Genomic DNA, 56,092 nt, shown 5'->3' with positions numbered 1-56,092 from the left:
AGCCTGTACATGGACGACGGCATGCTGGGGCGGACGCCGCCCGGAGCGCCGGGGCAGGCGGATTGCCGCATGCCCGGGCCGGATGTCTCGCCCATATAGTTGTTATCGTCAACAAAGTAGTGTATAAAAACAACTATCGTAGGCCACCAGACATCCAGGGGTTCGCATGAGCAGTGCATATTCCACCATCCGCGTCGAGGTCGAGGACCACGTCGCCACGTTGACACTGAACCGGCCCGAAAGCCGCAACGCGCTCAATACGGCCATGTGCGGCGAGCTGATCGCCGCGGCCGAGGCGCTGGCCGCCGACGAGACCGTGCACGTGGTCGTGATCCGCGGAGAAGGGCCGGTGTTCTGCGCCGGCGCCGACCTGAAGGAGCGGAAGGACATGTCCACCGCCGAGCTGACCGCGCGCCGCGTCAAGGGCTTCACCGCCTATGCCGCCCTCGAGCGCCTGCCGCAGGCGGTCATCGCCGTGGTGCACGGCGCGGCCTTCGGGTCGGGCTGCGAGATCGCCGGCGCCAGCGACTTCATCCTGGCCTCCACCGAAGCGAAGTTCCGCTACCCGGAGGTCGGTTGGGGCACCATAGGCGCAACCCAGCGGCTGCCGCGCATGGTGGGCGTGCGCATGGCCAAGGAACTGCTGTTCACCGGCCGAACCGTGGAGGCGCAGGAAGCCAAGGCCATCGGGCTGGTGAACCACGTATACGAGCCCGCCGAGCTGGAAGCGCGCGCCTTCGAGATGGCCCGCCACATCGCCGCCGCCGCGCCGCTGACGGTCCGGCTGACCAAGCGCTGTGTGGACCAGGGCGTGGAGACCACGCGCGAGGGCGCGATGGCCGTGGAACTGCTGGCCATCGAAGAGAACCTGCGCCACAGCGACTGGAAGCGGGCGATCTCGGGCTTCGGTGCGGGAGCGCAGAAAAATGCTTGACCGTCCCACCACGCTTTATCGCACCCTGGAGCACACCGCCCGCGAGTACGGCTCGCGCGAGGCCTTCGTCTGCCAGGCCGACCGCCTGACCTGGGACGAGGTGCTGGCCGGCACCCGCCGCATCGCCGCCGCGCTGCACGCCAGCGGCGTGCGCAAGGGCGACCATGTCGGGATCATGCTGGGCAACGGCGCCACCTGGCTGCAGACTTTCTTCGCCTGCGCGACCCTGGGCGCGGTGACCGTGCCGGTCAACACCCGCTTCAAGACCGACGAACTGCAGTTCTGCCTGAAGCAGGCGGACGTGAAGCTGCTGGTGTTCGCCGACGCCTTCCTGGGCATCGATTTCGTGCAGTTGCTGACCGCGGTCGAGCCGGCGCTGAACACCGGCCTGCCCGGCCAGGCGCTGCCCGAACTGCGCCGTGCCGTCATGGTGGGCGACGGCCCCTGCCCGGAGGGCGCCGAGCGCTACGCGGATTTCCTGGCCCGCGGCCAGGAGGTGGCGCCCGATACCATCGAGGCGGTGGCGGCTGGCATCACCCCCGACGATCTGCTGCTGATGCAGTTCACCTCGGGCACCACGTCGTTCCCCAAGGGCGTGATGCTGACCCACGCCAACATGCTGACCAACGCCTGGGCCGCCGGCCAGCGCATAGGCGTGCGCCACGACGACCGCTACTTCAGCATCCGGCCGTTCTTCCACGTCTCGGGCACGACGTTGTCCGTGCTGGTCAGCCTGGTGGCGGGCTGCTGCCTGCTGACGCTGCCCAAGTTCGACGTGGCCGAGACGCTGCGCGTGATGGACGAGGAGAAGTGCACCCTGACCTCGGGCAACGACACCATCTTCCTGATGATGATGGGCCATCCCGACTTCGATCCCAAGAAGCTGCACCTGCGCGGCGGCTGGGCGGCGGCCGGACCCGAGGTCATGCAGCAGATCCGCGACGTGATGGGCGTGGACCACGTCTGCAATGCCTATGGACAGTCCGAAGCTTCGCCCAACGTGATCATGTCGTCGCGGGACGATCCCTTCGAGCTGCGCGCCCACGGCTGGGGGCTGCCGCATCCGGGCACCGAGGTGCGCATCGTCGACCAGGACAGCGGCGAGGTCCTTCCCCCCGGCGGCCAGGGCGAGATCCAGGTGCGGGGCTGGCACGTGATGCGCGGCTACTACAAGATGCCCGAGGCGACCGCCAAGGCGCTGACGCCGGAAGGCTGGCTGCGCACGGGCGACCTGGGGGAGATGTCGCCCGATGGCCGGCTGCGCATGGTCGGCCGGCTCAAGGACATGTACCGGGTGGGCGGCGAGAACGTTGCGCCGGCCGAGGTCGAGGAGACCTTGCACGCGCATCCCGCGGTGCAGATGGCCCAGGTGATCGGCGTGCCCGACGCCCGCCTGGGCGAGGTGACGGCGGCCTTCGTGCTGCTCAAGGAAGGCAAGCAGGCCGGGCGCCAGGAACTGATCGACTGGTGCAAGGCGCGCTGCGCGAACTTCAAGGTGCCGCGCTACCTGGAGATCGTGGATACGTTCGACAATATCGGCATGACGGGCAGTTCCAAGGTCCAGAAGAACAAGCTCAAGGCCCATGCCATCGAGCTGTTCGGGCTGGGCAACGTCCATGGCGCGAAGGGAGGCTAGACCGATGAGCGACGTCACGCTTTGCGAATGCTTTGCCCGCGATGGGCTGCAGCACGAGGAAACCTTCATCCCCACCGCCACCAAGGTGGCGTTGATCGACCGCTTCGCCGGCATCGGTTTCCAGCGTGTCGAGGCGACCTCGTATTCGAATCCCAAGGTCGTGCCCCAGTTCGGCGATGCCAGCGAGCTGCTGCGCGCACTGCCACGCCGCGACGGAGTCTGGTACAAGGCGACCTGCGCCAACGTGCGTGCCGTCGAACGCGCGGTGGCCGACCTGGACGCCGGCTTCGGCGCCAACGAGATCAGCCTGCTGGTGTCGGCCAGCGAATCGCATTCGATGAAGAACCTGCGGCGCAGCCGTGCCGACCAGTGGCAGAACGTGGCCGACATGGTGGCGGCATCGCAGGGGCGTTTCCGCATGATCGGCACGGTATCGGTCGCCTGGGGCTGTCCGTTCGAGGGCAAGGTATCGGCCGACAGCGTGCTGGAGGACGTCCGGCGCTTTGCCCAACTGGGCGTCATGCACGTGGCGCTGGGCGATACGACGGGCATGGCCTCGCCGCAGACCGTCAGGCAACTGATGTCGGCGGTGCACGCCGAGCTGCCGGAGGTGGCGACCGTTGCGCACTTCCACGATACGCGCGGCACCGGCCTGGTCAACTACGTGGCCGCGCTGGAGGCGGGTTGCCGCTATTTCGACTGCGCCTTCGGCGGCGTGGGCGGGCATCCGGCCAAGGTCAAGTACGGCGGCGGGCATACCGGCAACGTTTCGACCGAGGACCTGGTGAACCTGTTCGAATCCATGGGGGTGTCCACCGGCATCGACCTGGCGGGGCTGATGGAGACCGCGGCCATGTGCGAGGAAGCCCTGGGCCGCACGCTGCACAGCCGCGTCGCCCAGAGCGGGCTCAATCCCCTGCTGGGGGTGGCCGCGCATGGATAGTCCCGAGTCCTGCGCGGTGCTCGAGCCCCAGGCTGTCATCCCCACCGGCCCGCTGGCGGGTTCGGCCCTTGCGCCGTTCGCCGCCTGGCTGGGCATTGCCGTGCACGAGGCCGACCTGGGGCGCTCGCGGCTCGTCATGACCGCCAGCGCGCGGCTGGCGAACCGGCGCGGGGTCATCCACGGCGGGGCCATCGCCACGTTGATGGATTCGAGCATGGCCATCGCCACCCGCACGATCGAATCCGGCCTGGAGACCTCCGGCACGGTGGACCTGAACATCCATTTCATCGCGCCGGGCCGGGGCGACCTGACGGCCCGCGCCGAGGTCAGGCATGCGGGCGGATCCATCGCCTTCTGTCAGTGCGAAGTGCGGGACGAGGCGGGCACGCTGGTCGCCACGGCCATGAGCAGCTTCAAGCTGAGGCGGCCCAGGCCGTCCCCGGCCGGGCCCGAGTGAGGTAAATTCCTGCGTTCACCTATCGAGAAAGACGTATGACAAGACCTGTTCCCGCGAATCTCAAGGAATTGTTTTCCTACCGCCTGAACCGCCTGGCCTTCGTCTCCAGCCGCATCGCCGCACGGGTGAACGAGAGCCAGTACGAACTGGGCTCGCGCGATTGGCGCATCGTCGGGTTGCTGGGCGCCTTCGCTCCGCTGTCGCTCAATGCGCTGGCGCACGAGGCCAACATCGACAAGAGCCAGGCCAGCCGCAGCGTGGCCGAGCTGATCGAGCGCGGCCTGGTCAAGCGGGGCGCCGACGAATCGGACGGCCGGGGCGTGCGGCTCGACCTGACCCCGCAGGGCCGCGCGCTATACCGCAAGGTGTTCCCCAAGGCCATCGATCGCAACGAGAAGATGCTGTCCGTGCTGACCGACGAAGAGCGGGAAGTGCTGGAGCGCGCGATCGACAAGCTGACCGAGCATACGATCGGGTTGCTGGAAGAACTAAAGCCCCCCCGTACGCGCTGACGCGCGCCCCCCAGGGGGCGGGCGGCGGGGGACCGGCGGAGCCGGATCCCCCGTGCCCTGGTCTGGGGCGATTTTCTCAGGGGGGGGGCAACGGGGCTGTGGGGGAGTTTTCCGTCCATATAGTTGAATTTATCAATTAAATAGTATATAAAATCAACTATATTGGAAACCACGAGCATGAGCATGTCCGAACTCCTGATTGAGAACCAAGGGGCCGTCCGCATCCTGACGATGAACCGGCCGGAGAAGCACAACGCGTTGAATACGGCGCTGACGCAGGCGCTGGTGGATGCGCTGTGGCAGGCCGAGCACGATGCCGAGGTCCATGCCGTCGTGCTGACGGGGGCGGGCAAGTCGTTCTGTGCGGGTGCCGACACGTCGGAGTTCAGCGCGCTGGTGCCCGAGGATCCCCAGGCCGTCAACGCGCGCGCCGACCTGACCACCGGGCTGCATCTGGCCTTCTCGCGCATGTCCAAGCCCGTCGTGGCCGCCGTGCGGGGCAATGCGCTGGGTGGGGGCGCCGGGCTGGCCATCGCCTGCGATCTGGCCGTCATGGCCGAGAACGTCCGTTTCGGCTATCCCGAACTCAAGCACGGCATCGTGGCCGCCGTGGTCATGTCCAATCTGGTCCGCCAACTGGGCCGCAAGCATGCCTTCGAACTGCTGGCCATGGGCGAGCCCGTCAACGGCGCGCGTGCGCTGGCGCTGGGCCTGGCCAACCGGGTCGAACCCGACGACCGGGTGCTGGAGGCCGCGCTGGAAGTCGCCGCCAAGCTGGCGAGCTGGAGCCCCATCGCGATGGGCACGACCAAGCGGCTGTTCCACCGCGTGGCCGAGTTGACGCTGGAGGAAGGACTGGCCGCCGGACGCGACACCAACGTCATCATGCGGGGCTTCCGCAAGGCGGCGAAATGACGCGTCCGCTGGAAAACGTCACCATCCTGGACCTGTCGCGGGTCCTGGCGTGCCCCTTCGCCACGATGATCCTGGCCGAGCTGGGCGCCACGGTGATCAAGGTCGAGCAGCCCGGCACCGGCGACGAGACGCGCGGTTTCGAACCCAGGGTCGAAGGCGAGGGCGGTTCCGAATCGGCCTATTACATGGCTTTCAACCGCAGCAAGCAGTCCATTACCGTCAACCTGCGCAGCGCCGAAGGGCAGGATCTCATCCGCAAGCTCAGCGCCCAGGCCGACGTCGTGCTGGAGAACTTCCCGGTCGGCACGCTGCAGCGCTACGGGCTGGACTACGCCCGGCTGTCGCAGGACAACCCCGCGCTGGTCTACGTGTCGTGCACGGGCTTCGGCATGACCGGTCCGTACGCGCCCCGCAAGGGCTACGACACGGTGTTCCAGGCCATGGGCGGCATCATGAGCCTGACGGGCGAGCGGGGCGGCGGTCCGGTCAAGCCCGGACTGCCGGTGGCCGACCTGACCTCGGGCCTGTGGGTCGCGATCGCCATCCTGTCGTCCCTGATGGGGCGGCAGGCCACGGGCAAGGGCTGCCACGTGGATTTTTCCATGCTGGATGGCCAGGTCGGCCTGCTGTCGCTGGCCGCGGCGCGTTTCTTCGCGCTGGGCGAAGTGCCGCCCCGGCTGGGCACCGAGCATCCGGGCCGCGTGCCGTCGGCGGCGTTCCGCTGCCGCGACGACAAGTGGGTGCAGGTCACGGGCAGCGACCAGCACTGGAAGCCGTTGTGCGACCTGCTCGGCCTGCACGAGTGGGCGGAGGATCCGACCCTGGTGCGCAACATCGACCGGGTCAACCGGCGCGAGGAAGTGATGGCCGGCCTGTCGGCGGCCGTCGCGCGCCTGGACCGCGACGAGTTCTGCCGGCTGTGCGACGAGGCCAAGGTGCCGGCCGGACCCATCCTGAGCGTGGACGAGGTGCTGAGCAACGAGCACGTGCTGGCGCGCGGCATGGTGCGCGAGTTCGCGCATCCCCAGCTCGGTTCGTTCAAGGCGCTGCCGGTGCCGTTCAAGTTCGACGGTTTCGACGACCCCAGCCTGGGGCGGCCGCCGCTGCTGGGCGAGCACACCGACCAGGTGCTGGGGGACAGGCTGGGCCTGGGCAAGGAGGACATCCAGGCGCTGCGCGAAAGAAAGGTCATCTAAGGCCGTGCCGGCGACAGCCGGATCCCGCTTCCTTCGGCGCTACGAAGCCGCGGGAAGATAAATACCAGGAGACTCACATGAAGCTGTTCAAGCAATCGTTGTCGGCGGCGGCGCTTGTGCTGGCCGCCTCGGGGGCGCAGGCCCAGTCCTATCCGGCCAAGCCCATCGTGCTGGTCAACCCCTATGCCGCGGGCGGCCCGGCCGATCTCGTGGCGCGCAGCCTGGCCAAGGAGCTGGGCACCGAACTGGGGCAGCAGGTGGTGGTCGAGAACAAGGCGGGCGGGGGCGCGACCATAGGCGCGGCCTACGTGGCGCGGGCGGAGGCCGATGGCTATACGCTGCTGTTCGGCACCGCGGCGGCCCATATCGTCACGCCGCTGATCCAGCCCACGCCCTACGATGGCATCAAGGATTTCACCTTCATCGCGCTGGCGGCCAACCAGCCCAACCTGCTGGTGGTGAACCCCTCGGTCAAGGCCAATACCGCGAAGGAACTGATCGAGCTCGCGCGCAGCAATCCCGGCAAGCTGAACTACGGTTCGTCCGGCACCGGCACCTCGCCCCATCTGGGTGGCGAGCTGATCAAGCAGCAGGCCAGGATCGAGATGGCGCACATCCCCTACGGCGGTGCCGCGCCCGCGATCACCGACCTGGTGGCCGGGCGCCTGCAGGTGGGCGTGATGAACCTGTCGGGCGAACTGCCCTTCGTGAAGGCCGGCAAGCTGCGTGCCCTGGCCTACGCGTCCAAGACCCGCTCGCCGCTGTTGCCCGACGTGCCCACGTTCGCCGAGGCGGGCCTGGGTGGCGCGGAGTCCGCCTCGTGGTACACGGTGGCGGCGCCCAAGGGTACGCCCGTGGCGGTGGTGAACAAGCTCAACGCCGCGCTGAACGCGGTTGCCAGGAAGGCGGAATATCGCAAGCTGATGGAGGCCCAGGGTACCGAGCTGGCCACGCTTTCGCCCGAGGAGACCACGCGTTTCGTCGTGGACGACGCCCAGCGCACCAAGGATCTCATCAAGTCGGCCAACCTCAAGCTCGAATGACCATGACCGCCATCACCCCGCGCATCCCGGCTTCGGCCGGGGCGGCGTCCACGATAGACCGCGTGGACATCATCGCCTGCTCGCAGCGCCAGGACGATCCCAGCTGGCGTTTCGCGCGCGGCATCATCACCCACGTGGACGGCTGGATCGTGGTGCTGACCGCGCGCAATGGCCAGGTGGGATATGGGCATGTGCTGGGCACGCCCATCTTCAAGCCAGACACCGCCCGCATCGAACCGGTCCTGGAGACGCTGCGGCGCGAGGCGCTGGGCCGGGACGCGTTCGCGCTCGAAGCCCTGCATCGCCGGCTGGAGGCCGTGGCAGGAGCGGAGGTCTGCGCGCTGTCGGGCTTCGTCTGCGCGGTCTACGACCTGCAGGCCCGGATGCTGGGCGTTCCCCTGCACGTGCTGCTGGGCGGCAAGGTGCGCGATACCGTCGAGGCCTCGCGCATCGTCTCGATCAAGTCCCCCGGTGACATGGCCGAACAGGCCGCCAGGCTGGCGCGGCAGGGCTATCGTTATCTGAAGCTGAAGCTGAGCGGCGAGTCCGAGCTCGACGTCGCCCGCGTGCGCACCGTGCGCGAGCGGCTGGGCGAGGCCGTCACGCTGACCGTGGATGCCAACCAGGCCTACCAGGCCGACGAGGCGATCCGTGTGTGCGAGGCACTGCGGCCGATGGGCGTGGAGATGATGGAGCAGCCGGTGCCGGCGGCGGACATCGAAGGATTGTGCCGTGTGCACGCCGCGGGCGCGCTGCCCATCGAAGCGGACGAGGCCATCGCCGGGCTGCCAGGGCTGGTGCGCCTGATCGGCATGGGCGCCGCCGACTCCTACAACCTCAAGGTGCACTACCTGGGCGGGATACGCAACACGCTGATCGCGGTCCGCCTGTGCGAGGCGGCTGGCGTGGGCTACCGGTTCGGCGCGATCTTCGGGCCGCGCCTGTTGGCGGCCCAGGGCGTGCACGTGGCCAGCGTCGCCGGCAGCATCCATGCCGGCGCCGAGCTGGCCGAGTTCGACCACCTGCTGGACGACCCGTTCGTCGGCCTGGAGGTCGAGTCGGGCGAGCTGGCGGTACCCGAGGGCCTGGGGTCGGGCGTGGACTACCGGCCCGCCGGCGTCGGACAGGCCTGATTCAGCGTATGCAGGAGGCGGCGCCGGCCAGGGCCGCTTCCGCTTCGCGCGCCAGCCGCTCGACCAGTTCGCCGGCAGGCTCCAGCTTGTCGATCAGGCCGGCGCTCTGGCCGGCTTCCACCTTGCCCAGTGCCACGTCGCCGTCCTTGGCGGCTTGCCGCAGCGAACTGCGGGCGAAGAGGGCATCCAGTTCCGCATCGTCGGCACCGCGGTTGGCGGCCGCCTCGTACTCGGCCGAGAACGCATTCTTGACCATGCGGATGGGCGAGCGGCCACGGCCGACGATGGCGGTGTCGCCGATGCCCGCGTTCAGCACCAGATCCTTGTAGGCGGCGTGCAGGCCCGATTCGGGGGTCAGCAGGAAGCGCGTGCCCAGTTGCGCGCCGCTCGCGCCCAGCGCCAGCATCGCCGCGATGCCCGCGCCGTCGGCGATGCCGCCGGCACCGATCACCGGCACCGTCACCGCGTTGACCGTCGCCCGCACCAGTACCAGCGTGCCGACCTCGTCCGGGCCGGGATGGCCGCCGGCTTCGCCGCCCACCGCGATCACGGCGTCCACCCCGGCGTCCTCGGCCTTGCGCGCGTGCAGCGGATTGGCCGTGACCTGTATCCACGTCACGCCGGCGTCCTTGAAGCGGCCGATGTGGGCCTTGGGGCCGCCCTGCGAGGCGATGATCACCGGCACTTCGGTCTCCAGCACGATGTCCAGGAATTCCGCCGCGCGCTTGTTGTACAGCGGCACGTTGACGGCGAAGGGCTGGCGCGTGCCGGCGCGCACGCGGGCGATGGCGGCGCGCAGGTCGTCGGGATACATGGGGCCGGCGGCGATCACGCCCAGGCCGCCGGCCTCGGATACGGCCAGGGCCAGTTCCGCGTTGGACGAGGCCCAGCTCATCCCTCCCTGGACGATGGGGTGGCGGATGCCAAGAAGGGAGGTCAGTCGGGTAGCAAGCATGATGGAGGGGGGCAGTGTTGGGGATTCGTGGGAATGCTCAGCCGGCCGAGGCGCGGATCTGGTCGTTGACGTCGCGCGCGGCGCGCACCGCGTCTTCCAGCGACAGCTCGTAGGCCTGCTGGAACGCGCGCTTGGAGGCCGCGAGGCCGGCCGGCGCGAATTGCGCCAGGCGCTCGGCCAGCGCCAGCGCGGCGGGCAGCAGTTCCGCCTCGGGCACGACGCGGTTGATCATGCCCAGCGCGTAGGCGCGTTCGGCGTCGATGGGGTCGCCGGTGGCCACCAGTTCGAAGGCGGCCTTGGGGCCGACCTGCCGGATCAGGTTGGGAATCAGCATGCCGGCCGAGATGCCGTGCTTGACCTCGGGATAGCCGAAACGGGCGGCGGGCGCGGCCAGGACCAGGTCGCTGCCCAGCGCCAGGCCGGCGCCCGCGCCGATGGCGGGGCCGTTGACGGCGGCGATGACGGGCGTGCCCAGTCGCGCCACGATGGTATTGATGTCGATCAGCAGATCGCTGCGCCGGCTGGCCAGCTCCGGCTGCTCGCGCGCCAGGCGGCGGGCTTCCTCCAGGTCGGCGCCGGCGCAGAAACAGCTACCCCGGGCGGCGATGACCACGCATCGCGTGTCGGGATCGGCATCGGCGCCATTCAGGGCATCGACCAGGCCTTGCAGCATCGCCAGGCCGAGCGCGTTGCGCTTGGGATGGCGGTTCAGCGTCAGCAGCAGGACATGGCCGTGTCGCTCGGCCAGCAGTTCGTTTTCCTCGACCACGGTGGCGTTTCCTTGAAATATAGTTGAGAAAGTAAACTATGTAGTTAATTTCGTCAACTTTATGGCCGGACGCCATCCATGGCTGCGGCGGGGCGGCAGACCGCCCCGGAGGGCTACAGGCCCAGCAGCTCGCAGGCGGCCGCGAACAATTCCTGCCCCGGGTCGGCCAGCCGGTCGCAGATGTCCAGATGGTGGCAGTCGGGCACCTCCAGCGTGCGCTTGACGTTGCGGGGCCAGCAGGCGGCGATCAGCCTGCTCTGGCGGCGGAACTCGTCCGTTTCCGACGCCCCGACCGCGGCGATCAGCGGCACGCGGCGGTCAGGCTCGATGTAGGCGGGCGACAGTGCACCCACGCGCGCCGGCGTCAGTTCGAGGTTGGCCAGGAACGGTGCCTTGCCGACTGGTTCGAGGTCGTACAGGCCGCTTAACGCCAGCCCGCCGCTGACCAGGTCGGGCGGCAGGTCGGCGGACCATTCCCGCCAGCGCGCGGCCAGCATCATCGCGGTCAACTGGCCGCCGGCGGAGTGTCCGCTGGTCACGATGCGGTGGGCATCGAAACCCAGTTCGGCGGCGTGGCGGTGCAGCCAGGCGTGGGCGCGCAGCATTTGCCGCACGATTTCCTCAAGAGGCGTGGCGGGCGCCAGTCCGTAGTCCACGATGGCCACGGCGGCGCCGCGCGCCACGTAGGCGGGCGCGATCCAGGAAAAGTCGGACTTGTTCAGCGCGCGCCAGTAACCGCCGTGGATGAATACCAGCAGCGGGGCGCCCGGCCTGCGGGGCGGGAAATAGTCCAGGGTCTCGGCCGGCGCTTCGCCGTAGGGCAGTCCCAGCTGCGCGGCTTGCGTGCGGCGGGCCAGCACGCCGTCGGCGGCCCAGCGGGCGGTATAGGTGGGATGGTCGGGAATGCGGGCGAGGTTGTTGTATTCGCGTTCGCAGAATTCGGACGTGAAGGCCGGATGGTCGTGCAGGGGATGAACGGGCATGGCGTGTAAGTCGGGTCGGGGCCGCGTGGGCCGGAAGCGGCGCGCTGGGGCGCCGCCCGCCAGTTTAACCACTCCGTCAGGGGAAGGTCCCGTCCAGGTAGTACCAGCGCCCGTCCTCGCGGACGAAGCGGCTGATCTCGTGCATCCGCTGGGCACGCCCCGCCAGCCTGCTGCGGGCCACGAATTCCACCGTGGCATGGTCGGCGTCGGACTGCGCCGAAACCCGCAGCTCCAGGCCCAGCCATTTCAGGCCGGGCGGATCGGGTTCCAGGGCGGCCGGCCGGGTGGAGGGATGCCAGGTCGCCAGCACATAGTCGTGTCTGCCCAGCACGTAGGCGCTATAGCGCGACCGCATCAGCGCCGGGGCGTCGGGCGCCTGCAAGTGGCCGGGTCCCTGGTGCCAGCGGCCGCAGCATTGCGCATAGGGGCGCGGCAGCCCGCAGGGGCACAATTGGTCTACATTAACGCCTGACTTCATTTGCTCCGGTATCCGCCATGCTGTTTCTTCTTTCCCCCGCCAAGAAACTGGATTACGACACGCCCGCGCACGTCGAGACGTCCACCCAGCCCTTGTTCGTGGATCGCGCCAGGAAGCTCATCTCGGTGCTGAAAACCAAGTCCGCGGACGACGTCGCGGGCCTCATGAGCCTGAGCCCGGCGCTGGCCGAACTGAACGTGGCCCGCTACGCCAAGTGGACGCCGAAGTTTACGGCGGAAAACGCCAAGCAGGCGGTACTGGCCTTCAACGGCGACGTCTACGAGGGACTGGATGCCGGCAGCCTGACGGCCCGCCAACTGGATTGGGCGCAGGAGCACGTGGTCATCCTGAGCGGCCTGTACGGCGCGCTGCGGCCGCTGGATCTGATGCAGCCGTACCGGCTCGAGATGGGGACGCGGCTGGCGACCCCCAAGGGCAAGAACCTGTACGAATACTGGGGCAGCGAACTGTCCGACTATCTGAACCAGCGCCAGGAGGCCGACCGGCATCCGGTCGTGGTGAACCTGGCTTCCGAGGAATACTTCAAGGCCGTCGACCGCAAGGCGCTGAAGGCCCGCGTGATCCAGTGCGTGTTCGAGGACTGGAAGGGCGGGGCCTACAAGGTGATCAGCTTCCACGCCAAGCGCGCGCGGGGCCTGATGGCCCGCCACGCCATCGAGAAGCGCATCGCCAAGCCCGAGGGCCTGCAGGGCTTCGATGCCGAAGGCTACGGCTACGACGCCTCGGCATCCAGCCCCGACCGGCTGGTGTTCCGCCGCAAGGCGGCCTGATCCGGACGCGGCTGGCGCAGCAGCCGCAGCCCGTTGAACACCACCAGCAGGCTGGCGCCGGCGTCGGCGAACACCGCCATCCACAGGGTGGCCTCGCCGGTGAAGGTCAGCACGAAGAAGACCAGCTTGATGGCCAGCGCGAACACGATGTTCTGCCACAGCACCCGCGAGGTCCGGTGCGACAGGCGGATGAACTCGGGCAGCTTGCGCAGGTCGTCCTGCATCAGGGCGACGTCGGCCGTCTCGATGGCGGTATCCGTGCCCGCCGCGCCCATCGCGAAGCCGATGTCGGCACGGGCCAGCGCGGGGGCGTCGTTGACGCCGTCTCCCACCATGCCCACCGGTGCCATCTGGCCCATCGCCTCCACGGCGGCCAGCTTGTCATCGGGCAGCAGGTTGCCGCGCGCATCCTCGATGCCCAGTTCCGCGGCCACCGCGCGCACCGTGGCGGCGTTGTCGCCGGACAGGATCACCGGTTCCACGCCCAGCCGGCGCAGGTCGGCCACGGCAGTCCGGCTGGAATCCCGGATCGTGTCGGCCACCGCCAGGATGGCCACGGCCACCTTGTCCTCGCACAGGATGACGGCCGTCTTGCCCTGGCGCTCCAACGCTTCCAGTCCGCTTTCCAGCGCGCCATCCGCCGCGCCCAGTTCGCGCGCCAGGCGCAGGCTGCCCAGCGCGTAGGTCCTGCCTTCGATCCGGCCCGTGACGCCGCGTCCGGCCAGCGAGGCGAAGTCCGCGACCGGCAGCGCGGCGCCGCCGTGGGCCGAGACGATGGCGTGCGCCACCGGGTGGGACGACAGCGCGTCCAGGCTGGCGGCCAGTTGCAGCGCGCGGTCGCGCGGCAGGGGCGAGGCGCCCAGCGGCACCACGTCGGTCAGGGCCGGCTTGCCGTGGGTGAGCGTGCCCGTCTTGTCCAGCGCGAGGCGGCGCAGGCGGCGGCCTTGCTCCAGGTACAGTCCGCCCTTGATCAGGATGCCGCGCCGCGCGGCGGAGGCCAGGCCGCTGACGATGGTGACCGGCGTCGATATGACCAGCGCGCACGGGCAGGCGATGACGAGCAGGACCAGCGCGCGGTAGACCGAGTCGAACCACGACATGCCCAGGACCAGCGGTCCGGCCAGCGCGACGATGATCGCCACCGCGAACACGGCGGGCGTGTAGACCTGGGCGAAGCGGTCGATGAAGCGCTGCGTGGGCGCGCGCTTGCCCTGGGCGTCCTGCACCGTCTGCGCGATGCGGTCCAGCATGGTGTGTCCCGCGGTCGCCGTGACGCGGTATTCGAGCACGCCCTGCTGGTTGACGGTGCCGGCATACAGCGCATCGCCTTCCTGCTTGCCCACCGGCATGCTTTCCCCGGTGATGGGGGCCTGGTCCACGCTGGACGAACCGCCCACGACGATGCCGTCCAGCACGATGCGCTCGCCCGGCCGCACGCGCACCACGGCATCCACGCCGATCAGCCGCGCGGGCATCTCCCGCCACGAGCCGTCGCCCTGGCGGACCAGGCCTTGCTCGGGCGCCAGCGCGGTCAGGCTGCGTATGGCGTTGCGGGCGCGGGTCAGGCTCAGCGCCTCGATCATCTCGGCCACGCCGAACAGCCAGATCACCATGGCGGCTTCGGGCCACTGGCCGATCAGCGCCGCGCCGATCACCGCCACGGTCATCAGCAGGTTGATGTTCAGGGTGAAATGGCGCAGCGCCAGCCATCCCTTGCGCAGCGTGCCCAGGCCGCCCAGCAGGATGGCCGCCAGCGCCAGCACGGCCACGGGCAGCGAGGTATCGGCGCCGGTGGCGTAGGCCAGCACTTCCGAGCCGATCGCGAAGGCGCCGGCCAGGCCCATGCGGACCCATGGCTGTCGCGGCGCGGCCTCGGCCGGCTGGTCGGCGGGCGGGGCGGATGTGTCGATCGGCACCGGCGACATGTTCAGGCCGGCGATGGCCGCCATGATGGGCTGCGGGTCGTCCAGCACGTGGCCGACTTTCAGCGTGCGGCCGATCAGGTCGAACGACAGCGTGCGCACGCCCTCCAGGGACTCGAGCGCCTTGCGCAGCAGCCGTTCCTCGGTCGGGCAGTCCATCTGTTCGATCTTGAACAGGGACGTGCGCAGCCCTTCGTCCGCGGCCGGCGAGGCGTCGCGGGGGCGGGTGGTGTCAGGCGCGGCCTCGGGGCCGCCGCAGTGGCAGTGTTGGCAGGAATCGGACATCCGTCTGCTCCATAAGCGTCATGAATCCATTGGAAACCCTGTAGCCGGTATAGAGTCAAGCGGGAACATTGGCGTATCCTAGGACAAGGACACAGCCCCGCGGGGAACACCATGAAGATAGGCGAACTGTCCACGCGCACCGGCACGCCGGTCGAAACGATTCGTTACTACGAGCGCGAGGGCCTGCTGCCGCCGCCGGCCCGTACCGCCGCCAATTACCGTATCTATGGCGAGCCGCACGTCGAGCGGCTGCTGCTGGTGCGCAACTGCCGCGCGCTGGACATGACGCTGGACGAGATCCGGCGGCTGCTGCGGTTCTGCGACGATCCGGCGGACAACTGCGGCGAGATCAACGCCTTGCTGGACGAACACATCGGCCACGTCGCCACCCGCATCGCCGAACTGAAGACCCTGGAAAAAACGCTGAAGGCCTTGCGCAGCCAATGTTCCGAGGAACGGGCGGCACGCGATTGCGGCATCCTGCAGGGGCTGGCGGCGGGGCCGGAGCCGGCGCGCCGCGATGCCGAGCACAAGCACGGGCTGCTGGGGCCGACCCACGGCTAGGCCAACCCCGCCCGGTCAGTGCACCTGCGGGACCGTGGCGCGTATCAGCAGCGCGGTCTTGACCATCTGCTTGACCTGATAGGCCAGTTGCTGCAAGACCAGCACGCGCTCGGCGTCGGCCGGCACCGTGCCTGCCTGGGCCGCCGCCACGGCGCCGTCCATGTCCCGGATCAGTTGCTTGAGCCGCTCGTCCTCGTCCGGCGGGACCGGCTTGCCGGCGTTGGCGTCGCGCAGCAGGCGGTCCACCGCTTCCACCGTCTCGGTCATCGGCGGCGGCAGCGCGGGCAGGGCGGCGATCAGCGGCGCCGCCGCGCCCACCTGCGCGGCCATGTCGTGCAACTGGATGACCAGACCGTTCAACTGCGCCGGCGAACGCTGCTTGGACTTGGGTTCCAGCATCATCCGGTAGAACGAATTGGTGAAGTTGCCGAAGGCGATGTGCACGTTCTTGCGCGCCAGGCGGTAGTCGACGTTCTCCTGGTGCACCTCGACGTTGTCGACCGAGGTGCCGACCAGCCCCAGGCTGGCCGTCAGGTAGTGGCGGTTGGCCTCGATCGCGCGCCGCAGCAGCGGCCGGAGCATCCGGTATTCCCAATAGGGGAAGACGTAGCTGCAGGCCAGCGCGATGGCCGAGCCGACCAGCGTGTCGATGGCCCGTTCGCCCACCACCATGAGCGAGCCCGGCGCCAGGAAGTGGAAGCTCAGCAGCACGAAGGCGGTGTTGAAGGCCGAACTGCCGACGTAGTAAAGCAGCACCAGGCTGTTGGCCATGACCACCGCCACGAACATCGCCGCCAGCAGCACGAACTTGTTGTGCACGAAGAACAGCAGGGCCAGGACCAGGGCGCAGCCTATCAGCGTGCCGGCCAGGCGCTGCAGGTTGCGCTGCTTGGACAGGGCGAAGCCCGGCTTCATGATGACGAGTATGGTCAGCACCACCCAGTAGCCGTGGATGGCATGGTGCGGCATCAGCCACTCGCTGGAGATGGTCATGCCTATCGCCGCCGCCAGCGTGACCCGCAGCGCGTGCCGCAGATAAGGCGAACTCAGCCTGAGGTTGCTGCTCAGGCGGCCCAGCTTGAAGTCCTGGCGGGACAGGAAGCGCTGCAGCGAGGCATCGACCTGCAGCGAACTGGGTTCGTCCAGGTGGGCGACGCCGGTATGGCGGTGCAGCCTGTCGACGATGTAGGCGGCGTTGCGGGCGCGGCGGAAGGTCGAGATCAACGCGGCGTAGGCTTCCGGTTCGACCTCGGGGAAGCCGCGCTGCTTGAGCAGTTCGATCTCGTATTCGATGGCGCGGACCTCGGCCTTGACGGTGAACTTGCTCTTGCTGGGCATGCCCTGCGTCACGGCCAGTCCCACGGCCTCGGTGTCCTGCGAGAGTTTGTGCAGCAGGTCGCGGAAGAAGACCAGCAGGTCGGAGTCCTTGAACACCCGGCGCAGCAGCAGGTAGTCGGTGTGGACCGCGACCATGGTCTCGTGCAGGTCGACGATGTCGATGAACAGGTTGAACAGCATGGTCCGGTACTGGTCGCGCTTGCGGTCGGACCGGCGCGGCAGCTCGCGCAGCACCACGTCGCGCGCGGCTTCCTGCTGTTCGGCCACGGCCGCCTGGCGGGCGATCAGTTGCCGGTAGTTGTCCTCGATGTCGATGTCCGGATCGTAGAAGCGGGCCTTGGCTTCCAGGTATTCGGCCGAGGCGAAGATGCAGACGGCGATCGCCTGCTGCGCCTGCCGGTACCAGAGCAGGCGGTTGACCGCCAGGCTGAACGCGGTGTACCACAGGCCGCCGACCAGGACCGCGGCGGTGTGCAGGGCGGCGGTGCGCGCGTCCAGGACGTCGTGCATGGTCAACGTCATCAGCAGCAGGCAGCCGAAGCCGATCAGCCCGCCCTTGCGGCCGTACACCGCCAGCAGCGAGAACCCGAAGCATTGCACGATGACGGCCACCCACAGCACCAGCGGATACGGCGAGGCGAGCGCGGTGATGGCGGCCGCCAGCGTGCCCAGCAGGGCGCAGCCCAGCATCTCGTTGCGCCGGTGCCGGAAGGGGCCGGGCTGGTCGACGATGGCCACGCACATGGCGCCGAACGTGGCCGCCAGTCCCAGGGCCGCATGATGGAACAGCCCCAGCAGCACCAGCGCCGGCATGAGCACGCCCAGCGCCTGGCGGATACCCATGTAGAAGTACTGGCTGTAGATGAATTTCTTGATGTTCTTGGTGGAGTAATCCATCGAAGCGGATTCCGGGCGGTGTCCTGCGAGTCTATTGGAAAACCCGGCGGCCGGGGGAGGTCCCCGGCGGGGTCAGGCGCCGCCGCCCGGCGGATGGTATTGGTACAGCCACGTCTCGGACAGCGTCTGCCCGCCGCTCTTCAGGTACAGGCGCATCTCCACGGGATCGGCGCCGTCCACGGTCAGATCGAACTGCGCGCGCCAATGGCCGGGGACGTCGTCGGGCACCGCCTCGACATACACATACGAGAAACTGCCGCGCGAGGCCCACAGCACGGCCTCCGGCGTGACGCCGTAGGGCAGGACTGCCAGCGGACCGCCCAGGAATTCCACCATGAACTTGCGCACGCCCTGGGGGCGTGGCTGGCCGGGCTGGCCGCCGTTGCCCAGGCGGGTCGCCACGCAGCGGGCGTTGGCTGGCGGATAGGGCTCGCGGTCGGTCCAGTGCAGGCGGTATTTCAGCCGGTACTCGCTGCCTTTCGTCGCCGGGGCGGCGGGCACCCACATCGCGACGATGTTGTCGTGGATCTCGTCGTCGGTGGGGATCTCGACCAGGTGCACCGCGCCCGCGCCCCAGTCGCCCAGCGGTTCGACCCACAGCGAGGGGCGGCGCTCGTAGTGGACGCCGTCCAGGTAGTGATCGAAGTCGCGGTCCCGCTGGAGCAGGCCGAAGCCGCGCGGGTTGTCGTCGCCAAAGGCCGAGGCCATGATGCGCGGCGGATTGTTCAGGGGCCGCCAGATGTACTCGCCGCCGCGCGTCCACATCGCCAGTCCGTCCGAGTCGTGCACTTCGGGCCGCCAGTCGACGGCGGTGGGCTTGGCGGCCTCCGAGAACCAGTACATGGAGGTCAGCGGGGCGATCCCCAGGCGTTCGATGTCCCGGCGCAGGAACAGGGCCGCGTCGATGTCCATCAGCACGGCCTTGCCGCGCGTCATGTCGAAGCGGAAGGCGCCGGTGATGCCGGGGCCGTCCAGCCGGGCATAGACCGTGACGGTGTCGCCGCCGGCCGCCGGCGGCACGAAATAGATGTGCGTGAAGGCGGGGAATTCCTCGGCGCGGTCGGGGACGGCGATGTCGATCGCGATGCCGCGCGCGGACAGGCCGTATTGATAGAGTTCCCCGATCGCGCGGAAATACGAGGCGCTCAGGAAGGCCACCCAGTCGTTCGTGCGCCAGTCGGGCGCGGGCGGCCCGGCCAGGCGGCTTTCCTGGAAGCGGAAGCCGGCGAAGCCGATGCCGGGCGGCAGCGCGTGGGCGGGGCTGTCGGCCGGCATGTCGAAATAGCTTTCGTCGTACAGGATCTCGCGCGCCTGGCCGCCGTCCCTGCCGTCCAGGACGTACATGCGCACCGGTGTGGGCGAGAAGCGGCCCAGGTGGAAGAAGGTGACCGGAAAGCTGCCCGGGCCATCGGCGAACAAGGCATGGTCCGGCTTGAAACGGATTTCTCCCACGGCGGCATAGTCCAGGCGTTCCAGGATGGGCCAGTTCGGCATGGGGGTGGCCTGGAACGGGCGCGTGGCGGCCTCGCGCGCGTCGCGCACCAGGCGGTCGAACGAGAAGGGCGAGCGCGCGCCCAGCTTGAGCGGCGCCGCCGCGCCGGCCGGCGCGTAGCCCAGCGCGGCCAGGGCCAGGGCGCTCGTGGTGGCAAGAAAGGTACGTCGGTCGGTCATGGCGGGAGAACCATCCGGTTTCATCGGCGTGCCCATTTTTTCATCACGTCGGGTAAGTCGTTGGTGAAAAAAGGTTTTTTTGTGTAGTCCCATGGCTGTCCCCAAAGTTGTCCACATCGGGGGTGGGTAACTTCGGGACCGGGGATCAGGAGCGGATGGGCAGCAGCCGGCGGGACAGGGCCACGAAACCCGCCGAGGCGGCGATGGCGGTAAGGAGCAGCGTCATCGCGGCGGCCATGGGGCCGGCGTGGTCGGTGATGAAGCCCAGCAGCATGGGCCACGCGTTGCCGATGTAGCCCGCGATGTAGAACAGCGAGACCATGAGGCCGCGCCGCTGGGGCGGCGCGATCTGGTTGACGATGCCGGCGGCGCCGATGAACGCCGCGCCGAAGCCCAGGCCGGTGATCAGCACCGCCACGCCCATCAGCCACGCCTGCGTGACCAGCAGCGAGGCGATGGCACAGGCCAGTCCGCTGGCGAAGACCATGTTGCCGTAGCGGAAGGCCGAGGTGCTGGAGGTTCGCTGGCTGAGGAACTGCGCCGTGCCGGCGCAGGCCGCCAGCAGCGAGCTGGCGTAGCCGCTGAGCGCGTAGTCGTGGATGCCCAGCAGTTTCTCGCCCAGCGACGGCCCCATCGCCATCAGCGACGAACCGACGCCCCAGACGATGGACAGCGTGATGCAGCAGAGCAGCATCAGCTGGGTGACGCGCCGGGCCGGCAGCGCGCGGGCGGATGCGTGCACGGCCTGCGGAGAATGCGGGGCCGGGGCGGGCGCGGCGGTCCGTCGCAGCGGCAGGCGCCACAGCCCATGGCCGACGGCGAGGACGATCGAGACGATCACCAGGAAAGGGGCGACGGTGGGATGGAACCCCGCCTGCAACGCCACGCCGCTCAGGATCGGCCCCAGGATGGATCCCAGCGTGAAGGCCGCCGTGCCGAACAGCGCGGCGCGCTGTTTGTGTTGCGGCGGCTCGAGGTCGAGCAGCGCGGCGTTGGCCGCCCCGGTCAGCGTGCCGGTGCCCAGCCCCGCCAGCAGGCGGCCCGCCAGCAGCATGCCCAGGTTCTGGGCGAGGGCCAGCAGGATCGCGCCGGTCGCCACCATGGCCAGCGCCGGCAGCAGCAGCCGGCGGCGGTCCGCGACCCGGTCCGCCAGCCGCCCGCCGACGAGCAGCGCGCTCAGCACGCCGACCACGTAGGCGAAGAAGATGGCCGTGGTGGTGAACGAGGGCAGGTTCAACTGCGCCTGGTAGAGGGGATAGAGCGGCGTGGGGACGCTGCTGCCCATGACGCCGGTCATGAGCGAGACGGTCACGAGCGCGCGGGCTTTCCAGAGCGAGCGCGTCGAGGCCGGAAGCGAAGGGGAGTCGGAGTTCAAGCGGCAGGGCTCAGGAAGAGGCGGCCGGCGGTGGAGTGCTTGTCGCGGGCCGGAAGACGAGAGCGCATTAGTCTACACCCATTCATGGATGAGCTACGGGTTTACCATTAGGCCGACCCTCGGTTGATCTGGCGGTCCGCGCCTTTCATAATCGGACGGCGGGCACGGCCGCCGCAAGCCTGCGCCCCGCGCCGCCCGCCTCACCTCTCCCCTGGAGCATGCCATGAAGCGAATGGACACCGAACGTCAAGGCAAGTTGAAGAAGCGCCGCGCGGCCCCGCTGGCCACCCCCACCGACCTGGGCGCGGAGGCGACGCGGGAACTCAGCGGCGTGCTCAACGGTATCCTGGCCGACGTCTTCGCCCTGTACCTGAAGACCAAGAATTTCCACTGGCACATGAGCGGCCCGCATTTCCGCGACTACCACGTGCTGCTGGACGAGCAGGGGGTCGAGATCTTCGCCATGACCGACGTCATCGCCGAACGCGTGCGCAAGATAGGCGGGCCCACCATCAAGTCCATCGGCCACATCGCCAGGCTCCAGCGCATCCTCGACAACGACGCGGACTACGTCCAGCCGCTGGACATGCTGGCCGAGCTGCGCGAGGACAACAAGACCCTGGCCAGCCACCTGCGCGAGGCGCACGACATCTGCGACACCCATCGCGACATCGCCACCGCCAGCCTGATCGAGAACTGGATAGACGAGGCCGAGCGGCGCACGTGGTTCCTGTTCGAGGCCAGCCGCAATTCCGACGGCACCGGGCATTGACGGCGGGACCGGGCCGCGTCACAGCAGGGGTTCGATGGGCAGCCACGACATCAGCCGGATCGCCAGCCGCTTGAGCAGGCCGGTGCCCGGTTCGGTGTCGTGCCGGATGGTGCGGCCGTCCCGCCGCTCCAGCCAGTACAGGCTGCCGCCGGGCGCCAGGCGGACCTCGTAGGCGCTGTCGGGAATGCTGGTGTCGAAGGCTTCCGATATGCGGCCGGCCAGTTCGGGGCTGTCGATGACGAACCCCAGTTCGGTGTTCAGGTTGGCCGAGCGCGGATCGAAATTGAAGGATCCGATGAAGGCCCGGGTACGGTCCACGCCGAAGGTCTTGGCGTGCAGGCTGGAGCCCGAGCTGCCGAACAGCGGCTTGCCTTCGGGCTTGCCGCTGTGGTGCGAGGCGCTGCGCATTTCGTACAGGCGTACGCCCGCCTCCAGCAGGTCCTTGCGCCGGCGGGCATAGCCCGAATGCACGACGGGGACGTCGGTGGCCTCGAGCGCATTGGTCAGCACCCGCAGCTTCACGCCTTGCCGCGCCATGGCCGCGAAGGTGGCGGTTCCCTGGCTGCCCGGCACGAAGTAGGGCGACACCAGGTCCAGTTCCTTTTCCGGCGTGCCGATGATGGCGGCCAACTGGTGGGCCAGCAGCCCATCTGGCCCGGCCTGGCCCTGCGCCTTGGCCGGGTCGTCGCTGACCATGCGCACGGGCGCCCAGGTCAGCGGCAGCGTGCCCGCAAGCAGGTCGCGCACGAAGGGCTGCTCGCGCATGGCGCTGACATAGGCGGCCGCGGCCGGATTGGCCTCGATGGAGGCGGAGTCGGCCGCCAGTTCGTCCAGCCTGGCGGCGGGGACGGGCGGCAGCAACTGGTCCACCGGATAGGCCGAGACGCTGGCCCAGTAGCGGTCGAAATCTGTCGAGACATCGTTCACGATGCTGCCTACCGCCAGCACGTCCAGGTCGGCGAACAGTACGCCGTCGGTGGCGCCGAAGTATTCGTCGCCGACGTTGCGGCCGCCCACGATGGTCGCCTGGTTGTCCGCCGTGAAGGACTTGTTGTGCATGCGCCGGTTCAGGCGCGAGAACTCGAACAGGTAGCCCACCATCTTGGGACGCCGGATGGCGAACGGATTGAACAGCCGGACCTCGATGTTGGGATGGGCGTCCAGCGCGGCCAGGGTCTCGTCCAGGCCGGCGATGCCGTTGTCGTCCAGCAGCAGCCGCACCCGCACACCGCGGTCCGCCGCGGCATGCAGCGCCTCGAGCATCATGGTGCCGGTCATGTCGCCGCGCCAGATGTAGTACTGGATGTCCAGCGTGCGTTCGGCGGCGTGGGCCAGCAGCATGCGCGCCGCGAAGGCGTCGCGCGCGTCGGCCAGCGGGTGCAAGCCCGTCTTGCCCGGATGGGCGTCGGCCTGTGGCGCGATCACCCGGCCCAGCGCGGTCTGGCGCGAGGCGTCCGGGTCCAGGGCCGACGACACGGAGCGGTCGGCCAGCGGCGGCAGCGAGCAGCCCGCCAGCCAGGCCACGGCCAGCGACGAAGCCGCCAGCTTCGCGCCCCGCGCGCCCAGTCCCAGGGTGGTTCGTGCCATGCCGCCGCCAGGGTTCGAGATCCGTCTGTCCATGCCGCATTGTTGGGCAAGACGAGGCGTAACTCAAATCGCGCCGGCGGCGCGGGCGGGCTAGCCGCGCATGCGGGTCACGGCGCGCTGGTATTGCACCGGCCAGTCCGGCGCCGTGGCCTCCAGCTCGGCGGCGGCGCGCAGCGGCCAATAAGGATCGCGCAGCAGCGCGCGCGCCAGCAGGATCAGGTCGGCGTCGCCGCGCTGCAGGATGGCCTCGGCCTGGCGGGCCTCGGTGATGCCGCCCACCGCCGCCGTGGCGATGCCGGCATCCCGGCGTATCGCGGCGGCCAGGGGGACCTGGAAGCCCGGTTCTCCGCTGCCCTGCGAGCCGGGCCGGATGGAACCGCTGGAGCAGTCGACCAGGTCCACGCCCTGCGCCTTGAGCCGCTGCGAGAGGGCGATGGACTGGGGCAGGTCCCAGCCGCCGTCGACCCAGTCGGTGGCGGACAGCCGGACGAACAGGGGCAGCTCGGACGGCAGGCTGTCGCGGACCGCGGCGGCGACCCGCAGGGGCATGCGGATGCGGCCTTCGAAGCCGCCGCCATGGGCGTCGCGGCGCAGGTTGGCCAGGGGAGACAGGAACTGGTGCATGAGGTAGCCGTGGCCCATGTGCAGTTCGATCACTTGCATGCCGATCGCGGCCGCGCGGCGCGCAGCGTTGGCGAACGCCTCCACGACGCCGTCCATGTCGGCCTCGGACATCTCGCGCGGCAGCGGATAGCCGTCGGCGAAGGGCAGGGCGCTGGGGGCCATGACCGGCCAGCCGCCGCGTTCCGGCGGGATGCCTGCCTTGCCTTCCCAGGGGCGGCTGGTCGAGCCCTTGCGGCCCGCATGCGCGAGCTGGATGCCCGGAACCGCGCCCTGTTCGGCGATGAAGCGCGCGATGGGGGCCAGCGCCTGTGCCTGGGCTTCGTTCCAGATGCCGAGATCGCCCGGGCTGATGCGCCCGTCGGCGGTGACCGCGGCGGCCTCCAGCAGCACCAGGCCGGCGCCTCCCACCGCGCGGCTGCCCAGGTGCACCATGTGCCACGCGCTGGCCAGGCCGTCCACGCACGAGTACTGGCACATGGGCGCGACGCCGATGCGGTTGGGCAGGGTGACGCCGCGCAGCGGCAGCGGGGAGAACAGGCGATGGCTCATGCGGCCCTTCTATTCGATGCTGACGTGGGCTTCTTGTACCACCTCGCGCCACTTGGCGGTCTCGCTCGCCATGTAGGCGCCGAAGTCGGCGGGCTTGCCGCCGCGCGGCTGCAGGCCCATCTCGGCGAACCGGCGGCGCAGGCCCTCGGTGGCCAGGGCGCGGTTGACGGCGCCGTTGAGCGTCGCGACGACCGCCTCCGGCGTGCCACGCGGGGCGACCATGCCATACCACGGCGTGACGTCGTAGCCCGGCACCCCGGCCTGGGCCAGGGTGGGTACGCCGGGCAGCACGTCCACCGGCTCGGGGCTGGTCACGCCCAGCGCGCGTACCTGGCCGGACTGGATGCGCGGCAGGGCCGCGCCCACGCCGTCTATCATCACGGCCACGCGGCCGGGTATCAGGTCGTTGTACGCCGGTGCCGTTCCCTTGTAGGGTACGTGCGCCATTTTCACGCCCGCCTTGTACAGCAGGACCTCGGTCGCCAGGTGCGCCGAGCTGCCCGCGCCGGCCGAGGCATAGGCGATCTGCCCCGGCCGCGCCTTGGCGGCGGCCAGCAGTTCGCCCAGCGTCCGGTAGGGCAGCTGGGCGCTGGCCAGCAGCACGTGCGGCGCCACCGCGACCAGGGCCACGGGGGCGAGATCGCGCAGGTTGTCGTAGGGCAGGTTCTTGTGCAGGCTGGCATTGACGGCCAGCACGCTGAACGGCGCCATCATCAGGGTGTAGCCGTCGGCGGGCGCCTTGGCCACCGCGTCGGCGCCGATGATGCCGCTGGCGCCCGCACGGTTTTCCACCACCACCGGCTGGCCGAGCTGGTGGGCCAGTTCCTCGGCCACCGCGCGGGTCATCAGGTCCAGCGTCGCACCGGCCGCGAACGGCACGATGATGCGCACGGCGCGTTCCGGGTAGGCGCCGGCGGCGGGCAGGGCCGCGGCCAGCAGCAGGCCGCCCAGCAGTGTTTGCGGCAACTTCGGCATGGTGGGTCTCCTCTGGGCCGCGGCGGAGCGCGGCGCGCCTCGTGGCGGGCGCGGTGTGGGATGGCGCGAGGCGGCAGTATAGGCAGCGCCCCGGCGCGCGGGCCAGCGGCGTCGGGAGAAAACAGTGTTTCTGTTTTGGTAACTATGGGGCGGCGTCTTCCCAGCGCGGCTGGCTGAACCAGCCTTTCAGGAAATCCAGGAAGGTGCGCACGCGCAGCGGCAGGTTGCGCCGGCTGGGGAAGACCGCGTGGATCTCCAGTTCGGTCGGCCGGTAGTCCGCCAGCACGGCTTCGAGCCGGCCCTGGCGCAGGTCCTCGGACACCATGTAGGTCGGGTGCATGGAGATGCCGTGGCCCAGCAACGCGGCATGCCGCAGGGGCTCGCCGAAATTGGCGCGTATGGTGCCGCCCACCCTGACCGTTACCTTGCCGCCGGGACCCTGGAAGGACCAGACGTTGGTGGGCGACTTCAGCGCGTGCACCATGCAGTCGTGGCGCGCGAGGTCCTCGACCGACGCCGGGCGGCCGCGCCGGGCCAGGTAGGCGGGCGATGCCACCAGCACCTGCGGCACCCGGGCCAGCCGGTGCGAGACCTGGCTCGTGTCCTTCAGCGAGGAGGCGATGCGCACCGACATGTCCAGCCCTTCGCCGACCAGGTCGGTGCGGCCGTCGTCCAGGTACATCACCACGCGGATGTCGGGATGCGCGGCCGAGAACGCGGTGATCACCGGCACCAGATGGAAGGCGCCGAACGAGGGTGGCGTGCCCACGCGCAGCATGCCCTTGGGTTCCTTGACCGAGCGGCGCACGGCGTTCTCCACGCCTTCCATGTGTTCGAGCAGGTCGCGGCCGTTCTCCAGCAGCGCCAGGCCGGACTCGGTCAGGCTCACGCTCTTGGTGGTGCGCTGGAGCAGTTGCACGCCCAGTTCCCGTTCGAGCCAGGCGATGTGCTTGGTGACGTTGCCCTTGGCCATGCCCAGCCGCTGGGCGGCGCCGGAAAAGCTCAGGCCCTGGGCGACCTCGATGAACACCTCGATGCAGCGCAGCTTGTCCAACTTGCCTCCTGGTCGGGCATGAGTCTGTTTTCGTTATGGAAACGATGATTTCCCTGTTGGATTCTATCGCGCCCCCGGTCGCGTCGATACACTGCGACCGCATCGCCGACGCCCATGGTTCACGAGCATGACCCCAGGCCCCTCTTCGTTTCCCGCAGCGTTCCAGGCGCATTCCTCGCTGACGCGCGTGGTGTTCCGGCCGGGCGCGGTGGACGAGGCCGGGGCCGAACTGGAGCGGTTGGGCGCGCGCCGTCCGCTGCTGCTGGCCAGCCGCCGGTCGCGAACCATGTCGCCATACGGCCGGCTGGTAGATGCGCTGGGCGACCGCGCCGCGCAAAGCGTCGACGTGCCGTCGCATTCCTCGGTCGATACCGTCGAGCGCGTGGCGCGCGACATCGCGGCGCATGGGGCCGATTGCCTGGTCGCCTTCGGCGGCGGCAGCGTCATCGACACGGCGAAGGCCGCCGCGCTGCTGCTGGCCGAGGGAGGGGACCTGGCGCGGCACGCCACGCGCTTCACGCCGCCGGACGCGGTGCATGTGCCGGCGCTGCGGCGCGCGAAGCTGCCCATCCTGGCCGTGCCGCTGACCGCCTCGGGGGCGGAAATGACGCCGTCGTTCGGCATCGCGCACGGTCCCGGCAAGCTTTTGTTCCGGGACGAGCGCTGCGCCTGCCGCGTGGTGCTGCTGGACCCGGCCTTGAATGCGGAGGTGCCCGCGCGGATCGTGCTGGATACCGGCATGAATGGTCTCGCGCATTGCCTGGAGGGCCTGTATTCCCGCCAGCGGTCGCCCTATGCGACGGCGCTGGCGCTGGACGGCCTGGCGCGTTTCGCGGCGGCGCTGCCGGCCGTGGCCGAGCGGCCTGGCGACGTCGCGGCGCGCGGCGAGCTGCTGGTGGCCGCCAACCTGGCGGGCCTCGTGCTGGCCTCGGCGCGCAGCTGCCTGCACCACGCCCTCTGCCATGTGCTGGGCAGCCGCTGCGGTGTCGCCCACGGCGCGGCCAACGCGGTGATGCTGCCGCACGTGGCGGACTACAACCTGCCGGCGGCCGGCGCCGAACTGGCCATGGCGGCCGCGGCGCTGAGCGCGGGAAGCGAGACCCGGCCCGAAGCGGTGGCCCGTTGCCTGCGGGCCTTGCGGCAAGCGGTGGGCGCGCCATCGCGGCTGCGCGACCTGGGCGTGGCGGCCGAGGCGCTGCCCGAGGTGGCGCGGCACGCGCTGGGCGAAAGAGGGCTGGCATTGAATCCGCGCCGGGTGGCCGGCGGGGACGAATTGCGGCAGTTGCTGGAGGCCGCCTGGTAGCGGCGACGGATGATCGCACTCATGGAGAAAGGAATGATCAAGGTGGTGGAAAGCGGCCAGAGCCTGGGCGCGCGCATCGACAACCTGGACCTGTCCCGTCCGTTGGACGACGCGCAGTTCCGGCAGGTCGAGCAGTTGCTGGGGCGCCATGGCGTGTTGAGTTTTCCCGGGCAGGACCTGACCCCCGCGCACTTGCGGTCCTTCGCTGCGCGCTTCGGCACGCTGGAGGTCAACGTGGCCAACAGCTACCAGGAGCCGGGCATGCCCGAGGTCATGATCCTGTCCAACATGGTGGAGGACGGCAAGCCCGTGGGGCTGGCCGATGCCGGGCAGGACTGGCACACCGACATGTCCTACAGCAGGATGATCGCCTTCGCCAACATCCTGTATGGCATCCGCATACCTGTGCGCGACGGCGAGCCGCTGGGCTGCACCGAGTTCAGCAACATGCACGCCGCCTACGACACGCTGCCCGAAGGGCTCAGGCAGCGGCTGGACGGCATGACCGTGCTGCACGACTTCAACAAGTTCTGGGAAATGATGCGGCGGGAAAAAGGCAGCCAGCGTCCGCCGCTGACCGAGGCGCAGCGCCGCGCCAAGCCTCCGGTCTCGCATCCCGTCTTCCTGACCCATCCCATCACCGGGCGCAAGGTGCTGTACGCCAACCCCGGGTACGCGGTGCGCATCAACGAGCTGCCCGAGCACGAAAGCGACGAGATCCTGGCCTTCCTGTTCGCCCACCAGTTGCAGCCGGCTTTCCGCTATCGCCACCGCTGGGCGGTGAACGACGTGCTGATGTGGGACAACATGGGCACCATCCACAATGCCGTGGCCGATTATGGCCCGGACGAGCCCCGCCTGATCAAGCGCTGCCAGGTCATGGCCGACCGCTATTTCGGGGCGGCGGCATGAGGCTGGCCAGCTATCGCGGCGAGCACGCCGTCGCCTGACAACGAGGAGGAGACACCCATGAAAAAGACATCGACCCTGCTGCTGGCGGCCACGCTGGCCGCCGCCGCGGGACCGGCCGCCGGTGCCTATCCCGACCGGCCCATACGCATGATCGTCGGCTTCGCGGCCGGCGGACCCACCGACGTGATCGCCCGGGTGCTGGCGCAGGAAATGACGCGATCGCTGGGGCACCCCGTGGTGGTGGAGAACAAGGCGGGCGCCAACTCGCTGATCGCCACGCGCGAGGTCGCCGCGGCGGCGGCGGACGGGTACACCGTGCTGTTCGCCTCGCTTTCGCACAACGTCAACTGGCTCCTGCTGGGCGCCAAGGCGGGCTACGATCCGCTGAAGGACTTCGCGCCGGTTTCCAACGCGGCGTCGCTACCCATGGTCGCGGTCACCGCCTACCAGTCGCCGATCCAGTCCATGAAGCAGTTGATCGAGCAGGCGCGCGCCAAGCCGGACACCATCAGCTACGGTTCGGCGGGCAACGGCGGGTCGGCCCACCTGGCGGGCGCGATGCTGTCGACCATGGCCAAGGCGCGCATGATCCACGTGCCGTTCCGCGGCAACGGCCCGGCGCTGACCGAGGTCATGGCGGGGCGCGTCTCCTTCATGTTCTATCCCATCATAGGCGTGGCTGCCAATGTCCAGGAAAAGCGCCTGAAAGTGCTGGCGGTGGGAACGCCCCAGGCAGGCGCCGAATTTCCCGGCGTGCCCAGCATGGCCGACGTCGGCTTCCCCGATTTCCAGGACACCGCGCCATGGGTGGGGCTGCTGGCGCCGGCCGGCACGCCGCGGCCGGTGGTGCAGAAGCTGAACCAGTCCATGGTCGAGGCGCTGCGCCAGCCCGAGGTGCAGAAGCGGCTGAAGGAGCTGGGCGCCGAGGTCATCGGCGATACGCCCGAGGCGTTCGGCACGTTCCTGGTCCAGGACCAGAAGCGCTGGGCCGAGGTGATCAAGGCCGCCGGCATCACGGCGGAATAGGCGCGGGGCCATGACCGGATTGCCACGTGCCTACAGCATCGAAGACCTGCGCCGTGCGTCGCGGCGCCGCCTGCCTCGCGCCATTTTCGATTTCTTCGACGGCGGCGCCGAGGACGAACTGACGCTGGCCGACAATTGCGCGGCCTTCCGGAGCGTGCGGCTGGCACCGCGCGCGCTGGTCGACGTTTCGGCGGTGGATACGGGCGCGCAAGTATTGGGCGCCCCGTCCAGCCTGCCGCTCGCCGTCGCGCCCACCGGTGCGGTCGGGTTCGGCCGCCGCGGCGGCGACATCGCCATCGCCCGCGCCGCCGCCCGGGCGGGCGTGCCCTATACGCTGTCGACCTCGGCCACCGCCTCGATCGAGCAGATCGCCGATGCCGCGCCGGGGCGCCTGTGGTTCCAGGCCTACATCCTGCGCCACCGGCCGCTGCTGGAGTCGCTGATCGCCCGCGCGCGGGCGGCGGACTACGAAGGCCTGATGATCACCGTCGACCTGCCCGTGGGCGGCAAGCGCGAGCGCGACTTGCGCAACGGCCTGTCCTTCCCGTTCCACTACACCGCGCGCAACCTGCGCGACTTCGCCAGCCAGCCGGCCTGGGCGCTGGACATGCTGTGCCGCGGCCTGCCCGTGATGGAAAGCCTGAAAGGCCTGGAGGCGCCCGGCGCCGACGCCACCCGCCTCGCCTCGTCGGTGGGCCGCAGCTACGATCCCTCGTTCGACTGGGCACGCCTGGAGGCCCTGCGCGACCTGTGGCCGCGCAAGCTGATCGTGAAGGGCGTGCTGCGTCCGGACGATGCCGACAGGCTGGCGCGCCTGGGCTGCGACGCCGTGGTCGTGTCCAACCACGGCGGCCGGCAGTTGGACGGCGCGGCAGCCACGCTGGACGCGCTGCCCGGCGTGGCGCAGGCCGCCGCCGGCCGCATGGAAGTGCTGGTGGATGGCGGGGTGCGGCGCGGCGGCGACATCCTGAAGGCGCTGGCGATGGGCGCCAGCGCCGTGCTGGTGGGGCGGGCCACGCTGTGGGGGGCGATCGCCGCGGGCGAGGCGGGCGCCGTTCGGGCGCTGGACATCCTGCGCGAAGAGTTCCAGCGCGGCATGCAGCTTTGCGGCGCCCGCCGGGTGGCGGAGATCGGTCCGGACCTGCTGTTCGGGGCGCCACGCACGTCGCAAAAAAATACGGTATAGTTGCGGTCTGCACGTGGGGCGGTAGCTCAGCTGGGAGAGCGTCGCGTTCGCAATGCGAAGGTCGGGAGTTCGATCCTCCTCCGCTCCACCAAGGTTTCATTCAAAAACGACGTACTGCATCTTGCGATGCGGACGTCGTTTTTGTTTTGGGCAAGCCTCCGATTCAATGTAATGCCTATGAGACATTAAATGAGTTTTTCCTTCTAATGTCTCGAATAAGGGACATGGCTTGCGATAGTGTAGTGTTCCATATACGATTCATTATCTCGGATTTTGCCAATAGTGTTCCGGATATAGAACATGAACCTTGCCGAGCTGGGGGAAGCCTTCCGTAGCGCCCGCATGGCGGCCGATCTGACTCAACAGCAGGTCGCCGAGATGAGCGGCGTGGCGCGCGGCCGCATCAGCATGTTCGAGACGGGGGCGTTACCTGAAATCGGCGCCGTCAAAATGCTGAGCCTTTTCGACGCCGTGGGGCTGGAGTTGATCGTCCGTCCGCCGGGGCATCAGCGCACGCTCGACGACGTTCTGGCCGAGCCTGCCGAGGCGGGCGATACCTCCATGCGCCAGCGGGTGCGCAAGCGCTCCGCGCGCGGCCCGAAAACCACGAAGCGCCAGCCATGAGCCGCGCGACGCTCGATGTCCATGTGAGCGGCGAGCTGGTGGGGACGCTTGCCGAGGAAGCGGCCAGGTATGTCTTCAGCTATTTGCCCGATACGCCGCCGGATCGCTTCGTTTCGCTGCTCATGCCGGTGCGGGCGGCATCGTACGACTGGAAAACGCTGCACCCCTTCTTCCAGATGAATCTGCCGGAGGGCTTCAAGAAAGACCTGATGATTCGCCGCCTGGGCCCGCATGCCGACGTCAGCGATTTCGGCCTGCTTGCGCTGACGGGCGCCAACACGATCGGACGCGTCCAGGTGGTGCCGCGAGGCGCCACGCTTGCCGCGGCCTCCAGCAAGGCTGACATGGCGGGACTGCTCGCGTCGGCCAATTCGCGGGAAAACCTGCTGCGGCTGCTGGAGGGCGGGGTGGCGGAAGGGGTGTCCGGCGTCATGCCCAAGGCGCTCGTGCGGCCCGAGGATAGGGCGACGGTCTGGACGGACGAGTTCATCCTGAAGACGGGTTTCGATGATCTGCCGGGACTGGCGATCAACGAGTTCCTTTGCCTCGAGGTCGCCCGAGAGGCCGGTCTCGAGGTACCCGAGACCAGGCTGTCCGACGACGGGCAGGTACTGGCGGTACGACGCTTCGACCGTACCGCCGACGGCCGGATGCTTGCGGTCGAGGACTACTGCGCGCTCAAGCCCAATGACGCCGTCAATAAATACAAGGGGACGCTGGAGGACCTGGCCAAGCTCACCCGCGCCTACGTGCCGCGCGCGGCATTCAAGGAGGCGGCACGCCGCCTCTATGCGTTGATATTGCTGAACTACGCCGTTCGCAATGCCGATGCGCATCTGAAAAACTTCGCGCTGGTCTATACCGACGTCGACGACGTCCGGCTGGCGCCGGTCTACGACGTCCTGAGCAGCACCGTCTATCCGAGGTTTGCGACGAACCTGCCCGCGCTGCCCGTGCAAGGCAAGCGCGTGTGGGCGTCGGGCAGCATGCTTGCGATCTATGGGGCCACGCGGCTGGGCCTGAGCAAGGCGGACATGGACGAGGCGCGCGAACGGATCACGCAAGCCGTGCACAAGATCGCGCCGATGATAGCTGGTCATGCCGCGCGTTACCCGGGTTTTCGCGATGTTGCGCAGAACATGCTGGCCGCGTGGGGGGCCGGGCTGGCGGACATAGGACCCCGCGCCAAGCCCGGAAAGCGCGTTCCCGTTAGTGCGGCTTGACCGCCACCTTCAGCACATTGTCCCGCTGGTTGGCGAACAGCTCGTAGGCCGCCACGATGTCGTCCAGCTTGAACTGGTGGGTCACCAGCAGCCCCAGGTCCAGGCGTCCGGATTCCAGCACGTTGATCAGCCGCCGCATCCGTTCCTTGCCGCCCGGGCACAGCGCGGTATTGATCTTGTGGTCGCCCAGCCCGGCGGCGAAGGCCGACAGCGGCAGGGTCAGGTCCTCGGAATAGACGCCCAGGCTGGACAGGGTGCCGCCCGGCTTGAGCACGCGCAGCGCGGACGCGAAGGTCGACTGGGTGCCCAGGGCCTCGATCGAGGCGTCCACGCCGCGGCCGCCGGTCAGCTTCATGATCTCGTCCACCACGTCGCATTCGCGGAAGTTCAGGGCGACGTCCGCTCCCAGCTTGCGGGCGATGTCCAGGCGGTGCGGGTTGCCGTCGATGGCGATGATGGTCGTCGCGCCCGACAGCCGGGCGCCGGCGGTGGCGCACAGGCCGATGGGGCCCTGGGCGAACACGGCCACGACGTCGCCGATGCGGATGTTGGCGTTCTCGGCGCCCTTGAAGCCGGTGGACATGATGTCCGGGCACATCAGCACCTGTTCGTCGGTCAGGCCGTCCGGGATGGGGGCGAGGTTGGCCTGGGCGTCGGGCACCAGCACGTATTCGGCCTGGGTGCCGTCGATGAGGTTGCCGAAGCGCCAGCCGGCGGTGGCCTTGTAGCCGTGGCAGCCGCACAGGCCCTGCGGCACCAGGTAGCTGCCGTCCTGCGAGGGCGCGCCGTCCTGGGCGGCGTAGGAATTGAAGTTGGGGCAGATCGCGCCGGCGATGACGCGCTGGCCTTCCCGGTAGCCGGCCACGGCGCTGCCGAGCTTCTCGATCACGCCCACCGGCTCGTGGCCCACGGTCAGGCCCGGCGCGACGGGGTATTCGCCCTTCAGGATGTGGATGTCGGTCCCGCAGATGGTGGTGGTGGTGATGCGGACCAGGGCGTCGTTCGGGCCCACGTCGGGGATGGGCTTGTCCGCGATCTCGATGCGCCCGGGTGCAACGAACACGGCGGCTTTCATCATGGCAGTCATCGTCAGGCCTCCGGAAGGTAAGGGGGGAGGAAACATTACACAGGAGATCTTCGACAGTCTGATTGATACAGATCAGTCGCGGCCATGATTTGAAGGAAATAGTGGGTTACCCGGGCCATTGGCAATATGCTTAGAACCCATGTTCATAAGATGCGGCCAATTTCGCCTTACTGCCCGCTAATCCGCATAAAATCTAAGGTTTACGTCCGACGGCCAGTCATGGTTTGGTAAACTGGCCCGACTATCTAGATGGGATCCGACAGGCCATGGCCGCTTTCAATACCGAACGCGTCACGAGCGTTCACCACTGGAACGAGACGCTTTTCAGCTTCAAGACCACGCGCGATCCCGCGCTGCGTTTCCACAACGGCCATTTCGTCATGATCGGCCTGGAAGTCGAAGGCAAGCCGCTGATGCGCGCCTATAGCATCGCCAGCGCCAACTACGAGGAACACCTCGAGTTCCTGAGCATCAAGGTGCCCAACGGCCCGCTCACGTCGCGCCTGCAGCACCTGAAGGAAGGCGATTCCATCCTGGTCAGCCGCAAGCCCGTCGGCACCCTGGTGGTGGACGACCTGCTGCCCGGCAAGAACCTGTACCTGTTCGGCACGGGCACGGGCCTGGCCCCGTTCATGAGCATCATCAAGGATCCCGACGTCTACGAACGCTTCGAGAAAGTGGTGCTGGTGCATGGCGTGCGCTGGGTCAGCGAACTGGCCTATTCGGACTACATCGGCAGCGAACTGCCGGGCAACGAATATTTCGGCGAAATGGTGCGCGACAAGCTGATCTATTACCCCACGGTCACGCGCGAGCCGTTCCGCAACCAGGGCCGCATCACCGATCTCCTGACCAGCGGCAAGCTGGCAGCGGACATCGGCCTGCCTCCCATCAATCCCGAGCACGACCGCGCCATGCTGTGCGGCAGCCCGCACATGCTGGCCGACGTCACCGCCATCCTCGACGGCCTGGGCTTCAAGGCGTCCGAGCATACCGGCCATGCCGGCGACTACGTGGTCGAGCGCGCTTTCGTCGAAAAGTAAGCCGGGTCAGTGCACGAGCCGGCCCGACTCGGCCAGCTCCCGGATGCGCTGGACCGTGTCCATGTCGGCTGCGATGTAGGCCTGCTTGCGCAGGGCCACCACGGTATCGTCCAGTTCGCTGTGGCCGTCCTGCAGGTCCAGTTCGTAGATGAAGCGCAGGAACAGCACGTCGGGCTCGGGTTCCTCGATGCGGACCGTGGCTTCGCTGCGCGGCCACAGCTCGGTGGCGGTGGCCAGCACCTTGACCTGGCGCATGGGCGTCAGCGTGACCTCGTCGTGGACCTGGAAGGGCCCGAAGTCGAGCACGCGCTTGAGCACGGTGTGCTCCTGCCCGACCGCTTCCGCCTCGATGGTGCAGCTTTCCAGTCCCATGACGAATTCCGTGGGTTCGTGGGCCCGGATGAACAGCCCGCGCCAGATCTGCTCGCGCGTCAGCGGCGTGAGCAGGGGCACGAGCGGATCGTTGATCTGGATGAGGTGTTCGAAGCGAAGCATGGAGAGCGCGGTTCCCGGAGTGTTCCCCTAAGGATACCGCGCTCCGGCGCGCCCGGGCGCTAGTCGATCAGCATGGGCAGCACCATCAACTGCTGGCCGTTGACGTGCATGCGCCGCTGCAGCGAGTTGATCGCCTGGTTGTGCAGCAGGCGGGTGACGAAATTCTCGCGCTTGAACACCAGCTTGCTGGCGAAGACGATGGTGTTGGGATATTCCTGCAAGACCTCGGTGATCTGCTTTTCCAGGGTCTGCACGGCGTCGGTGCCGAAGCCCAGGCGGCTGGTCGCGGCCATGCCGTAGCTGTTGCAGAACCGCTCGAAGAACTTCAGGGAGGTCGTCGCCTGCAGCTTCATCGCCTCCATCGCTTCCGGGCCGCCGTAGACCTGCGCGTCCACCGTCCGTGCGTTGATGAAGATGAAGTTCTTGAAGTGGTCGGGGAACATGCGCTGCACCCACAGCAGCGCATGCAGGCCTCCGCCGCGGCTGGAGCCGACCAGGAAGGCGGCCGTGGGCGCGTAGGGGTCGAGCGCGGGCGGCGAGCAGTCCGAGCCGAAGGACTGGTCGGCGAAGATGTCGTCGATCGCGGCGATGCGGCGCCGCGTTTCCCGGTAGTGGGCCCGTATCCCCAGGCAGATGAAGATCAGCACGCTGGTGATGAGCAGCGTGGCCCAGCCGCCTTCGAAGAATTTCTCGACGATGGTCACGACCAGGATGGAGCTGGTGATGGTGACGGCCACCAGCGACAGTGCCAGCCGCTGCCGCCAGTGCTTCTTGTGCAGGGGCTTGTGGCGGTTGCGTATCCAGAACAGCGACAACCCCGCCAGCGACAGCGTGAAGGTCAGGAACACGTTGATCGAATACAGCACCACCAGGACGGACACCTTGCCGCCCGTCAGCAGCAGGATGGCGAAGGCGGAGATGCCCATCAGCAGGATGCCGTTCTCGGTCACCAGCCGGTTCGACAGGTAGCGGAAACGGTGCGGCATCCAGGAGTCGGAAGCCATGTTGGACAGCACCGAGGGGCCGCCCAGGAAGCCGGTGTTGGCGGCCACGAACAACAGGCCGGCCTCGAAGGCCAGCACCACGGTCAGCGCCACGACCAGGTTGCCGCCGCCGAAGCCCATCTCGCCCAGCACGTTGCCGAACACCACGGCGTTCAGCGTCTGGCCTTCCACCGGCGTCGCGTTCCACAGCAGGTACAGCAGGATGATGCCGCCGGCGGTGAAGGCCAGGCTGATGGCCATCAGCAGCATGGTGGCCTTGCCGGTATGGACCACGGGCTCGGCCAGGCGGTCGACGTTGTTGGAGACCGCCTCGATCCCGGTATAGGTGCCGCCGCCCAGCGAATAGGCCTTCAGGAACACCGCCAGCACGAAGAACCAGCCGGCTTCCTGCGAGAACTCGCGCACTTCCCGGATCGTGTCGGGAATCAGCAGCGGCAGGCCCTCGGCGTGGGCGAAGATGCCCCAGGCAATCAGGACGGCATGCGTGACCACGAAGCCGGCGAAGATGGGCAGGAGGACCTTGATGCTTTCCTTGGCGCCCCGCAGGTTCAGCCAGATCAGCAGGAGCACCATCACACAGGCGGTCCACAGCTTGAACGTCTGCCAGCTTGCCGGCAGCAGCGAGAACAGCGCGTCGGTGCCGCTGGCCACGGAAATGGCGATGGTCAGCACGTAGTCCACGATCAGCGCCGAACCGGATACCAGCCCGGCCGTCGGGCCGAGCAGCGCGGTCGAAACCCGGTAGCCGCCGCCGCCGGTGGGGAACAGCTCGATGACCTGGTTGTAGGCCAGCGCGACGACGAATACCGTGATGGCGGTGGCGATGGCCAGGAATAGCGCGAGGTGGGTATGGGTGCCCAGCGCGCGGAACGCTTCCTCGGGGCCGTAGGACGAGGAGGACAGGCCGTCCGCCCCCAGCCCCACCCAGGCCAGGAAGGCCGCCAGCGCGAGGGAATGCCGGGTGTCCGGGGACAGCGGGTCCCGGGCCTTGCCCAGCAGACGCTCGCGCCATGAGGTTGCTTTCATACGAAGGGGTTCCTGCTGCCTGGTGTCGGGTGGCTTCTTGATCGCGCGGCGCGCAGCGTACGCTTTTGGAAGGAATCGCGCTTTGAAGGCCATTCTAGCAACAGGGAAATTGTTACCCCGTGGCGGGGTCGGCACTATGGCAAACGAATTTCTGATAGCTTTATGCATAGACGCCCACGGGCGCGGATTTCCCCATTCCTCGAGGCAAGCATGAGCAAGCAGATCATCCACACCGACGCCGCGCCGGCGGCCGTCGGCCCGTATTCCCAGGCCGTGGCCGTGCCCGCTTCAGGCAAGACCGTCTATCTGTCGGGCCAGATCGGACTGATTCCCGCGACCGGCCAACTGGAGACGGGCAGTTTCGAGGCCCAGGTGCGCCAGGCCTTCGCCAACATGGAAGCGGTGGTGCGCCAGGCGGGCGGCACGCTGGACCAGGTCGTCAAGCTGACCCTGTTCCTGACCGACCTGTCCAAGTTCGGCACGGCCAACGACATCATGGCGCAGTTGATTCCCCAGCCTTTCCCCGCCCGCTCCACGGTGGGCGTGGCCGCCCTGCCCAAGGGCGCCGAGTTCGAGGTCGAGGCGATCCTGGTCATCTGATCCCGGCCGACATGAGCGCGCGCCCCGCCGCCCAGGACGAAAGCGAGCTGACGCCGCAGCAGCGCAAGATGCGCAAGCTCGGGCTGCGCATCGCGGACGACTTTGTCCTGCACCTGCCCATCCGCTACGAGGACGAGACGCAGCTGACGCCCATCAAGCGGCTGCTGCCGGGCATGTGGGCGCAGGTCGAGGGCGTGGTGACGCGCTGCGAGGTCGCCTACCGCCCGCGGCGCCAACTGGTGGCCGCGATCGAGGACGACACCGGCGAACTCACGCTGCGCTACCTGAATTTCTATCCCAGCCAGCAGAAACAACTGGCGGTGGGGCGCCGCATCCGCGCGCGGGGCGAGGCGCGCGGCGGTTTCTTCGGCATGGAAATGGTGCATCCGCGCACCACGGTCGCCGATGGGGATACGCCGCTGCCCGACCGCCTGACGCCGGTCTATCCCACCACCGAGGGGCTGCCCCAGGCCACGCTGCGCAAGGCCATCGCCGCGGCGCTGGAGCGGGCGGACCTGCGCGACACGCTGCCGGAGGCGCTGCTGCAGCGCTATGGCCTGATGCCCTTCGGCGAGGCTGTGCGCCTGCTGCATGCGCCGCCGCCCGACGTGGCCACGCAGCCCCTGGTCGATCGCGCGCATCCGGCCTGGCTGCGTATCAAGTTCGATGAGCTGCTGGCCCAGCAGTTGTCGCTGGCGCGGGCGCGCGCCGCCCGGCTGGACAAGCGGGCGCCGCCGCTGGCGCGTTCGACCGCGGCGGATGGACTGGTGGCGCGGCTGCTGCGCGCGCTGCCGTTCGAGTTGACCGGCGCCCAGCAGCGGGTGCGCGACGAGATCGCCGCCGACCTGACCCGGCCGCACCCCATGCAGCGGCTGCTGCAAGGCGACGTGGGCAGCGGCAAGACGGTGGTGGCGGCGCTGGCCGCCGCGCAGGCCATCGACAACGGCTACCAGGCGGCGCTGATGGCGCCCACCGAGATCCTGGCCGAACAGCATTTCCGCAAGCTGGTGGGCTGGCTCGAGCCGCTGGGCGTGAAGGTGGCCTGGCTGACCGGCAGCCTGACGCCCAAGGGCCGGCGCGAGGCGGCCGCGCTGATAGAAAGCGGCGAGGCGCCGCTGGCGGTGGGCACGCAGGCCCTGATCCAGCAGCACGTGCAGTTCGCGCGGCTGGGCCTGTCCATCGTCGACGAACAGCACCGCTTCGGCGTGGGCCAGCGGCTGGCCCTGCGCAACAAGGGCGGCGAGGACGAGGTCTTTCCCCACCAGTTGATGATGTCGGCCACGCCCATCCCGCGCACGCTGGCGATGACCTTCTTCGCCGACCTGGACGTTTCGGTCATCGACGAGTTGCCGCCGGGCCGGGTGCCGGTCATCACCAAGCTGCTGTCGGACACGCGCCGCGACGAGGTGGTGGCGCGCATCCACGACGCCGCCCGCTCGGGCCGCCAGGTGTATTGGGTGTGCCCGCTGGTCGAGGAAAGCGAGACGCTGGAGCTGCAGACCGCCGTCGACACCTTCGAGACGCTGCGGCAGGCATTGCCGGAACTGCGCGTGGGACTGGTGCACGGCCGGCTGCCGACCGCCGAGAAGGCGGCGGTCATGCAGGCCTTCAAGGATGGCGATCTCGACCTGCTGGTGGCCACCACCGTGATCGAGGTCGGCGTCGACGTGCCCAACGCCTCGCTGATGGTGATCGAGCACGCCGAACGCTTCGGCCTGGCGCAGCTGCACCAGTTGCGCGGCCGGGTAGGGCGGGGCGCGGCCGAGTCGGTGTGCGTGCTGCTGTACCAGGCGCCGCTGTCGCAGGTGGCCAAGGCGCGGCTGCGCACCATGCATGAAACCACCGACGGCTTCGAGATCGCGCGGCGCGACCTCGAACTGCGCGGGCCCGGCGAGTTCCTGGGCGTGCGGCAATCGGGCCTGGCGCTGATGCGGTTCGCCGACCTGGACGCCGACCTGGAGATCGCCGAGCAGGCGCACGAAGCCGCCGCCGAGTTGCAGGCGCGCGCGCAGGACGTGGTGTCCGCCCACCTGGCGCGATGGATGCGCGGGCGCGAAGATTTCCTCAAGGCTTGAAAAGAGGCGAGAGATGACCCTGACTGAACTGAAGTACATCGTGGCGGTGGCGCGGGAGCGGCATTTCGGCCGTGCCGCCGAAGCCTGTTTCGTCAGCCAGCCCACGCTTTCGGTGGCCATCCGCAAGCTGGAGGACGAACTGGGCGTGACGCTGTTCGAGCGGGGCGGCACCGAGGTGGGCGTGACGCCCATCGGCGAGCGCATCGTGGCCCAGGCCCAGAAGGTGCTGGAGGAAAGCGCCAACCTGAAGGAGATCGCCAAGCAGGGGCACGATCCCTTGTCCGGCGCGCTGCGGGTGGGCGTCATCTACACCATCGGTCCCTACCTGCTGCCGCAACTGGTGCCGCGCCTGATCGAGAGCGCGCCGCAGATGCCGCTGCTGCTGCAGGAATACTTCACCACGCGGCTGCTGGAGCTGCTGCGCCAGGGCGAGATCGATTGCGCCATCATGGCCCTGCCGCTGCCCGACGCCGGGCTGACGATCCAGCCGCTGTACGACGAACCCTTCGTGGTGGCGGTGCCCAAGGGCCATCCGCTGGCCAGCCGCAGCCACGTCAAGGCCGAGGAGCTCAAGAGCGAGACCATGCTGCTGCTGGGCACCGGCCATTGCTTCCGCGACCAGGTGCTGGAGGTGTGCCCGGAGCTGTCGCGCTTTTCGGCGACGACCGAAGGCATCCAGCGGACCTTCGAAGGGTCGTCGCTGGAGACCATCCGCCACATGGTGGCATCGGGCATAGGCATCACGGTGCTGCCCATGTCGTCGATCCCGGCCCAGCCCGACGATCGCGACCTGCTGCGCTACATCCCCTTCGAGGCGCCGGTTCCCGACCGGCGCGTGGTGCTGGCATGGCGCAAGAGCTTCCCGCGCACGGCCGCCATCGACACCCTGATCGCCGCCATCCACGACTGCCGGCTGAACGGCGTGACCATGCTGGAGGCCAGCGCGCAGACGGCCTGAGGCGCGCGGCGCTTGTCATGTCGCGATTCATCCCAATCTAGTATCCTGTGACGTCGGTTTCGACTTTGACAAGGAGTCAGCTATGGTGAAGAAAGCAACTGCCAAGAAACCCGCAAGCAATGGTGGCGCGGCCCGCTCGGCCGCCGGTGCGCTGCGCATCGACATCGGCATCTCGGACAAGGACCGCGCCGCGGTGGCCGGGGGCTTGTCCAAGCTGCTGGCCGATACCTATACGCTCTACCTGATGACGCACAACTTCCACTGGAACGTGACGGGGCCGATGTTCAACACCCTGCATGCCATGTTCATGACCCAGTACACCGACCTGTGGAACTCCATCGACGACGTGGCCGAGCGCATCCGCGCGCTGGGACACGTCGCGCCGGGCACCTACCGCGAATTCGCCAAGCTCACCACGATCAGCGAACCGACCGACGTGCCCGAGGCGCTGGAAATGGTGCGCCAGCTGGTGGTGGGGCACGAGGCGGTGGCCAAGACCGCCCGCAACATCCTCAAGGTGGCCGACGCCGCCAGCGACGAGCCGACCGCCGACCTGCTGACCCAGCGCCTGGAATTCCACGAGAAGACCGCCTGGATGCTGCGCAGCCTGCTGCAATAACCCCGAGGCCCGGGCGCCGTCCCTGGCGCCGTGTCATGGAAATCCCTGCCTCGCGGGCGACGCGATGCAGGGATTTTTTCTATGTTTTTTCTCCGCCTGGATGCGGAAAATTATTTGAGGTTTAAAAATTTTAAGTTAAATTAATCTTCGACCCATCACTGCCCGGCCGCGAGGCCGCGCATACCGCTGGAGACCACTCATGGAACGCTCGGGGCATCTCGATACCTTTGCGCGCGATCATCTTCCGCCGCCCGAGGCCTGGCCGGCATTCCTGCTCGATCATCCCGCCGTCCGCTATCCCGCCCGCTTCAATTGCGCGGCCGAGCTGGTCGACGGCGCGGTGGCGGCGGGACACGGACAGCGTCCGGCCCTCTGGACGGTGACCGACGGCAAGCCGTCCGCCATCACCTATCTCGAACTGCGGCAGAGGGTGGACCGCCTGGCCCATGTCCTGATCGAGGACATGGGGCTCGTGCCCGGCAATCGCGTCCTGCTGCGCGGTCCGAACAACCCGGCCATGGCGGTCGCCCTGCTGGCCACGATCAAGGCCGGGTTGGTGGCGGTGCCCACCATGCCGCTGCTGCGCGCGGTGGAACTCAAGCCCGTCATCGACAAGGCGCAGGTCAGCGCGGTGCTGTGCGACGCGCGCCTGCGCGACGAGATCGACGCCTGCATGCGGCCCGGCCCCACCCATTGCCCCACGCTGGCTCAGGCCCGCTACTTCAACGACGACGGCCCCGAATCGCTGGAAACCCTGGCACGCGCCAAGCCCTCGTCCTTTCCGGCGTGCGATACGGCAGGCGACGACGTCTGCCTGATCGCCTTCACCAGCGGCACCACGGGCAGTCCCAAGGGCTGTATCCATTTCCACCGCGACGTGCTGGCGATGTGCGACCTGTTCCCGCGCTCGATATTGCAGGCCACGCCCGACGACATCTTCTGCGGCACGCCGCCCCTGGCGTTCACCTTCGGCCTGGGCGGCATGCTGTGCTTCCCGCTGCGCGCCGGCGCCTCCACCGTGCTGTCCGAGAAGCTGACCCCGGCCTCGCTGCTGGAAACCATCCAGGCCACCCGCGCCACCGTCGTCTTTACCGCGCCCACCTTCTACCGCCAGATGGCGGCCCTGGCCCCGGGCTACGACATCTCCAGCCTGCGCCATTGCGTCTCGGCCGGCGAGGCCCTGCCCGACGCCACGCGCCAGAGCTGGAAGCAGGCGACCGGCGTGGAGATGACCGATGGGATCGGCAGCACCGAGATGATCCACATCTTCATCTCCAGCGCCGGCCAGGACGTGCGCCGCGGCGCCATCGGCAAGGTGGTGCCCGGCTACCAGGCCTGCATCGTCGACGAATCCATGCAGCCGTTGCCGCCCCGCACCGTCGGCCGCCTGGCCGTGCGCGGCCCCACCGGCTGCAAATACCTGGCCGACGACCGCCAGGCCAACGCCGTGCGCCAGGGTTGGAACCTGACCGGCGATTCCTTCATGATGGACGAGGACGGCTACCTGTACTACCAGGCCCGCACCGACGACATGATCATCTCGGCCGGCTACAACATCGCCGGCCCCGAGGTCGAAAGCGCCTTGCTCCAGCACGAGGCCGTGGCCGAATGCGGCGTGATCGGCGTCGCCGACGAAGAGCGCGGCCAGGTCGTCACCGCCTTCGTCGTGCCGCGCCCCGGCTTCGCGCCTGGAGACGATCTGGCCAAGACCCTGCAGGAGCACGTCAAGCGCACCATCGCTCCCTACAAGTACCCGCGCGTCATCCGCTTCGTCGACGCCTTGCCCCGTACCGAAACGGGCAAGCTCAAGCGCTTCGCGCTGCGCGGGCTGAACTAGCGGTGTCCGGGGCCCGGCAGGGCCCCGCCGCTGTTATTGGCAGGTGGTCACGTTCGTGACCTCGACCACCGCTTCCCGCACGTCGCAGGCCAGCTTGCGCGGCAGGTCGCCGGTTTCGGTGCAATTGCCCATGCCGTTGTAGGCCCAGATCGACCCGGTCATTCCCGTGCCGGGACGGTCGGCGGGGCAGCGGGCTTCGAAATGCACCGTGATGCAGTTGGCGACCTTGGGCTGCACGCGGGGCCGGATGCCGATCACCGAGGGCAGTCCCCCCTTGGCGGGGCATTGGGCCGCCTGCAGGCGTATGGCGCGCCGCTCGGCGGCGAGATGATCCAGCAGCGCCTGGGTCCGGCGTTCCTGTTCCTGGCGGGCGAGCTCCGCCTTCCTGCGGGTTTCTTCCTCGCGCTGTTTTTCCTTGGCCAGCCTGGCCTGTTCCGCGGCGCGGGCTTCCTCGGCCTTGCGCTGTTCTTCCTGCTTGCGCTGGGCTTCTTGCAGACGCCGGGCCTCCTGGGGGCTTGCCGCCGGCGTCGCGGCCGCGGTCCGTTGCGGCGCGGACGAGGCGGGGGACGTCGGGGACGAGGCCGCGCGGGCCTGCGCCGCCGCGGCGTTCGCCGCCATGATCCGGTCGGCGCGCTCGGCGGCTTCGCGCTCGCGCTGCTGTTTCTGCTGCCCGATCTGCCGCAGCTTCTGGTTCAGGTTGCGTTCGAAGTCCTGCGATTGCTGCGCCATGCGCATGTTGGTCTGGTTGGCCTGTTGGAAGCCGCTGGCCAGGCCGCTCATGATCGCGTTCATCGTGGCCTGTGATTCGGCCGCCCGTTCGGCGGCGCGACGCTGGGCATATTCCCGGGCGCGTTCGCGCTCGACCTGATCCTTTTCCCGGTTTTCCATGGCCGCGGCCAGGCGTTCGCGTGTCACGGGAAGGTAGATATTGTTCCAGGTCGAATACTCGTCGTCGTCTGGGTCCTGGGATCGTCCCATCATCCGGATGGAGTTGCCGCGGTTGACGTAGGTGTCGAGATAGTCGCCGTTGTAGGTAAAGATGTTTTCCGTTCCCGTGTAGCGGTGGGTCAGACGGTCGTCCGCCGACAGCGTCAGTTGCCTGCTTTCGAAGGAACCCGCGGGCCGGTTCGGCATGCTCAGTACGCGGAATGCCCTGGGGTCCGTCCTGGAGGGCGCGCGGAAGACCTCCCGGCCGGGGTTCGATCCGTCGGGCAGCCTGAATTCGAGAACCAGGTTGCCTGCCTCGTCTTTGTCGACCTTGAGCAGGATGGTGCGGCTGACGAAGGTCTGGCCCACACTGTGTTCCCAGATGCCGAACGGTCCGGCGGCGCGCAACTGCTGGTAGGGAGAGCCCGGATCGAGGCTGACGGGAACGGTGCTGCCGTCGGGCAGGGTGTAGACGTCGCGGCGCAGCGGCTTGGGCGTCATGCTGAACGGGCCGATCGACGCCGCGTAGGAAAAATGCGCGGCAGACTCGGTCAGGGTCAATTGCAGATCGTTGAGAGAGCCGTTCAATACCTGCATGCGGCCACTCTGGTCGAAGCGGATGGTCGCCTCGTCGTCGCTGAACATGCCGGAGTTTTCGATCAGCACATGGTAGGTGTCCTGGGTCGCCGTGGTGCGAACCAGGAGCCGGACCGAGTTGGCATGTACCAGGCGGTTGGCCGAGTAAAGGCTGATGGCCAGCGCTCTCTTGTCCGGTTCTGCCGCTACCCGCAACTGGTCGCCGTCGTCATTGACGTACAAGTGGCCGATGTAAGGCTGCAAAAAACCCCATTGGATCTGTTGGAAGGCGGCCTGGGCCGCCGCGATGGCTTCGGGCGAACGGGCGGTATCCGCCGGGTCTGTCGTGGCGCAGCCGGCGAGGGCTGCGCATAGCAGCGCGGGTGCGAGCAGGAGTTTTCTCATGCGCGCATTCTAGGAATCGAAGGGTGGGCACGCATCACCCGATCCTGTGAGAGGCGCTGTTACCATAACGCCATGGACCCTACGTTTCCCGTCTCCCTTTCCCACCGCCTGGGCCTGTACATGCGCCTGGTGCGCCTGGACAAGCCGATCGGCATCCTGCTGCTGGTCTGGCCCACGCTGTGGGCCCTGTGGGCCGCCAGCAAGGGCGGGCCGTCGCTGTATTTTGTGTTCGCCTTCGTGATGGGTACGGTGCTGATGCGCTCGGCCGGCTGCGGCATCAATGATTATTTCGACCGCGACGTCGACCTGCACGTCGAGCGCACGCGCGACCGGGTGCTGACGTCGGGACTGATCTCGGGCCGCGAGGCGCTGGGCGTGACGCTGGCGCTGACGCTGCTGGCGCTGCTCCTGATCCTGCCCATGAACCACCTGGTCTGGGCCCTGTCCGTGGTGGCCGTGTTCCTGTCCGTCACCTATCCCAAGTTCAAGCGTTTCTTCGCCATCCCCCAGGCCTACCTGGGCATCGCCTTCGGCTTCGGCATCCCCATGGCCTACGCGGCCGTGCTCGAGACCGTGCCGCTGGAAGGCTGGATCATGCTGGCGGCCAACATCTTCTGGGCGATCGCCTACGACACCGAGTACGCCATGGTGGACCGGCCCGACGACCTCAAACTCGGCCTGCGCACCTCCGCCGTCACCTTCGGCAAGTGGGACGTGGCCGCCGTGGGCGTATGCTATGCGGCGACCCTGGCGCTGCTGGGCGTGGTCGGCGCCATGCTGGACTACGGATGGGCCTACGCGGCGGGGCTGGCGGGCGCCGCCGCCATCGCCGTGCGCCACCTGTGGTGGATCCGCCATCGCGACCGCGCGGCGTGCTTTCGCGCCTTCCTGCACAATACCTGGTTCGGTTTCTCGGTGTTCGCCGGCATCTTCGTGCAGACCACGCTGCTGGGCTAGCGCGGACGGTTCGGCGGGGTGGGCGGCCTATATAATCGTCGCTTTTCCCCTGAAGCCATGTCGCTCATCGCCGACAACCTGCGCGCCGTCCACCGGCGCATCGACCATGCCGCCCAGGCCTGCGGCCGCGCGCCGGGCGAGGTGGCGCTGCTGGCGGTGTCCAAGACCTTTTCCGCCCAGGCGGTGCGCGAGGCCCACGGGGCCGGGCAGCGGGCCTTCGGCGAAAGCTACGTCCAGGAGGCCGTCGACAAGCTGGCCGCGCTGGACGATCTGCGGGCCGGCACCGAATGGCATTTCATCGGCCCCCTGCAAAGCAACAAGGCCCGCCTGGTCGCAGCCCATTTCGACTGGGTCCACAGCATCGATCGCCTGAAGATCGCCCAGCGCCTGTCCGACCTGCGGCCGCCCGGCATGGCCGACCTCCAGCTGTGCATGCAGGTCAACATCGACGACCAGCCCACCAAGAGCGGCGTGGCGCCCGCCGAAGCGCTCGGGCTGGCGCGGGAAATCGCCGCGCTGCCGCGCGTGCGCCTGCGCGGCCTGATGTGCATCCCCGCCCCCCAGCAGGACCCCGTCCGCCAGCAGGCGGTCTTCGCCAGCCTGGCGGCGCTCATGCGCGACCTGAACCGGGAAGGCTTCGGGCTCGATACCCTGTCCATGGGCATGTCGGACGACCTGGAGGCCGCGGTGGCGGCCGGGGCGTCCATCGTCCGGGTGGGCACCGCCATCTTCGGCGCCCGGGATTATTCGTCCTGACCGCGCGACCGCCATGCCATCCAAGGAAATTTCAATGACCCAAGCGCTTTCCATCGCATTCATCGGCGGCGGCAACATGGCCGCCGCGCTGATCTCCGGCCTGGCCGGCAAGTTCTGCCCCATGGAGAACGTCCACGTCGTGGATCCGAACGAGTCCACCCGGCAGGCCTGGGCGGCGCGCGGGGCCACGGTGGCGGCGGCGCCGGACGAGGTACTGTCCCGCTGCGCCATCTGGGTCTACGCGGTCAAGCCGCAAGTCATGAAGGAGGTGGCCGCGGCCGGCCGGCCCTGGCTCAAGGACAGCCTGGTGATCAGCATCGCCGCGGGCATCCGGGCCGCCGACCTGGCGCGCTGGCTGGGGTCCGACGCGCAGCCGTGGCCGCGCGTGGTGCGCTGCATGCCCAACACGCCCGCGCTGATCGGGCAGGGCGCAACCGGCCTGGCCGCGCTCGACGGCGTGAGCGAGGCCGACCGGGCGCTGGCCCAGGCCGTGCTCGAAGCCGTCGGCAGCACCGTCTGGGTCTCGCGCGAGGCCGACCTGGACGGCGTGACCGCGTTGTCGGGCAGCGGGCCGGCCTATGTGTTCCTGTTCATCGAGGCCCTGATCGAAGGCGGCAAGGCCGTGGGGCTGGACGACGAGCAGTCGCGCGCGCTGGCGCTGGCCACGCTGTCCGGCGCCGCCAGCCTGGCGGCCGCGTCCTCCGAACCGCCGTCGGTGCTGCGCGAGCGCGTGACCTCCAAGGGCGGCACCACGGCCGCGGCCCTGGACGTCCTGGCCCAGGCGAATTTCCGCCAGGCCGTCGTGCGGGCCATGCAGGCCGCCGCCCATCGCGCGCAAGAGATGGGTGATGAGTTCGGAAGATAATCCCGCCGACATCCCGTCGGTCGCGCGCCATCCGCCATTCGTCCTGTTCTGGTTCAGCCGGGTCATGTCGACCCTGTCGTTCCAGATGCTGTCGGTGGCCGTGGGCTGGCAGGTCTACGAGATCACCGGCAGTGCCTTCGACCTGGGCCTGGTCGGGCTGGCGCAGTTCCTGCCCATGGTACTGCTGACCTTCGTCGTGGGGCAGGTGGCCGATCGCTACGACCGGCGGGCCATCGCCAGCGTCTGCATGGCGGTGGAGTCGGTCGCGGCGGGCCTGCTGGCCTTCGGCACCTGGGAAGGCTGGCTGACGCGCGACGCCATCCTGGGGCTGGTGGCGCTGGGCGGCGCCGCGCGCGCCTTCGAGTCGCCCACCATGGCGGCGCTGGTGCAGGGCGTGGTGCCGCGCAGCCTCATTCCCCAGGCGGCGGCCTGGTCCACCTCCGCCACCCAGACCGCGCAGATCCTCGGGCCCGCGATGGGCGGGCTGCTGTACGGGTTCGGCTCCATGGTCGCCTACGTGGTGGCCTGCGTATTCTTCTTCGTCGGCGGGGGGCTGGTGGCGCTGATACGGGCGGAACGCACCGCGTCCATCCGCGAGCCGGTCACGCTCAAGTCCGTGTTCTCGGGCATCGCCTTCATCCGCAGTCGTCCGGTCATCCTGGGAACGCTGTCGCTGGACCTGTTCGCGGTCCTTCTGGGCGGCGCCACCGCGCTGCTGCCCATCTATGCGCGCGACATCCTGCACACCGGCCCATGGGGGCTGGGGCTGCTGCGCACGGCGCCCGCCCTGGGGGCGCTGGCCATGTCGGTCTTCCTGGCCCACCATCCCATCCATCGCAACGTCGGCCGCATGCTGTTCTCGTCGCTGGTGGTCTTCGGGCTGGCCACGGTCGTGTTCGGCCTGTCCACGCACCTGGCCGTCTCCATGGCGGCGCTGTTCGTGCTGGGGGCGTCCGACGTGGTCAGCGTGGTGATCCGCTTCACCCTGGTCCAGTTGCAGACGCCGCCGGAAATGCTGGGCCGCGTCAGCGCGGTGAACTCCTTGTTCGTCGGCACCTCCAATCAACTGGGCGAGTTCGAGTCGGGCGTGACGGCCGCGCTGTTCGGCGTCGTGCCGGCGGTGCTGATCGGCGGCGCGGGCACGATCGCGGTGGCCCTGCTGTGGATGGTATTGTTTCCCCAGTTGCGCCGCTTGAAGTCGCTGGAAGGCTAGCGGGCCCGATATTTGCGGGCGCGCCAGGATCCCGGAGGTCGTCCGCCATGTCTTTGCATCCCGTCCTGCAGGAAGTTACCGACCGCATCATCGCCCGAGGCGGGGACCGCCGTGCGCGGTGGCTGGAGGAAACCCGGGCAAGGGCCGGCACGAAGGTCGAGCGCAGCCATCTGTCGTGTACCAATCTGGCGCACGGCTTCGCGGCCATGCCCGATCGCGCCAAGCTCATGCTCAAGGTGCAGGAGCAGCCCAACCTGGCCATCGTGTCGGCCTACAACGACATGCTGTCGGCCCATCAGCCGCTGGCCGATTTCCCCGCATGGATCAAGGAAGCCGCGCTGGCGGCCGGCGCCACGGCGCAGTTCGCCGGCGGCGTGCCAGCCATGTGCGACGGCGTCACCCAGGGCCAGGCAGGCATGGAACTGTCGCTGTTCTCGCGCGACGTCATCGCGATGGCCACGGCCGTGGCCTTGTCGCACCAGATGTTCGACGCCGGGGTGTACCTGGGCGTGTGCGACAAGATCGTGCCGGGCCTGGTCATCGGTGCGTTGTCCTTCGGCCACCTGCCCGCCGTCTTCATTCCGGCCGGGCCCATGACCACCGGCGTGGGCAACGACGAGAAGGCCAGGACCCGGCAACTGTACGCCGAAGGCAAGGTCGGCCGCGCCGAACTGCTCGAAGCCGAGAGCCTGGCCTACCATGGGCCGGGCACCTGTACCTTCTACGGCACTGCCAATTCCAACCAGATGCTGATGGAGTTCATGGGCCTGCACCTGCCCGGCACGTCCTTCGTCAATCCCCATACTCCGCTGCGCGAGGCGCTGACCCGCGAGGCGGCCATGCAGGCCGTATCGCTGTGGCACGGCGGCGGGCGGTACACGCCGCTGTGCGATGTCCTGGACGAGAAAGCCTTCGTCAACGGCATTGTCGGGCTGATGGCCACCGGCGGTTCGACCAACCACACCCTGCACCTGGTGGCCATGGCGCGGGCCGCGGGCATAGCGCTGAACTGGGACGATTTCCATGCCTTGTCCGAGGTGGTGCCGCTGCTGGCGCGCGTCTACCCGAACGGCAAGGCAGACGTGAACGGATTCCAGGCCGCGGGCGGGCTGCAATTCGTCATTCGCCAACTGCGGATGGGAGGGTTGCTGCACGAGGACGTCACCACCATCGTGGGCAAGGGGCTGGACGCCTATTGCCGCGAGCCCTGTCTGCAGGACGGCCGGCTCGCCTGGCGGGACGGCGCCGAGGTGCCGGGCGACGAGACCATCGTGCGTCCGCTGGACCGTCCGTTCTCGCCCAATGGCGGGCTGCGCGTGCTGGAAGGCAACCTGGGCCGCTCCATCATCAAGATATCGGCGGTGGCGCCCGAGCACCAGGTGGTGGAGGCCCCCGCCATCGTGTTCGACGACCAGGACGAGGTGCTGGCCGCCTTCCAGCGGGGCGAACTGGAGCGCGATTTCGTCGCGGTCGTGCGCTGGCAGGGGCCGGCCGCCAACGGCATGCCGGAACTGCACAAGCTCACCCCCACGCTGTCGGTCTTGCAGGGAAGGGGATTCCACGTCGCGCTGGTCACCGACGGACGCATGTCGGGGGCGTCGGGCAAGGTGCCCGCGGCCATCCACGTCACGCCGGAAGCCTTGAAGGGCGGCGCCATCGGCAGGGTGCGAACCGGAGACCGCGTGCGGCTGGATGCGGGGCGCGGCGTGCTGGAGGTGCTGGCGGACCTGGATGCCCGCCCGGCCGGCGCCGCGCCCGACCTGCGGCCGCATCGCCGCGGCGTGGGGCGCGACCTGTTCGGTCACATGCGGCGGGCGGCCAGCGCGGCGGAAGAGGGGGCTTGCACCTTGTTCGTCGACGAGGATTAGACCCCCGTTCGCGGATCAGGCCGCGAAGAAGGCGAAGCGGACCAGGAACAGGATGGCGATCAGCCAGGCCGCGGGATGGATTTCACGGACGCGGCCGGTGCATGCCTTGAGTACGACGTAGCTGATGAAGCCGAACGCGAGGCCGGTGGCGATCGAGTACGTGAAGGGCATGGCCAGCGCGGTCAGCGCGGCGGGGATGGCTTCGGTGATGTCGTCCCACTTGACGTCGATCAGTTCGCGCATCATCAGGCCGGCCACGTACAGCAGCGCGGGCGCGGTGGCGTAGGCGGGCACCGAGCCGGCCAGCGGCGAGATGAACAGCGCGGCCAGGAACAGCGCGCCCACCACCAGGGCAGTCAGGCCGGTACGGCCGCCGGCCTGGACGCCCGAGGCGCTTTCGACGTAGGCCGTGGTGCTGCTGGTGCCCAGCAGCGAGCCCGCGGTGATGGCGGTGCTGTCGGCCAGCAGGGCGCGGCCGATGCGGTTCTTGCCCTCGGCCAGCAGGCCGGCGCGCTTCGCCACGCCCATCAGCGTGCCGGTGGCGTCGAACACTTCGACCAGCACGAACACCAGCACCACGTGCACGAAGCCCATGTGCAGCGCGCCCAGGATGTCCAGTTGCAGGAAGGTGGGCGCCAGGCTGGGCGGCGTGGAGAAGACGCCGTGGAATTCGTTGATGCCCAGCACCATGCTGAGCACGGTGATGATCAGGATGCCCAGCAGGATGGCGCCGCGGACCTTCAGCGCGTCCAGGATGGCGATGATGAAGAAACCGAGTATCGCCAGCAGCGGAGCGGGCTTGTGCAGGTCGCCCATGGTGATCAGCGTGGCGGGACTGGCGACCACGATGCCCGAGCTGCTGAGCGCGATGATGGCCAGGAACAGGCCGATACCGGCAGCGATCGCGCTGCGCAGGGATGGCGCGATGCCGGCGATCAGCCAGCTTCGCACGCCCGTAACGGTCAGCACGATGAAGATCACGCCCGAGATGAAGACCGCGCCCAGTGCCTGTTGCCAGGTGAAGCCCAGGGTGGCCACGACGGTGAACGCGAAGAACGCGTTCAGTCCCATGCCGGGCGCCATGCCGATGGGGTAGTTGGCGACGAAGGCCATCATCAGCGAGCCGATCGCCGCCGCGATGCAGGTGGCGGCGAAGACGGCGCCCTTGTCCATGCCGGTGGTGGACAGGATCTGCGGGTTGACGAAGATGATGTAGGACATGGTCAGGAACGTGGTGATTCCCGCCAGCAGCTCGGTGCGAGCATTGGTGCCGTGTTCGTGGAGTTTGAATAGGCGCTCTAGCATGGTGGCTTCCAGGTGCGTGGACGATAGTGGGAAGCCATGCGCAGCGCCCGTTGCGGCGCGCGCCGCCGTTGCGGCCTGGCGCGTGCCGGTCCTGGCCCCGTCGACGGCCAGCCCCCCCAGGCGCATATTAGGGGCGGTTCATCAAAATGAAAAGCCAGGTATGGCAGGACTCCGGGCGGCGGTCGACGGCGCCGCCCGTGTGCCGATCAGCGGTCGCCCGTCTTCTTGAGCTGGATGTCGTTCCTGACGTCCTGGACGCCGTCGATGCCGCGCGCCACCCGCACGGCCGAATCGATCTGCGCCGAGTCGTCCGCCGAGCCGGACAATTGCACGACGCCCTTGACCGTCTTGACCTTGATGCTGAGCGACTGCGTCGCCTGTTCCTTCAGCAGCGCGGCCTTGACCTTGGTGGTGATCACCGTGTCGCCGGCGAAGCTGCTCGCCGATTCCTTGGTACCCTGGCCATCGCCCTGGGCCATGGCCATCGGCGCGGCGGCTGAGAAGGCTGCAATCATGGCGGCGATCATCAGGTTGCGTGTCCTCATCGATCTCTCCTTGAAAGCGGCCGTTCCAGCGGGTGGAGGTGGCCGATGCTTTCAACATACGGGGGTGGTCGATCGGGTGTCAAAGCAGGCTGTGTGCATTTGTAAGGCGCGATGCCGCCCCAGGCCGGTTTCACGCGGATCCCGGTGCATGCCGTCACGATTGCAAGGGATGCGTGGCACATGTAACGCCGCGGGGCGTCCTGAGCGCCGGGACGCCTACAATGGGCGCTCTTCTGGAAATACCATGTTCAGCTATCGCCATGCCTTCCACGCCGGCAACCATGCCGACGTGCTCAAACACCTCGTCCTCGTGCAACTGCTGCGCTATTTCGCCCAGAAGGACGCGCCGTACTGGTACATCGATACCCACGCGGGCGCCGGGATCTACGCGCTGGAAGGGGACTGGGCGGGCAAGAACGCCGAGTTCGAGACCGGCATCGCGCGCCTGTGGACGCGCGACGACCTGCCGGGCGTCGTGGCCGAATACGTGGACGAGATCGCCGCCTTCAACGAGGACGACCTGCTGCGCCACTATCCCGGGTCGCCCTTCATCGCGGCGCAGGCGCTGCGCGAGCGGGACCGCCTGCGCCTGTTCGAGCTGCATCCCACCGAGATCGACGTCCTGCGGCGCAACTGCCGCCACCTGGGCAGGGAGATCGAACGCCACACCATGATCTACGCCGCGGATGGTTTCGACGGCGTGAAGGCCCTGCTGCCGCCCCCCACGCGGCGCGGCATCGTGCTGATCGATCCGTCGTACGAGGACAAGCGCGACTACGCCCGCGTCCTCCACTGCCTGGAAGAGGGCTTGAAGCGTTTCGCCACCGGCTGTTTCGCGGTGTGGTACCCGCAGGTGCAGCGGCTGGAGTCGCAGCAACTGGCGGGACGGCTGGCGCGCGTGCCCGCGCGCTCGTGGCTGCACGTCAGCCTGACCGTGCGCAAGCCTTCCAGCGACGGCCTGGGCCTGTACGGCAGCGGCATGTTCATCGTCAATCCGCCGTGGGTGCTGGAGTCGGCCCTGAAGGAAATCATGCCCTGGCTGACCGAAGTCCTGGCCCAGGACGCCGGCGCCACGTTCACGCTGGAAAGCCGGGAAGGCCAGGCCGCCGCGCCCAGGTAGACGCGGCCGGCCCACCCGCCACGCCGGGTTCTCTTCGGAGAACCCGGCGTTTTTTATGAGTGAATTCAATTGAATTCAGTTGAATTTAATTGAATTCAGGAATAGCATCGCCCACTTCGATACGCTGATTGAGGCCCCCCGCATGAGACTCGCCACCTTTACCGTTCCTGCCGAATCGTCCGCCGCCCGCGTCGGCGTGCTGTGCAAGGACCGCATGCTCGACCTGGCGCGCTGCGCGGCCGCCGTGGAGCCGGGGGAAGGCGCCTTCCCGCATTCCATGCGGGCGTTGCTGGAAGAGGGGGACGCCGGCCTGGCTCGCGCGCGGCGGCTGCTGGAGGCGGCCTCGGGCGACACCGCGCTGCGCGAGCGCCAGGCCTATGCGCTTGACGATGTCCGGCTGCTGCCGCCCGTACCCGATGCCGAGAAATTCCTGTGCGTGGGCAAGAACTACCGCACCCATCTGGAAGAACTCAAGCGCACCGATCTCATCAAGGAACTGCCCGAGGAGCCGACCGGTTTCATCAAGCTCAACGCCTGCCTGGTCGGCCAGGATGCCGAGGTGGAGCGGCCGGTGGACGTGCCGCATCTGGACTACGAACCCGAACTGGTGTTCGTGATCGGCAAGCCCGCCTATCGCGCGCGCCGCGAGGATGCCTTCGACTACGTGGCCGGCATCACCATTCTGAACGACCTGACCTGCCGCGATACCCAGAAGCGCGAGGTCGCGTCGGGATCGCGCTTCTGGACGGCCAAGAACGCTCCGGGCTTCGGGCCGCTGGGGCCGTACATCATCACCATGGACGAGGTGCGCGACGCCTACGACATCTGGGTGACCTGCCGCGTCAACGGCGAAGAGCGCATGCGCGTCAATACCTCGGACCAGATCTGGAAGCTGCCGGACATCATCGAGCATTTCTCCAGGCTGCTGCCGCTCAAGCCCGGCGACATGTTCTCCACCGGCGCGCCCGGCGGCGTGGCGGTGGGCAAGCCCAATGCCGACGAGTTGTTCCTGAAGCCGGGGGACGTGGTCGAGTGCGCGTTCGAAGAGCCCGCCATGGCCTTGCGCACGCGCATCGTGGCGGCGCGTTGAACCTTGCCGGGAACGATCAATAACAACCCCTGGCGACTGTTTTCACTGGAGGAGATAAATCATGAAATGTGCAATCGATACGGCGCGCCGCACGGTCTGCGCGGCGGCGGCCTTGCTGCCGTTGGCCCTGGTGCTGCCGGCGCAGGCCCAGGCGCAAGCCTTTCCGTCGCGGCCGGTGACCATCGTGGTGCCGTTCCCGCCGGGCGGCGGCGCGGATACCCTGGCGCGCATACTCGGCGCGCACCTGACCAAGGTCTGGAAGACCCAGGTGATCGTGGACAACCGGCCGGGTGCCAGCGGACATATCGGGGCCAACTTCGTGGCGCGGGCGCCGGCCGACGGCTATACGTTGATGATGAGTTCGACCGCGTCGCTCGACAAGAAGAACGTCGGGCAGTTCGCGCCCATCTCGCTGGTGTCGGCCTCGGCCTATGTGGTGGTGGTCAATCCCAAATTGGGCATCGGCAATCTCAAGGAATTGGTCGCCAAGGCCAAGGCCGAGCCGGGCAAGCTGACCTTTGGTTCGTCGGGAGTCGGCGCGGCTTCGCATCTGTCCGTGGAACTGTTCAAGGAAGTGGCCGGGATCGAGATGATGCATGTGCCCTACAAGGGCACGGGCCAGGCCGTGACGGATCTCCTGGGTGGGACGCTGAGTCTGATGTTCGCGCCCGCGCAGACGGTGATGGGCTACGTCGATACGGGCCGCTTGAAAGCGCTTGCCGTGACGAGCGCCGAACGCTCGAAGGCCTTGCCCAACCTGCCCACGGTGGCCGAGGCGGGGGTGCCGGGTTACGCGGCGGTGGGCTGGTTCGGCCTGCTCGCTCCGGTGGGCACGCCCGCCGCCGTGGTCGACAAGCTGAACAAGGACGTGAACGCCGCGCTGCGCGAGCCCGAGATCGTCAAGCAGATGATGGAACATGGCGCCGAGCCCTCGCTGACGACGCCGGCCGAGTTCGGGACCTTCATCCGTGCGGAGCTGGAGCAGTGGACCCGCCTGATCGACAAGCTGGGTATCGTCGTGGGCGGCTGAACGCCGGGGGCCCTAGTCGGACTGCCGGTTGAGCAGGTAGCTGACGTGGGCGCGCTGCC

General features: G+C 68.5%; 52 protein-coding genes and 1 tRNA gene (2 of these 53 cut by a window edge). 34 read left to right on the top strand and 19 right to left on the bottom strand.

The genetic code is table 11. The features are described 5' to 3' along the window. The 10 genes from EV675_RS22835 to EV675_RS22790 all read left to right on the top strand — a co-directional run. Positions 1–99: the end of an ABC transporter ATP-binding protein gene (locus EV675_RS22835; protein ID WP_130360074.1), read on the top strand. 612 nt of this gene lie to the left of the window's left edge; only the last 99 of its 711 coding nucleotides appear in the window; its start codon lies beyond the left edge, outside the window; its stop codon occupies positions 97–99. A gap of 67 nt (positions 100–166) precedes the next feature. Beyond that, positions 167–934, top strand: coding sequence for an enoyl-CoA hydratase/isomerase family protein (locus EV675_RS22830; RefSeq protein ID WP_130360072.1), 768 nt, complete (start codon positions 167–169; stop codon positions 932–934). Further along, positions 927–2,570 carry an AMP-binding protein gene (locus EV675_RS22825; protein ID WP_130360070.1) on the top strand — a complete coding sequence of 548 codons (1,644 nt, stop codon included), beginning with the start codon at positions 927–929 and terminating at the stop codon, positions 2,568–2,570. Before EV675_RS22830 ends, EV675_RS22825 begins: the two co-directional genes overlap by 8 nt. A 4-nt stretch (positions 2,571–2,574) precedes the next feature. Next, complete coding sequence (locus EV675_RS22820) at positions 2,575–3,513, top strand: hydroxymethylglutaryl-CoA lyase (protein WP_130360068.1); 939 nt, start codon at positions 2,575–2,577, stop codon at positions 3,511–3,513. Next, a complete protein-coding gene (locus tag EV675_RS22815; RefSeq protein WP_130360066.1) occupies positions 3,506–3,970 on the top strand; it encodes a PaaI family thioesterase in 465 nt (154 codons plus the stop codon). The genes EV675_RS22820 and EV675_RS22815 overlap by 8 nt, the downstream gene beginning before the upstream one ends. 35 nt (positions 3,971–4,005) lie before the next feature. Further along, a complete protein-coding gene (locus tag EV675_RS22810; protein ID WP_130360064.1) occupies positions 4,006–4,482 on the top strand; it encodes a MarR family winged helix-turn-helix transcriptional regulator in 477 nt (158 codons plus the stop codon). Positions 4,483–4,665: 183 nt separating this feature from the next. Then, the gene (locus EV675_RS22805; protein ID WP_130360062.1) at positions 4,666–5,397 is read left to right on the top strand and encodes an enoyl-CoA hydratase/isomerase family protein; all 732 of its coding nucleotides are present in this window, start codon (positions 4,666–4,668) and stop codon (positions 5,395–5,397) included. After that, positions 5,394–6,593, top strand: coding sequence for a CaiB/BaiF CoA transferase family protein (locus tag EV675_RS22800; RefSeq protein ID WP_130360060.1), 1,200 nt, complete (start codon positions 5,394–5,396; stop codon positions 6,591–6,593). Before EV675_RS22805 ends, EV675_RS22800 begins: the two co-directional genes overlap by 4 nt. A gap of 77 nt (positions 6,594–6,670) precedes the next feature. Next, complete coding sequence (locus EV675_RS22795; RefSeq protein WP_130360058.1) at positions 6,671–7,636, top strand: Bug family tripartite tricarboxylate transporter substrate binding protein; 966 nt, start codon at positions 6,671–6,673, stop codon at positions 7,634–7,636. Between the two features lie 2 nt (positions 7,637–7,638). Further along, complete coding sequence (locus EV675_RS22790; RefSeq protein WP_165404711.1) at positions 7,639–8,769, top strand: mandelate racemase/muconate lactonizing enzyme family protein; 1,131 nt, start codon at positions 7,639–7,641, stop codon at positions 8,767–8,769. A gap of 1 nt (position 8,770) precedes the next feature. Here EV675_RS22790 and EV675_RS22785 read toward each other — a convergent pair whose 3' ends face one another. From EV675_RS22785 to EV675_RS22770, 4 genes are all read right to left on the bottom strand, one after another. Then, positions 8,771–9,724, bottom strand: coding sequence for an NAD(P)H-dependent flavin oxidoreductase (locus tag EV675_RS22785; RefSeq protein ID WP_130360054.1), 954 nt, complete (start codon positions 9,722–9,724; stop codon positions 8,771–8,773). Between the two features lie 37 nt (positions 9,725–9,761). After that, on the bottom strand, positions 9,762–10,493 hold the full coding sequence (locus EV675_RS22780; protein WP_130360052.1) for an enoyl-CoA hydratase/isomerase family protein: 732 nt from the start codon (positions 10,491–10,493) through the stop codon (positions 9,762–9,764). 113 nt (positions 10,494–10,606) lie between these two features. Beyond that, positions 10,607–11,476 (bottom strand): alpha/beta hydrolase, encoded by an 870-nt coding sequence (locus EV675_RS22775; RefSeq protein ID WP_130360050.1) that lies wholly within the window; start codon positions 11,474–11,476, stop codon positions 10,607–10,609. A 76-nt stretch (positions 11,477–11,552) separates the two neighbouring features. Beyond that, positions 11,553–11,954: a YchJ family protein gene (locus EV675_RS22770; RefSeq protein WP_130360048.1), complete on the bottom strand. Its 402-nt coding sequence runs from the start codon at positions 11,952–11,954 to the stop codon at positions 11,553–11,555. Positions 11,955–11,971: 17 nt separating this feature from the next. Between EV675_RS22770 and yaaA the strand changes: the two genes are divergently transcribed. Continuing rightward, a complete protein-coding gene (gene yaaA / locus EV675_RS22765; protein ID WP_130360046.1) occupies positions 11,972–12,745 on the top strand; it encodes a peroxide stress protein YaaA in 774 nt (257 codons plus the stop codon). Here yaaA and EV675_RS22760 read toward each other — a convergent pair. Further along, entirely contained in the window at positions 12,688–14,952 is a 2,265-nt protein-coding gene (locus EV675_RS22760; protein ID WP_130360044.1) for a heavy metal translocating P-type ATPase, read from the bottom strand. The genes yaaA and EV675_RS22760 overlap by 58 nt on opposite strands. A gap of 111 nt (positions 14,953–15,063) precedes the next feature. On the opposite strand from EV675_RS22760, the gene cadR reads away from it, so the two are divergent. Further along, positions 15,064–15,516: a Cd(II)/Pb(II)-responsive transcriptional regulator gene (gene cadR, locus EV675_RS22755; protein WP_130360042.1), complete on the top strand. Its 453-nt coding sequence runs from the start codon at positions 15,064–15,066 to the stop codon at positions 15,514–15,516. A gap of 15 nt (positions 15,517–15,531) precedes the next feature. Here the strand turns inward: cadR and EV675_RS22750 are convergent, their stop codons facing one another. The 3 genes from EV675_RS22750 to EV675_RS22740 all read right to left on the bottom strand — a co-directional run bounded on the left by EV675_RS22750 (position 15,532) and on the right by EV675_RS22740 (position 20,797). After that, entirely contained in the window at positions 15,532–17,751 is a 2,220-nt protein-coding gene (locus EV675_RS22750; protein WP_130360040.1) for an FUSC family protein, read from the bottom strand. A gap of 72 nt (positions 17,752–17,823) precedes the next feature. Beyond that, the gene (locus EV675_RS22745) at positions 17,824–19,422 is read right to left on the bottom strand and encodes an OpgD/OpgG family glucan biosynthesis protein (protein WP_130360038.1); all 1,599 of its coding nucleotides are present in this window, start codon (positions 19,420–19,422) and stop codon (positions 17,824–17,826) included. Between the two features lie 145 nt (positions 19,423–19,567). Continuing rightward, entirely contained in the window at positions 19,568–20,797 is a 1,230-nt protein-coding gene (locus EV675_RS22740) for an MFS transporter (protein WP_130360036.1), read from the bottom strand. A gap of 223 nt (positions 20,798–21,020) precedes the next feature. Between EV675_RS22740 and EV675_RS22735 the strand changes: the two genes are divergently transcribed. After that, entirely contained in the window at positions 21,021–21,569 is a 549-nt protein-coding gene (locus EV675_RS22735) for a Dps family protein (RefSeq protein WP_130360034.1), read from the top strand. Positions 21,570–21,587: 18 nt separating this feature from the next. Here the strand turns inward: EV675_RS22735 and EV675_RS22730 are convergent, their stop codons facing one another. From EV675_RS22730 to EV675_RS22715, 4 genes are all read right to left on the bottom strand, one after another. Then, complete coding sequence (locus tag EV675_RS22730; RefSeq protein ID WP_130360032.1) at positions 21,588–23,156, bottom strand: phospholipase D family protein; 1,569 nt, start codon at positions 23,154–23,156, stop codon at positions 21,588–21,590. A gap of 90 nt (positions 23,157–23,246) precedes the next feature. After that, entirely contained in the window at positions 23,247–24,329 is a 1,083-nt protein-coding gene (locus EV675_RS22725) for an NADH:flavin oxidoreductase/NADH oxidase (protein WP_130360030.1), read from the bottom strand. Positions 24,330–24,338: 9 nt separating this feature from the next. Beyond that, the gene (locus EV675_RS22720) at positions 24,339–25,304 is read right to left on the bottom strand and encodes a tripartite tricarboxylate transporter substrate binding protein (RefSeq protein WP_130360028.1); all 966 of its coding nucleotides are present in this window, start codon (positions 25,302–25,304) and stop codon (positions 24,339–24,341) included. 142 nt (positions 25,305–25,446) lie between these two features. Further along, complete coding sequence (locus tag EV675_RS22715; RefSeq protein WP_130360026.1) at positions 25,447–26,358, bottom strand: LysR family transcriptional regulator; 912 nt, start codon at positions 26,356–26,358, stop codon at positions 25,447–25,449. Between the two features lie 127 nt (positions 26,359–26,485). Between EV675_RS22715 and EV675_RS22710 the strand changes: the two genes are divergently transcribed. The 7 genes from EV675_RS22710 to EV675_RS22680 all read left to right on the top strand — a co-directional run bounded on the left by EV675_RS22710 (position 26,486) and on the right by EV675_RS22680 (position 32,632). Continuing rightward, a complete protein-coding gene (locus EV675_RS22710) occupies positions 26,486–27,661 on the top strand; it encodes an iron-containing alcohol dehydrogenase family protein (protein WP_130360024.1) in 1,176 nt (391 codons plus the stop codon). A 33-nt stretch (positions 27,662–27,694) separates the two neighbouring features. Further along, positions 27,695–28,573 (top strand): TauD/TfdA dioxygenase family protein, encoded by an 879-nt coding sequence (locus tag EV675_RS22705; protein ID WP_130360022.1) that lies wholly within the window; start codon positions 27,695–27,697, stop codon positions 28,571–28,573. A gap of 57 nt (positions 28,574–28,630) precedes the next feature. Continuing rightward, on the top strand, positions 28,631–29,599 hold the full coding sequence (locus EV675_RS22700; protein WP_130360020.1) for a tripartite tricarboxylate transporter substrate binding protein: 969 nt from the start codon (positions 28,631–28,633) through the stop codon (positions 29,597–29,599). Between the two features lie 10 nt (positions 29,600–29,609). After that, the gene (locus EV675_RS22695) at positions 29,610–30,785 is read left to right on the top strand and encodes an alpha-hydroxy acid oxidase (RefSeq protein ID WP_130360018.1); all 1,176 of its coding nucleotides are present in this window, start codon (positions 29,610–29,612) and stop codon (positions 30,783–30,785) included. 15 nt (positions 30,786–30,800) lie between these two features. Further along, positions 30,801–30,876, top strand: a tRNA-Ala gene (locus EV675_RS22690). A gap of 209 nt (positions 30,877–31,085) precedes the next feature. After that, a complete protein-coding gene (locus tag EV675_RS22685; RefSeq protein WP_130360016.1) occupies positions 31,086–31,409 on the top strand; it encodes a helix-turn-helix domain-containing protein in 324 nt (107 codons plus the stop codon). After that, complete coding sequence (locus tag EV675_RS22680) at positions 31,406–32,632, top strand: type II toxin-antitoxin system HipA family toxin (RefSeq protein WP_130360014.1); 1,227 nt, start codon at positions 31,406–31,408, stop codon at positions 32,630–32,632. The genes EV675_RS22685 and EV675_RS22680 overlap by 4 nt, the downstream gene beginning before the upstream one ends. Here EV675_RS22680 and EV675_RS22675 read toward each other — a convergent pair. Continuing rightward, positions 32,619–33,719, bottom strand: coding sequence for an NAD(P)-dependent alcohol dehydrogenase (locus EV675_RS22675; RefSeq protein ID WP_130360012.1), 1,101 nt, complete (start codon positions 33,717–33,719; stop codon positions 32,619–32,621). The genes EV675_RS22680 and EV675_RS22675 overlap by 14 nt on opposite strands. 266 nt (positions 33,720–33,985) lie before the next feature. On the opposite strand from EV675_RS22675, the gene EV675_RS22670 reads away from it, so the two are divergent. Further along, complete coding sequence (locus EV675_RS22670; RefSeq protein ID WP_087838207.1) at positions 33,986–34,762, top strand: ferredoxin--NADP reductase; 777 nt, start codon at positions 33,986–33,988, stop codon at positions 34,760–34,762. Between the two features lie 6 nt (positions 34,763–34,768). Here EV675_RS22670 and EV675_RS22665 read toward each other — a convergent pair whose 3' ends face one another. Next, complete coding sequence (locus tag EV675_RS22665) at positions 34,769–35,257, bottom strand: SRPBCC family protein (protein WP_087838208.1); 489 nt, start codon at positions 35,255–35,257, stop codon at positions 34,769–34,771. A 59-nt stretch (positions 35,258–35,316) separates the two neighbouring features. Continuing rightward, positions 35,317–37,287, bottom strand: a complete 1,971-nt coding sequence (locus EV675_RS22660) for an APC family permease (RefSeq protein WP_087838209.1) — start codon at positions 37,285–37,287, stop codon at positions 35,317–35,319. A 210-nt stretch (positions 37,288–37,497) separates the two neighbouring features. Between EV675_RS22660 and EV675_RS22655 the strand changes: the two genes are divergently transcribed. From EV675_RS22655 to EV675_RS22635, 5 genes are all read left to right on the top strand, one after another. Beyond that, complete coding sequence (locus tag EV675_RS22655) at positions 37,498–37,887, top strand: Rid family detoxifying hydrolase (RefSeq protein ID WP_124688618.1); 390 nt, start codon at positions 37,498–37,500, stop codon at positions 37,885–37,887. Positions 37,888–37,898: 11 nt separating this feature from the next. After that, positions 37,899–39,962 (top strand): ATP-dependent DNA helicase RecG, encoded by a 2,064-nt coding sequence (gene recG / locus EV675_RS22650; protein ID WP_130360010.1) that lies wholly within the window; start codon positions 37,899–37,901, stop codon positions 39,960–39,962. 13 nt (positions 39,963–39,975) lie between these two features. Beyond that, positions 39,976–40,920: a LysR substrate-binding domain-containing protein gene (locus EV675_RS22645; RefSeq protein WP_124688620.1), complete on the top strand. Its 945-nt coding sequence runs from the start codon at positions 39,976–39,978 to the stop codon at positions 40,918–40,920. 82 nt (positions 40,921–41,002) lie between these two features. After that, the gene (locus EV675_RS22640) at positions 41,003–41,539 is read left to right on the top strand and encodes a Dps family protein (protein ID WP_130360008.1); all 537 of its coding nucleotides are present in this window, start codon (positions 41,003–41,005) and stop codon (positions 41,537–41,539) included. Positions 41,540–41,738: 199 nt separating this feature from the next. After that, positions 41,739–43,376 (top strand): AMP-binding protein, encoded by a 1,638-nt coding sequence (locus EV675_RS22635; RefSeq protein WP_130360006.1) that lies wholly within the window; start codon positions 41,739–41,741, stop codon positions 43,374–43,376. A 33-nt stretch (positions 43,377–43,409) separates the two neighbouring features. Here the strand turns inward: EV675_RS22635 and EV675_RS22630 are convergent, their stop codons facing one another. Beyond that, positions 43,410–45,284 (bottom strand): hypothetical protein, encoded by a 1,875-nt coding sequence (locus EV675_RS22630; RefSeq protein WP_130360004.1) that lies wholly within the window; start codon positions 45,282–45,284, stop codon positions 43,410–43,412. Positions 45,285–45,356: 72 nt separating this feature from the next. Here EV675_RS22630 and ubiA point away from each other — a divergent pair, with 72 nt between their 5' ends. The 5 genes from ubiA to edd are packed head-to-tail and all read left to right on the top strand — an operon-like array spanning position 45,357 to position 50,943. Beyond that, positions 45,357–46,241 (top strand): 4-hydroxybenzoate octaprenyltransferase, encoded by an 885-nt coding sequence (gene ubiA / locus EV675_RS22625; protein WP_087838215.1) that lies wholly within the window; start codon positions 45,357–45,359, stop codon positions 46,239–46,241. A gap of 57 nt (positions 46,242–46,298) precedes the next feature. Then, positions 46,299–46,997: a YggS family pyridoxal phosphate-dependent enzyme gene (locus tag EV675_RS22620; protein WP_087838216.1), complete on the top strand. Its 699-nt coding sequence runs from the start codon at positions 46,299–46,301 to the stop codon at positions 46,995–46,997. A gap of 34 nt (positions 46,998–47,031) precedes the next feature. Continuing rightward, the gene (gene proC / locus EV675_RS22615; protein WP_130360002.1) at positions 47,032–47,862 is read left to right on the top strand and encodes a pyrroline-5-carboxylate reductase; all 831 of its coding nucleotides are present in this window, start codon (positions 47,032–47,034) and stop codon (positions 47,860–47,862) included. Further along, positions 47,846–49,075: an MFS transporter gene (locus tag EV675_RS22610; RefSeq protein ID WP_130360000.1), complete on the top strand. Its 1,230-nt coding sequence runs from the start codon at positions 47,846–47,848 to the stop codon at positions 49,073–49,075. The genes proC and EV675_RS22610 overlap by 17 nt, the downstream gene beginning before the upstream one ends. Positions 49,076–49,122: 47 nt before the next feature. Then, positions 49,123–50,943 (top strand): phosphogluconate dehydratase, encoded by a 1,821-nt coding sequence (gene edd, locus EV675_RS22605; protein WP_130359998.1) that lies wholly within the window; start codon positions 49,123–49,125, stop codon positions 50,941–50,943. 15 nt (positions 50,944–50,958) lie between these two features. Here the strand turns inward: edd and EV675_RS22600 are convergent, their stop codons facing one another. After that, positions 50,959–52,248, bottom strand: coding sequence for an NCS2 family permease (locus EV675_RS22600; RefSeq protein ID WP_130359996.1), 1,290 nt, complete (start codon positions 52,246–52,248; stop codon positions 50,959–50,961). Positions 52,249–52,454: 206 nt separating this feature from the next. After that, positions 52,455–52,793 carry a BON domain-containing protein gene (locus EV675_RS22595; RefSeq protein ID WP_130359994.1) on the bottom strand — a complete coding sequence of 113 codons (339 nt, stop codon included), beginning with the start codon at positions 52,791–52,793 and terminating at the stop codon, positions 52,455–52,457. Between the two features lie 244 nt (positions 52,794–53,037). On the opposite strand from EV675_RS22595, the gene EV675_RS22590 reads away from it, so the two are divergent. The 3 genes from EV675_RS22590 (at position 53,038) to EV675_RS22580 (ending at position 56,033) form a co-directional block, all read left to right on the top strand. Continuing rightward, complete coding sequence (locus EV675_RS22590; RefSeq protein ID WP_130359992.1) at positions 53,038–53,913, top strand: 23S rRNA (adenine(2030)-N(6))-methyltransferase RlmJ; 876 nt, start codon at positions 53,038–53,040, stop codon at positions 53,911–53,913. 142 nt (positions 53,914–54,055) lie between these two features. Further along, the gene (locus tag EV675_RS22585) at positions 54,056–55,003 is read left to right on the top strand and encodes a fumarylacetoacetate hydrolase family protein (protein WP_130359990.1); all 948 of its coding nucleotides are present in this window, start codon (positions 54,056–54,058) and stop codon (positions 55,001–55,003) included. A 61-nt stretch (positions 55,004–55,064) separates the two neighbouring features. After that, a complete protein-coding gene (locus tag EV675_RS22580) occupies positions 55,065–56,033 on the top strand; it encodes a tripartite tricarboxylate transporter substrate binding protein (RefSeq protein WP_130359988.1) in 969 nt (322 codons plus the stop codon). A 12-nt stretch (positions 56,034–56,045) separates the two neighbouring features. Here the strand turns inward: EV675_RS22580 and EV675_RS22575 are convergent, their stop codons facing one another. Beyond that, positions 56,046–56,092, bottom strand: partial view of a GntR family transcriptional regulator gene (locus EV675_RS22575; RefSeq protein WP_130359986.1) — the 3' portion only. 619 nt of this gene lie beyond the right edge of the window; the window shows 47 of its 666 coding nt (coding positions 620–666); its start codon lies beyond the right edge, outside the window; its stop codon occupies positions 56,046–56,048.

The sequence above is a fragment of the Pigmentiphaga kullae genome, assembly GCF_004216695.1.
GTDB lineage: Bacteria > Pseudomonadota > Gammaproteobacteria > Burkholderiales > Burkholderiaceae_B > Pigmentiphaga > Pigmentiphaga kullae.
The sequence above is the reverse complement of the archived record's forward strand: the minus strand, read 5'-3'. Positions and strand labels throughout refer to the sequence as shown.

Bases quoted from the DNA above. Each gene is read 5' to 3' on its own strand.
- EV675_RS22640 (WP_130360008.1), top strand. From the start codon at position 41,003: ATGGTGAAGAAAGCAACTGCCAAGAAACCCGCAAGCAATGGTGGCGCG.
- EV675_RS22735 (WP_130360034.1), top strand. From the start codon at position 21,021: ATGAAGCGAATGGACACCGAACGTCAAGGCAAGTTGAAGAAGCGCCGC.
- EV675_RS22830 (WP_130360072.1), top strand. From the start codon at position 167: ATGAGCAGTGCATATTCCACCATCCGCGTCGAGGTCGAGGACCACGTC.
- EV675_RS22750 (WP_130360040.1), bottom strand. From the start codon at position 17,751: ATGGATTACTCCACCAAGAACATCAAGAAATTCATCTACAGCCAGTAC.
- EV675_RS22785 (WP_130360054.1), bottom strand. From the start codon at position 9,724: ATGCTTGCTACCCGACTGACCTCCCTTCTTGGCATCCGCCACCCCATC.
- yaaA (WP_130360046.1), top strand. From the start codon at position 11,972: ATGCTGTTTCTTCTTTCCCCCGCCAAGAAACTGGATTACGACACGCCC.
- edd (WP_130359998.1), top strand. From the start codon at position 49,123: ATGTCTTTGCATCCCGTCCTGCAGGAAGTTACCGACCGCATCATCGCC.
- EV675_RS22600 (WP_130359996.1), bottom strand. From the start codon at position 52,248: ATGCTAGAGCGCCTATTCAAACTCCACGAACACGGCACCAATGCTCGC.
- EV675_RS22745 (WP_130360038.1), bottom strand. From the start codon at position 19,422: ATGACCGACCGACGTACCTTTCTTGCCACCACGAGCGCCCTGGCCCTG.
- EV675_RS22725 (WP_130360030.1), bottom strand. From the start codon at position 24,329: ATGAGCCATCGCCTGTTCTCCCCGCTGCCGCTGCGCGGCGTCACCCTG.
- EV675_RS22815 (WP_130360066.1), top strand. From the start codon at position 3,506: ATGGATAGTCCCGAGTCCTGCGCGGTGCTCGAGCCCCAGGCTGTCATC.
- EV675_RS22655 (WP_124688618.1), top strand. From the start codon at position 37,498: ATGAGCAAGCAGATCATCCACACCGACGCCGCGCCGGCGGCCGTCGGC.
- EV675_RS22760 (WP_130360044.1), bottom strand. From the start codon at position 14,952: ATGTCCGATTCCTGCCAACACTGCCACTGCGGCGGCCCCGAGGCCGCG.
- EV675_RS22585 (WP_130359990.1), top strand. From the start codon at position 54,056: ATGAGACTCGCCACCTTTACCGTTCCTGCCGAATCGTCCGCCGCCCGC.
- EV675_RS22770 (WP_130360048.1), bottom strand. From the start codon at position 11,954: ATGAAGTCAGGCGTTAATGTAGACCAATTGTGCCCCTGCGGGCTGCCG.
- EV675_RS22700 (WP_130360020.1), top strand. From the start codon at position 28,631: ATGAAAAAGACATCGACCCTGCTGCTGGCGGCCACGCTGGCCGCCGCC.
- EV675_RS22795 (WP_130360058.1), top strand. From the start codon at position 6,671: ATGAAGCTGTTCAAGCAATCGTTGTCGGCGGCGGCGCTTGTGCTGGCC.
- EV675_RS22710 (WP_130360024.1), top strand. From the start codon at position 26,486: ATGACCCCAGGCCCCTCTTCGTTTCCCGCAGCGTTCCAGGCGCATTCC.
- recG (WP_130360010.1), top strand. From the start codon at position 37,899: ATGAGCGCGCGCCCCGCCGCCCAGGACGAAAGCGAGCTGACGCCGCAG.
- EV675_RS22635 (WP_130360006.1), top strand. From the start codon at position 41,739: ATGGAACGCTCGGGGCATCTCGATACCTTTGCGCGCGATCATCTTCCG.
- EV675_RS22610 (WP_130360000.1), top strand. From the start codon at position 47,846: ATGAGTTCGGAAGATAATCCCGCCGACATCCCGTCGGTCGCGCGCCAT.
- EV675_RS22685 (WP_130360016.1), top strand. From the start codon at position 31,086: ATGAACCTTGCCGAGCTGGGGGAAGCCTTCCGTAGCGCCCGCATGGCG.
- proC (WP_130360002.1), top strand. From the start codon at position 47,032: ATGACCCAAGCGCTTTCCATCGCATTCATCGGCGGCGGCAACATGGCC.
- EV675_RS22705 (WP_130360022.1), top strand. From the start codon at position 27,695: ATGATCAAGGTGGTGGAAAGCGGCCAGAGCCTGGGCGCGCGCATCGAC.
- EV675_RS22580 (WP_130359988.1), top strand. From the start codon at position 55,065: ATGAAATGTGCAATCGATACGGCGCGCCGCACGGTCTGCGCGGCGGCG.
- EV675_RS22645 (WP_124688620.1), top strand. From the start codon at position 39,976: ATGACCCTGACTGAACTGAAGTACATCGTGGCGGTGGCGCGGGAGCGG.
- EV675_RS22790 (WP_165404711.1), top strand. From the start codon at position 7,639: ATGACCGCCATCACCCCGCGCATCCCGGCTTCGGCCGGGGCGGCGTCC.
- EV675_RS22680 (WP_130360014.1), top strand. From the start codon at position 31,406: ATGAGCCGCGCGACGCTCGATGTCCATGTGAGCGGCGAGCTGGTGGGG.
- cadR (WP_130360042.1), top strand. From the start codon at position 15,064: ATGAAGATAGGCGAACTGTCCACGCGCACCGGCACGCCGGTCGAAACG.
- EV675_RS22665 (WP_087838208.1), bottom strand. From the start codon at position 35,257: ATGCTTCGCTTCGAACACCTCATCCAGATCAACGATCCGCTCGTGCCC.
- EV675_RS22730 (WP_130360032.1), bottom strand. From the start codon at position 23,156: ATGGCACGAACCACCCTGGGACTGGGCGCGCGGGGCGCGAAGCTGGCG.
- EV675_RS22590 (WP_130359992.1), top strand. From the start codon at position 53,038: ATGTTCAGCTATCGCCATGCCTTCCACGCCGGCAACCATGCCGACGTG.
- EV675_RS22820 (WP_130360068.1), top strand. From the start codon at position 2,575: ATGAGCGACGTCACGCTTTGCGAATGCTTTGCCCGCGATGGGCTGCAG.
- EV675_RS22660 (WP_087838209.1), bottom strand. From the start codon at position 37,287: ATGAAAGCAACCTCATGGCGCGAGCGTCTGCTGGGCAAGGCCCGGGAC.
- EV675_RS22670 (WP_087838207.1), top strand. From the start codon at position 33,986: ATGGCCGCTTTCAATACCGAACGCGTCACGAGCGTTCACCACTGGAAC.
- EV675_RS22595 (WP_130359994.1), bottom strand. From the start codon at position 52,793: ATGAGGACACGCAACCTGATGATCGCCGCCATGATTGCAGCCTTCTCA.
- EV675_RS22630 (WP_130360004.1), bottom strand. From the start codon at position 45,284: ATGAGAAAACTCCTGCTCGCACCCGCGCTGCTATGCGCAGCCCTCGCC.
- EV675_RS22675 (WP_130360012.1), bottom strand. From the start codon at position 33,719: ATGACTGCCATGATGAAAGCCGCCGTGTTCGTTGCACCCGGGCGCATC.
- ubiA (WP_087838215.1), top strand. From the start codon at position 45,357: ATGGACCCTACGTTTCCCGTCTCCCTTTCCCACCGCCTGGGCCTGTAC.
- EV675_RS22695 (WP_130360018.1), top strand. From the start codon at position 29,610: ATGACCGGATTGCCACGTGCCTACAGCATCGAAGACCTGCGCCGTGCG.
- EV675_RS22825 (WP_130360070.1), top strand. From the start codon at position 927: ATGCTTGACCGTCCCACCACGCTTTATCGCACCCTGGAGCACACCGCC.
- EV675_RS22800 (WP_130360060.1), top strand. From the start codon at position 5,394: ATGACGCGTCCGCTGGAAAACGTCACCATCCTGGACCTGTCGCGGGTC.
- EV675_RS22620 (WP_087838216.1), top strand. From the start codon at position 46,299: ATGTCGCTCATCGCCGACAACCTGCGCGCCGTCCACCGGCGCATCGAC.
- EV675_RS22720 (WP_130360028.1), bottom strand. From the start codon at position 25,304: ATGCCGAAGTTGCCGCAAACACTGCTGGGCGGCCTGCTGCTGGCCGCG.
- EV675_RS22810 (WP_130360064.1), top strand. From the start codon at position 4,006: ATGACAAGACCTGTTCCCGCGAATCTCAAGGAATTGTTTTCCTACCGC.
- EV675_RS22805 (WP_130360062.1), top strand. From the start codon at position 4,666: ATGTCCGAACTCCTGATTGAGAACCAAGGGGCCGTCCGCATCCTGACG.
- EV675_RS22775 (WP_130360050.1), bottom strand. From the start codon at position 11,476: ATGCCCGTTCATCCCCTGCACGACCATCCGGCCTTCACGTCCGAATTC.